Raw genomic sequence first — 52,400 nt, 5'->3', positions numbered from 1 at the left:
CCGAAGGGCCACAAAACCTTCATCTCCTGCACAGCACCGCGTCAAATGAGATCCCCTACATCGACCTCACCCTCCGCGCTCGTGGCGCACTTAAAGAACAAGCAAGGGCATTCATCAATGGGCTGACGTCGCCCGGCGAAGCGACTCCGCCCTCGGCGGCGTGCGAAGTCTCCTCATGGTCAGGCATTCTCGAAGGTGATGCCCCGCCGGTCGACCGACACCTGCTTTTCCACCACGGTGCCCAACTCTGTGGTGTACCAGCAGTAGAACGGCGTCGCGCCGAAGGGGAACACCGCCTGGTCGGGCATCGCGGCGTCGCACATCGCAGTGCCCGGCCGGGCGTTGTTGTTGGCTGCTTCGCTGTTCCACAGAAAACCCACGTTCGACCGGGACAGCACGCCGACCGAGGCGACGGCGGACCAGGTCATGTACTGGTCGGCGATCGACACCGTCACGTCCATCGGCACCGCGAGGTCGTCGAACTTCACCGTGCACCTCGCCGTCACGTTGCCGGTCAAGAACTTCTTGTCGCAGGTCACGGACGTATGCGCCGGCGAGCCGGCCTGGTTCAGCACCTGTTGCTGCAACTTATACATGATCTCCGCGTGCGGTGTACCGGGAGCGCCGTAGTCCGTGGTCATGGCGGGGCCGTCAGCGGTGTACGGGTTGGCGCTCGGCATCAGCCGGCCGGGCCGGGGCGGCTCGGGCGGCGACGAGGAAGGCGCGGTCGCGGCCGTGTCAGGACCCGAGCAGGCGACGAGGGCAAATAGCAGCAGCGGTCCGAGGCTCACACGGAAAGATCGCATCTGGTCAGGATATCGACGAACACCACCTTGACCGGAGTACAGCAGACAGCCGCGTCGGAGCAACTTCATTCCGCAGAAGACCGTCAACCGTCACCCCTGTCAACGGCCTCTTGTTCGTGGCTCTGGCACGAAGTTCGTGATCGCTCCTTCGGCGTGACGGCTATTCGGCGAGGATGACGCGGCGGCGGAGGAGGTCGAAGTTCGCTCGGCCGTACATCTGCCTTTTGATCGCTTTCAGTTTGCAGACGTTGCCTTCGACCGCGCCGCTGCTCCAGGGCAGGGTGAGGCCGTTGCGGACAGCGTCGTAGTCCTTGAGTAGGCCAGCGGCGAAGCCGGCGAGTTGCGGGACTGCGCTGGCCTGGGCCTGGGTGATCCAGGTGTCTAGGTGCTGGCCCTGGCGTTGTCGCAGCATCCCGGCGAAGTCGCTGACCAGGCGATCGACGGTGCGTAGGCTTTCACATCGCTGCAGGATGCGGCCCAGGTCGGCGTGTTCAGGTTCGGTGCGTTCGGCGACGGGCCGGATGAGCCAGCCGGTCACCTCCCGGGGCTTGGGCGAGATGGCCGTCATGGCGGCCGGCTTGATCGTGCAGTCGCGCCAGGTGTGCAGCAGCCGGCGCACGGAACGTTCGCTGCCCCGGTAGCCGCGATCGCGCAGTTCCGTGGTCAGCCGGGCCGCGTTGGTGCAGCCCTGTTCCCAGCGCTCGGCGAGATAGGCGACGTGTTCGTCGAGTTCACGCGCTCGCGGGACGAGCTCGGTGAGCAGCTCGTCGGCGGTGGCCGCGCGCAGGTAGCGGCGCACCGTCTTGCCGTCGAGGTTCAACGTCACGCTGATCGCGGTGGTGCCGACGCCGCGGTCGCGCAGGGCGTGGATCTCAGCGTGCCGTTGCCGGGTCATCTCGGCGCGGCGGCCCTGCCCACCATCGGTTGGCGGGCGCGGTTGCGCGACGGCTTCGGCTTCGGACCGGTCCTTGAGGCACCTGCGGTGGGCGCGGACGACCCGGTCGACGGCCTGGGTGAGGTTGTTGGGTCGGGCCGGGGCGCCCTGACGGGATTGCTCCCTTTGGGTTTCCCCGGCCCGCCCGCCGAACCCGGCGTGCGACTCTCACCGCACCGGGCTCTCCACGAGATCATGCCGTTGAGGTAGGGCTGATCAGGGCGTCCGGCCATGGGCTGGGGATGCTGTTGCCTCGGTAGCGGTATCGAGTGATCGACACGCTGCCGAGGTTGAACAGTCTGACTCCCTCCAGTTGGATGGGCTTCCAGTGTCCTCGCGGATCCCGGAGCCATCGCTGGATGGCCCTCCAGGTCATGCGGTGCCGGTGCATCACCCAGCGAATCACTCGCCACCAGACAAAGGTGTGCAGGCGAGCCAGGGTGTGTTTGGCGACCGCGTGTCTGAAGTAGTTGGCCCAGCCGCGCAGGATCTGGTTGATCCGGATCAGCGTGATCTTGTAGTCGAGATGCGACAACCGAGGGGTCAGGGCCTTGATCTTCCGTTTCAGCGACGCGACCGGCTTGTCGGCGATGAACGTGTAGACGTGCCACTTGTCCGTTCCCCGTTTCCGCATCCAGACGATGCGGAAGCCGAGGAAGTTGAACCCGTCCGCAAAGTGAACGACCTGGGTCTTGGCCGGGGAGAGCCTCAGGCCCATCCCGGCCAGTACCTCGCTCACCTGATCGCGGAGGTCTCCGACGTGTTCACGGGTGCCGTGGACCATGACGACGAAGTCGTCCGCGTAGCGGACCAATCGCCAGGTCGGCAGGCCCCGCCGCCGTCGCCGTTCGCGGTCCTGCCGGGTCGCCATCGTCGTCGTCCAGTGTCCGACGGCGAAGTCGTCGAGCACTGACAGTGCGATGTTCGCCAGCAGCGGTGAGAGGATCCCTCCTTGCGGTGTTCCGGAGTTGGTCTCGTTCCGCTCGCCGAGCTCGGTCATGATCCCGGCCTTCAGGAACGCTTTCACCAGCGATAGCACGCGCTTGTCCTTCACCCGCACCCGTACCCGGTCCATCAGGGCCGTGTGGTCGATGCGGTCGAAGCACGCCTCGATGTCCGCGTCCAGTACCCAGCGATATCCCTGGGAGCCGAACAGGTGGATCTCAGCGATCGCGTCGTGCGCCCGCCGGTTGGGCCGGAACCCGTAGGAGCACGGACGGAAGTCCGCCTCGAAGATGGGTTCCAGGACCAGCTTCAGCGCGGCCTGCACCACCCGATCGGTGACCGTCGGGATTCCCAGCCGGCGGAGCTTCCCGCCCATCTTGGGGATCATCCGTTCCCGCACCGGCAGCGGCTCGAAAGCCCCCGCCCTCAACGCGGAACGGATCTGCTCCAGGTGCGCTGTCACCCCGGACTCCTCGACATCGGCGGCGCGAACGCCGTCAACGCCTGCTGTCCGGGCTCCGGTGTTGCCCGCGACCCGATCGAAGGCCATCACCAGGGTGGCCGGGTCGCAGACGAAGTTGAACACATCGTCGAACCGGAAGCCGTGATCGGCAACCGCCCAACGGTGCAGCTTGGTCTGCATCTTCCGTACCCGAGCCTCGGCGCGGAGCACCGACGGCCACGTGACCGGGGTATCCACCCCGGTGTCTTCGGACATTGCAGTCCCTCCCTTGCGATCTCGCTGCCGTCCTTCCCCATGTGCCGGGCTCTCCCCGGCTCGGAGTACTACGACGGCTCCGCCCCTTCCCGGCCTGATCGGCAGACGGTGCGCCCAGCCTCATCCACCGGGCTGGCAACCCGGACGGCGGGCAAGACCGGGAAGGTTCCCGTGTTCACTGATCGATCGATCGTCGGAGTAGGCACCCGGCTATACCCCCGCGGCATCTCCACGGCTACCCCGCAGCACTTCACCGTGGCCTCCCGGACCGTTTGGCACTCACAACCCGGAAGTTGCCCGCCCCTCTACACATCGGCGGGCACGCACCGCAACCAGCCCACATCCACCAGGTTCGAGCTGATGTCACCTTAGGAGGCTTCAAACACCGGTTCCTCACGTATACCTCTCCAACTCGCTCGCCGGACCCGCACCATCTGGCAGTACTGACACGTCCCGGCTTTGTCAGGGCCGCTTGCCACCCTCCCCAGCACCTCCCAGGTCAGGCTGCCCCCAGCTTCACCACCCTGCTGCGACAGGACAGCGGCGAAGGTCTCTCACCCCCACTCGATCAATCAGCGCCTCACGGCGCACGTAGAGCAGGTGGAACCGGTCGGCGACCCCGATCGCGTCCGGCGCGCCCAGCCTGGCGCCTTCGGCGTAGCCGCTGGCCCGGTCACGGCAGACCACCTCAGCGCCCGGGTGGGCACGCAGCCAGTCGGCGAAGCTGCCGGCGCGACGGTCGGGCAGCAGGTCGACGGGCCGGCCGGTGTGCATGTCGACGATGATGCTGCCGTAGTTGCGTCCCTTGCGGAACGCGAAGTCGTCGACGCCGACCACCGTCACCGTGCCGGTCTCGGGCACCGGCAACGCCCGGACCAGCCGCAACAGGGTCGTGCGGGACACCTCGACGGCCAGCAGGCGCGTCATCCGCGCACCCGGCCGGCCTCCCAGAGCCAGGGCGATCCTCTCCAGGATGCCGCGCAACAGCGGAGTACGGCGGGCATACGGTGTCGTCAGACCCGGCACCTGCTCCGCGAACGTCCGCCGGTGACAGGTGGTGTCGTCGCAGAAGAACCGCCGGACACGTACCCGTAGCAGCGTCTGCCGGCCACCGATCGCCGGGTCTGCCAGGACCCGCCGGTACCGGCTGTGCACCCGCGCCGACTTCGATCCGCAGTCCGGACACCGCGCGTCACCAGCCGAGACGTCGGCATCCAGCCAGACCGACCGCCCCTCGGCACGTACGCTCCTGATCCGCAGGACCGCAAGATGAGGCAGCAGCCCGTCCAGGCCGAGATCATCACACCGCGAACGTGGTCATCCACATCGGACCAGACCTGAGCACCGGGGCCGGTCCGATCACGAACTTCGTGCCAGAGCCCGTTGTTCAGATGCATTGACAATTTCAGCGCGTTGGGCCGCCGAGGCGGGTGCCGCTGGGCCGCACTGCAGCGGGGGCGGGCTGCGGGCTCGGCTGGGATGCACGCATGACCCACATGGCGATACCGCTTGCTGCGGTAACAACCAGTGCGAGCCCGGCCACCGGTAGGTCGACCAGGAACACCATCCGCCAGGTCATCGTCCGCGTCACCACGCCGCTCACGACAGGCCCAAGCAGGAGAGCGGCGCCGAGCGTGAGGCCAAGCACCAGTTGAGCCTGAGAACGCCAGCGGTTCAGCTGTCTGGACACGGCGAGGAGGACGCCGATCACGGTTCCGGCCCCCAGCCCCAGGACTACCCGTCCAACCGCCATCGGCGCCGCACCTGGCGCGAGAGAGCACATCAGGCTTCCGACTATCAGGAGCAGGAGCGCCGAAACCCCGGTCGCGGTGGGCCACCGTCGGCCGAGCAGATAGCCGGGTACGCCCATTGCTGCCATTGCCGCCACGTACGGTGCGATCAGGGTTACTGCCATGGTCGCGGTGGAAAGCCCGAGCTCCCGCTGGATGGTGCTTCCCCACGGTCCGATGGGAGCGGTGAGCAGGCCGGCGGAGAGTAGCGCTCCGAGGGTTGGGCCGGCAAGCGACCAGAGCGGGCGGACCACCAGCGGTTGGACCGGTGCGGGGTACTCCGGTGCGCTCACCCGGCGAGTATATACACCTGGGTAAATTCCGACATGAGGGCCTCCTGGGATGTGGACACCGGCATATGCCGCCATCTGTTGCGAGGTAGTGGGTTTGAGTGCCTGTTCGTTGTCGGCGGGGCGAGGTAGCCGAGCGCGGGTGGCAGCGGCAGTGGTTGTAGAGGGCGATCACCTGGACACGTCGGTCGGGCGTCGGCTTCGGTGCGCCATCGGCGGTGGTTGCCGCCGAGGCCGCGTTTGAGGGCGGCGAAAGACGACTCAGCCATGGCGTTGTCGCACGACGATGAGACTGGTGGTCGCCGGCAGGCGGCCTGATGGGCTGTCGATCGCCGACGGCAATGCCAGGCCAATCAGCGGCCAGTGGTCCGGTCGCATGCGGGTGCTACTGCGACCGTACGGTCAGGATGATCTTGCCGATGTGGCCGCTCGCCTCGAGGATCCGGTGTGCCTCCGTCACCTGGGTTATCGGCAGGGTCCGGTCGGTTTGTGGGCGGATCTGCCCGTTCTCGATCAGCGGCCAGACGCGTTTCCGTACCGCTTGGACGATTTCGGCCTTCTCCGCGATTGGTCGCGCCCGCAGGGTGGTGGCCGTCACGCTGGCTCGCTTGCGTTGAAGCTGGCCAAGGTCGAGTTCGGCTCGGTCGCCCCCCTGCAGGCCGATCACGACCAGGCGGCCGCCGAGGGCCAGGACCTCGACGTTGCGGCTAAGGTAGGCGCCGCCGACCATATCGAGCACTACGTCGACGCCACGGTCGCCGGTTTGCTCCCGCACCCGCGCGACAAAGTCCTCGGTGTGGTACGAGATCGCGACGTCGGCACCCAGTTCCCGGCATCTGGCGAGCTTCCTCGGGCTACCGGCGGTGACCAGCACCCGGATGCCCTCGGCCGTGGCGCGTTGGATCGCGAAGGTACCGATGCCGGAGGCACCGCCGTGCACGAGCAGTGTGTCTCCGGAGCGCAGTCCCGCGACCTGGAACAGGTTGGACTCCACGGTGCAGGAGACCTCGGGTAGTCCGGCCGCGGTGTAGAGGTCGACGCCGGTGGGGATCGGTAGTAGTTGGCTGGCCGGGACAGCGACGTACTCGGCGTATCCGCCGCCCGCCAGCAGCGCGCACACCTCGTCGCCGATCGCCCAGTCAGACACCTCCTCCCCTAGCGCAACGATTCGCCCCGAGCACTCGAGCCCGGGGTATACCGGTGCGCCGGGTGGGGGGTCGTACCTTCCCTGCCGTTGCAGGATGTCGGCTCGGTTGACCGCCGTCGCGGCGATCTCGATCACCACCTCCCCGGGTGCGGGCGTCGGGTCGGGCACCTCCCTCCAGTGCAGCACCTCGGGTTCTCCGTAACGAATGATCTCGATGGCCTTCATCGTGTTCCGTCTCCACTTGGTTGGCAGGCGACTGAGGTCCTCGGTCAGGGCAGGAGGATTGCCTTGACGACAGACCCTTGTTCGACGGCGCGGAGCGCGTCGACTCCCTGATCGAGGGGGAACGAGGTCGTGAGGCCGTCCCATCGGCCCGGATCCCGCTGGAGAATCACCGCCGCCCGTTCGTAGTCCTCCCGGCTGGCTCCGTAACTGCCCAGCAGGTGCAGCTCGTGCCGGGTCACCACGTTGATGTCCACCGTGGGGATCCGTGCGAACACCGCCGGCACCACGACGGCGCCTCCGATCGCGGTCTGGCGCACCGCGCGGTCGAGCGCCTCGCCGGATCCAGAGGCCTCCAACCACATGTCGGGGGCGAGCGGTAGGTCCTCGCCTTGGGATGTCTGAAGGCCGAGCTTGGCGGCGGCGGCGAGACGGACCGGTTGATCACGAGCGATGCCGACGAGGGTCACCCGGTGACCGAAGCTGTCCAGGAGTAGCGCCGCCATGAGCCCGATCGGCCCCGGCCCGGTGACGACGATCTCGCTGGCCCGCCCCTGCGCGGCGTCCTGCAGCTTGCTGACGGCGTGCATGGCGATGGCGAGCGGCTCGGTAAGGACGAGGGCCTGGACGGGCAGGTCGTCGGGGACGACGACGAGGCGTTGTGCGGCGACGGTGAAGCAGTCGGCCGCCGCGCCGTGGAACGAGAGTCCCAGGACTTGTCGACGTGGGCAGATGTGCCGGCGGCCGGTGGCGCATACGTCGCACTCGCCGCAGCCGTCGATCGAGATTGGCACGACCCGCTGGCCGATCCATCCGGGGTCCACGTCACTGCCGACTTCGGTGACGACGCCGACCGCCTCGTGCCCGAGCACCACCGAGCGTGCGACCCACTCGTAACCGATGTCCTGATTCCAGGCGTGGACGTCACTGCCGCAGAGTCCTACGGCATCGGTGCGGACGAGGACCTCGCCCGCAGACGGCACCGGCCGGCGCCAGTCGATCACTGCCACGTCGCGCGGGCTGCGACTTCGCTTGACCAGTGCCCGCATGCCGTTGTCGGGCATGTCAGCGGACCAGTGAGTCGAGGTAGTCGAGCCCGATGCCGTTGCTGGCGTAGTGGCGGCGGGCGTTCTCGAGCTTGGTGAAAACGTCCTCTACCCCCTGCGGCACGCCGTTCGGATCCACGTAGATGTAGGCGCCTGAGACGTGGAAGAGGGTCCTCATCTCCTCGACGTCGTCGGGTACCTCGAGGGTGTGGATGTCGCCTGGCGGCTCGAAGCTGTAGCCGCCCTCCTCCGCCCACCAGTCGTGCTCCAGATAGTGCCAGCGTCCCTTGAGGGTGACGGCGTGCACCGGACCCGCGTGGCGGTGGCGGGACAGGATGCCCGTCTTTCGCACGCGCAGGACGTTCACGAAGTACCCGTGACTGACCGAGAACAGCAGCGGCCGGAACGAGACGTCGTCCGACTGCGGCACCCACAACCGTTCGTCGCAGTCGCCGCCGAGTACGCCGGCGATGACCAGGTCGTCCGCCTTCCCGAACGGCTGCTCACCCTGGTAGGCCAGCGGTTCGCCGGTCAGTGGATCCGTTCGTGTCGACACCGGCATCTGTGTTCACCCTTCTTGTAGCCGCCGACAGGGGCGGGCATCCCTTGGATGCGTCGGAACGAGTTCGGGTCGGCTGCCCGGACGCGACCGTGCGGGGCGCTGGGACGGGTGGCCCGGACCGGGCCAGGTCGGCCCTCAGCCAACGGCCACCATGCTACATTAATCGAATAAGTCCTGCGACTTCGGCGCCGGGACAGTTGGTTTACGGTGACGAGTCAGACTCGTTACGAGGGAGACGAGAAAGTGGCGAACTTCTACAAGATCGACGTACACGTCCACCTGGGAATCAGCTCGGTCCTGTCCGTGGCGGGCTCGACCGACGAGATCATCCGAAAGATGCGGCTCAACGGCATCGACCAGTCGGTCATCTCGCCGATACCGGGATACGAGGATCCAAACGGGGTCGCCGACTCACGCGCGCAGAACGACGGTATCGCCGCGGCCCTGCGGGAGCACCCGGACCACCTGGTGCGCGGGCTCGGGGTGGTGGAGCCCCGTCACGGCGCCGCCGCCCTGGACGAGGTCGACCGGGTCATGACCGACCTTGGCCTCTCGGGTCTGATGTTCCACAACGACTTCAACGGACTCCCCCTCGACCATCCGTCCATGTTCGCCATCGTCGAGCGGCTCGCCCGATACCCGGACGCCGTCGCCCAGGTGCACACGGCGCAGCACTCGGTCCTGGAGGCACCGTTCCAGCTCGGCCGGCTGGCCGACGCCTTCCCGACCGTGACGTTCCTCAACGCGCACCCCTTCATGGACACCACGCACGAGGCGGCCAGCCTCGACCTGGGCGAGCGGCACCCCAACATCGTCTTCGACACGGCCGTCTCGCACACCCAGCTCTACCCGATCGAACACGCGGTCGAGCGCCTCGGCGCGGACCGGGTGCTCTGGGCCAGCAGTAACCCGTACTACGAGACAACACTCGACATCCCGCTCGTCGCCAACGCAGCGATCAGCGAAGACGACAAGCGGAAGCTCTTCGCCGAGAACGCCCGGCGGATCTTCAAGATCGAGGAGGCGTGACAGTCATGCAGGGTTCACCCGACTTCCGCGACAGCGGTCTTGAGTTTCCGCCGGGGTTCGTGTTCGGCTCGGCGACGGCCGCGTACCAGATCGAGGGCGCGGCACACGAGGACGGACGCGCCCCCTCGATCTGGGACACCTTCAGCCGCATCCCGGGCAAGGTGGTCAACGGCGACACCGGCGACGTGGCCTGCGACCACTACCACCGGCTCGACGAAGACCTCGACCTGATGAAGTCGCTGCACCTGCAGTCGTACCGCTTCTCCATCTCTTGGTCCCGGGTCATCCCGGCGGGCACCGGGCAGATGAACAGCGCCGGCCTCGACTTCTACGACCGGGTGATCGACGGGCTGCTCGAGCGCGGAATCACCCCAACGGTGACCCTCTACCACTGGGATCTGCCCCAGGCGCTCGAGGACAACGGCGGTTGGCCGGCCCGGGACACCGCCGAGGCGTTCGGCGAATACGCCCGCCGGATGGGCGAACGCTACGGCGACCGGGTCCAGACCTGGACGACTCTCAACGAGCCGTGGTGCACCGCCCACCTCGGGTACGGGTCGGGCGTGCACGCCCCAGGCCGGCAGGATCCGGCGGACGTGCTGGCCGCCGCGCACCATCTGAACCTCGCCCACGGGCTCGCCATCCAGGCGCTGCGCGGCGTCGTGCGCAACGATCCGGACTTCTCGGTCACTTTGAACCTGCACGCACTGCGTCCGGCCGGCCCCACCGGTGCCGAGGCCGTACGGCGGATCGATGCCGTGGGCAACCGGATCTGGACCGGACCGATGCTCAGCGGCGCTTACCCCGAGGATCTCTTCACTGACACGGCGAAGATCACCGACTGGTCGTTCGTCCGGGACGGTGACCTCGATACGATCCGGCAACCGCTCGACGTGCTCGGGATCAACTACTACTCGACCAAGCTGGTGCAGATGTGGGACTCCGCATCCGGTGAGCGGGCGGTTAGCGGCAACGCGATCCTGGCTGGGAATCCCTGGCCGGGCGCCGAGGACGTCGAGTTCCTTCCGCAGCCGGGCCCGCATACCGCGATGGGGTGGAACATCGAACCCGCTGGCCTGATGGAACTGGTCGGCTCGATCGCGCGGGCCTACCCGGAGCTGCCGTTGATGATCACCGAGAACGGTGCCGCCTTCGAAGACACAGTCGCGGCGGGCCGGGTACACGACGCGGAGCGGGTCGACTACCTGCGACGGCATCTCACGGCCGTGCACCGCCTTATCGAGACTGGCGTGGACGTACGCGGCTACTTCGTGTGGTCACTGCTCGACAACTATGAGTGGGCGTACGGCTATGCCAAGCGCTTCGGGATCGTACACGTCGACTACGACACGCTCGTCCGGACGAAGAAGGACAGTGCGTTGTGGTTCGCGGAACTCGCCCGGACCGGCCGGATCCCTGAATAGACGCCAGCCGGATCGCCAACGGCGGGCTTGACTCAAGCGGTGCTTCGACGGCGAATGCGATAGGGCAGTTCGACAACCTGCGCTTCGCCGTCGAAGCCGGCGATCCGCCTGCGCAGGGTCTGAACGGCGCGACGCCCCATCTCCTGTCGAGGCACCTCGACGGAGGTCAGACGCAGCGGTCCGGCGCTGGCAAAGCTCATGTCGTCGAAGCCGGTGATAGCGACATCCTGGGGCACGGACAGCCCGCGCTCGTAGCACACGTCCATGACGCCTAGCGCGATGACGTCGTTGCCGCAGACCACGAGGTCGACCCGGTCCCGCGAATCGAACAGGGCACGCGCCCGCTCGGCGCCGCTATCGCGTGTCAGCGCGCCGGCCCGGCCGTCCGGCAACGGCTCCAGACCCGCCTCCCGCAGCGCGGCCAGGGCTCCGGCGGTCCGGCCCGCGCTCACCGACGACCGCTCGGGGCCGCCGAAGATGGCGACGCTGCGGCGGCTCTCCACCACCTGTGCGACGAGTTCCTTGGCAGCGGCGAAGTCGTCGATGCCGACCCAGTCGGCGGGTAAGTCCTCGATCCTGCGGTTGATCAGGCCAAATGGGATGCGACGCGTCTGCAGTTCCTTGAGCATGGAGGCGTCCTCCGGCAGAACCGCGGTGAGCAGGAGCCCTTCGCAGTGGCTGTCGACCAGCGCGGTGATCACGCGGAGTTGATCACGACCGTCGAGCCCCACCTGCGAGACGAAGACCTGGAGCCCTTCGGCCGCCGCCGCCTCGATGACGCCTGACGCGAGTTCCGGATAGAACGGGTTCGCCACGTCCGGCACGAGCAGGCCGATCGTGTCCGTGTGTCCGAGCCGCAGGCCGACAGCCAGCCGGCTGGGGCGGAAACCCATCTCGTCCGCGACCTTTGCGATGCGCTCCCGCAACTCGTCACTGACACCCGGCTGACCATTGAGGGCATACGAAACCGTCGCCGAGGTCACGCCGACGGCCCGCGCCACGTCACGTTGCGTGACACGTCGACGGCTTCCGCCGCTCATCTGGGTTCCTTCCCGGTTCGACACCATGGGACACCTAAAAGTACAACGCCTCGCCTCCACTGAGGTTCAGCGCTGCCCCCGTCATGTAGGAGCTGTCATCGCTTGCCAGCCAGGACACCAGCCCCGCGACGTCCGCCGGCCGGCCCATGCGACGAACCGGGATCCGGTCGCCCGCGTACGCACGCATCCAGGCCTCCGCGTCCGGGTTCTCCTCACCCGTCGTCGCTGGCAGGGTGTCGAGCATGAGCTGCGTGACCATGGTGCCAGGGCACACCGCGTTGACGGTAACCCCGTACGGCCCGAGTTCCTCCGCGGCGGCCTGGGTCAGGGAGATGACGGCACCCTTGCTCGCGCTGTAGACGCCGAAGGTCGCCAGGCCCCGCTTGCCGAGATAGGAGGCGATGTTGATGATCCGGCCGCCGCCGGACTCGGCCATGATCGCCCCGCCGGCACGGATGCCGTTGAACACACCACGTGCGTTCACCGCCATCACGTGCTCGTAGGTCTCGTCGGTCGTCTCGATCAGCGGAAGCTGCGGCTGGCTCACCCCGGCGTTGTTGACCAGGACATCGAGTGAACCGAACCTCGCCACCACGTCGTCGAGCGCCGCACGGAGCAGCCGGCCGTCCGTGACATCGAGGACCACACCCGCATGCCGGCGGCCGGTCCGTTGCTCCAGCTCCGCGGCCAGCGCACCCGGGTCCTGCAGATCCGCCACGACCACGGTTGCCCCGTCGTCGGCCAGGCGACGCGCCGTGGCCTCGCCGAGCCCTTGCCTGGCTCCAGTCACCACCGCAACCTTGGCGGTCAGTGCCTTCACTGGTCCTCCCTCATCCATCCTGGTTCACCGCACCGTCTAAAGTCGACGGTTTCTCGGGCAACTCGCGCACCCGACGGGAGGCGAGTCCGCCGGCATCGACCGTGCCGACCAGGAGCGCGCCGGAGTACGGCCACCGGTCCAGTGCTGGACGGCTGAGCCCCACTCTGGCCGAGGTCACGTACACGGCACGCAGCCCCGCTCCCCCGAACGCCAGGCTGGTGGGCCGGGGCACCGGTAGGTCGACCTGACCGACGAGATCACCGTCGGGGGCGAACCTGACCAGGCACGAGCCGTCCCAGATGGCCGACCAGACGTGGCCGGCGGCGTCGACCGCGAGCCCGTCGGGCATGCCCGGGCCCGACCACTCAGCGAAGACCCGCTCGTTGCGCAACCCACCATCGGCCGGGTACTCGGCGGCGAAGATACGTTTCGCCGTCGAGTCGGTGAAGTAGATGGTCGTTGCGTCCGGCGACCAGTCGATGCCGTTACTGAGGGTCAGTCCGTCGCGCAGCACCTCGACACCGCCGAAGCCCAGCCGGTAGAGCGCGGCACTGGGCGCGTCGCGCTCCTCGTTCATGCTTCCGAACACGAACCTGCCGTACGGGTCGACCGCACCGTCGTTGAGCCGGTGCGTCGTCGGCAGACGCAACCGGCAGATTTCGCGCACCGCACGGTCGCCTTGGAGCGCCACCACCCGGTGTTCCAGCGCCGCGATGAGGCCACCGCCAGCCAGAGGCGCAACCGAGCCGATCTTCTCCCCCAGATCGAGTTCCCCACCCGCGAGGTACCGTATCCGGCCCCGCAGACTGTCAACCCAGATCAGGCCGTCGCGGTCGCCGAGCCAGACCGGGGACTCGCCGAGCACGTCCTCAGGTGCGGTGACGGCCCTGATGCCGGCTCCGGCCGGCGGCTCGCCGCTCAGAAGAACACCGCCTCGCCGCCGGTGAGGTTGAGTGCCGCTCCGGTCACGAAAACGGCGTCGTCGCTGGCCAGCCAGGCCGCCATCGCTCCCACGTCCTGTCCGGTGCCCATCCGACCGACCGGGATGTTGGCCGCCGCGTGCTCGCGCCGGTACTTCTCCACATCCGGATTCGCCTCACCGACGAAGGTCGGGAGTTTCTCCACCCACATCGGGGTGTACATGGTGCCCGGGCAGATGCTGTTGACGGTCGTTCCGTGTTTACCCAACTCCAGGGCGAGGGCCTGGGTCAGTGAGATGACCGCAGCCTTGGACGCGGAGTACAGGGCGTGACCGCCGATCGCCTTCTTTCCGATGTAGGAGGCGACGTTGATGATCCGCCCCCGGTCCTGTTCCCGGAACACCCGGGCCGCGGCCCGGCAGCCGTTGAACACGCCCCGCACATTGACGTCGAGCACGAAGTCGTACTCCTCGTCGGTCAGGTCGGCGACCTCGGCGCCCGAGTCCATCACGCCGGCGTTGTTAACTACGACGTCCAGGCGGCCGTACCGTGCGACCGTGTCGGCGACGAGGTTGTCGACCTCGCGGGGCGACCGCACGTCCACGGTCGCCGTCAGGTGACCGAACTGGGTCGGCGCGAGCTGCGCCAGTAACGGCTCGGCCGGTGTGCGGTCCGCGATGACGACCGAGGCGCCCTCGGCGGCGAAGCGCCGGGCGATTCCCTCGCCGAGTCCACGGGCGCCACCGGTCACGATCGCCACCCGGCCATCCAACATTCCCACTGCTGCCACTTTCCTTTCGGTTGTCGTTGCGGACCGCCCTGTCGGAGCGGTCTGCTCAGCCCTTGACTCCACCGGCGAGGCCTTCGACCAGGTTCCGCTCCACGAGCAGGAACAGGGCGATGAGCGGCAGGGTGGTAAGGATGCCCAGTGCCATCAGTTCGCCCCAGGACACCTGGTACTGCCCCACCAGCGAGGTGATTCCCAGCGTCACCACCCGGTTCTCCGGTGAGCTGGTCAACGACAGGGCGAAGAGGTATTCGTGCCAGGAGCCAAGGAAGGCGTAGAAGAAGACCGCGCCGATGCCCGCCCGCGCGGACGGGGCTACCACCCGGAAAAGGGCGCCCACTTGGCCGCACCCGTCGATGAGCGCCGCCTCGTCGAGTTCGCGGGGCACCTTGGCGATGAATCGCCGCAACAGCCAGGTGGCGATCGGCATGGTGAGCGAGACGTGGGTGACGATCAGCACCAGCAGGGTGTCGAGCAGGCCCAGCGTCCGGAAGACGAGGAAGTACGGGATGACGAAGAGGATCGTCGGGATCATCTGCGCGAACAGCAGGAGCAGGACGAGGAGCTCACCCCATCGGCTGGCCAGACGTGACAACCCGTACGCGGCGAGCAGCGCCACGGTGGTGCTCACCGTTGCCGATACGCCGGCGACCAGCAGGGTGTTCCCCATGATGACGGTGAAGTCGGCGCGGGTGACGACGGCGACGAAGTTCTCCAGTGTGGGGCTCGACGGCCACCAGGTCACCGGGCTGGTGTAGATCTGGGTGGCCGGCTTCAACGCCGTGGACAGCATCCAGAAGAAGGGCAGGAGCGCGAACAGCAGGAAGCACGCGACGAGTGTGTACCTGATCGCGGTGCCCGTCAGACGGGAGAGGTGGTACAGCCGCGTGGACCGGGTCGCCATCATCAGTCCTCCTCGCCTCGCGCTGCCATGCGCATGAGAAACAGGGTGGCGATCAACGCCAGCACGAACATGAGCGCCGCGAGCGCCATCGCATCGCCGAACCGGTGATACTGGAAGAACAGCCGGTACACCTGGGTGGCCAGAACCTCGGTCGCGCCGGCGGGGCCGCCGCCGGTGACCACGTCGATCATCGCGAACTCGCGGAACGCGTACAGGCCCTCCAGCGTGCCGACGAGGATGAAGATCGGTCGTACGCCCGGCCAGGTGATCGACACCAGACGTCGCAGCGGTCCGGCACCATCGACGGCCGCCGCCTCGTGCAACTCTGCGGGGATGGTCTGCATCGCCGCGAGCAGCATCACCATGATGAACGGAAAACCGCGCCAGACCTGGGCGAGGATGATGATCCACGGCGCCAGCTGAGGTTCACCCAACCAGCTGACCGGCTGGTCGATGATTCGCAGCTGCAGTAACAGGCCGTTGAACGCACCGGCGTTGGAGTCCATGATCCATCGCCACAGCAGTGCCGTGACGACCGTCGGAATCACCCACGGGAACATGAACGCGCTGCGCATCACCCGACGTCCAGCCAGCCGCCCGTTCAGCAGAAGGGCGGCGCCGAAGCCGAGCGCCAGTGCCAGAACCACGGAGCCGAGGGTGAAGCGCAGTGTGTTGACCAGCGGACCGGAGAGGGTCTCCGGGCGCGCCAGAAGCGACTCGTAGTTCGTCAGGCCGGCGAACTCGAGCGAGAACAGGTTGTCGACGTCGGCGAAGCTCGCATACAGGGCGAACAGGATCGGAAAGGCGAGCAGGCCCACCATCAGAACGAGGAGCGGCCCGAAGAAGACCATCCGGATCCGCAGCGACGCCCTGGGACGGGCAACGGCCCGCCCGGCACTCCGGGCATCTCTGGGGGTTTTCTGCCGCGGAGGGCTCTTGGTTGCGCTGTCCATGATCAGCTTCCCTCCTGGTCCTCCTCCCCCGACAGGCCGAGGGAGGAGAACCAGACATCGGGCCGGGCGGCGGTCAGAGTGCCTTGAGTTGGTTGCAGGCGGACTGGAATGCCCGGTCCACGGGTTGCTGGCCGGTCACGGCGGCCTGGTACGCGGTAACCAGGATCTGCCGCATCTCCGCCATGTGCGGCCCTCGAGGACGAACAAATCCGCCTTCCTCGATCAGCGTGCTGTAGGTGGACAGCAACTCGTTCCCAGTGACCGTCGGCGAGTTGAAGACAGCCGTGCGTGTGGGGACGAATCCGCCTGCCTCGGCACTGCCCTCCTGAGCCTTGTCGGTGCTCATGTACTTGATGAACTCCCAGGCCGCCCGAGGATTCTTGGCATTCTTGGGGATAACGAAGATGAGGGCGTCCTGGTTCGCTCCGGTTTGTCCACCCACTTCCTTCGGAGGCATGCGGGTCACCCCGATGCTGTCGCCGATGCCGGGGTTGTTGCCCTCGTAGATCCCGAGACCCCAAGGACCGTCGGTGACGAAACCGACGTCGCCGGCGGCGAACTGGCGGGTCAACTCGTCGTAGCCGATGCCGGACGGGTTCGGCACCAGGCCACCCTCGGCGTAGAGCGCGGTCAGCCAGGCGAAGGTCTGCTCCGCCTGCGGGCTGCACATCTGCGCGACATACTGCGCCGGATCATCCAGCTTCACACCACCGGCGACGTACCACGCCCAGTGCCGTTCGAAGCTGGCAGCGTCCTTGCCCTGGAACACCATCGGCGTCTTGCCGGACGCCTTCACGGTCTGCAGCGCCGACCGGAAGTTCGCCCAAGAACTGACTGCGTTCTCGACGTCGACGCCGGCCTCGGCCAGCACCTTCTTGTTGTAGTAGAGGGCGTCGCTGGTGCCGTCCTCGATGGGAACTCCCCAGAGCTTGCCATCCCACTTGGCCAGGTTCCTGGCGGATTCAGTGAAGGCACCGGCGAACTCAGCGCCCTCGGCCTGCCAGTACTCGTCCACCGGCAGGAGGTAGTTCGCGTAGTCGGCGATCTCGGAGGTGGTGATCGCGACGATGTCGGGGGCCGACCCGCTCAGCGCGGTGTTGACCAGCTTGGTGCCCTTGTCCGCGAAGGGAACCGGCTCACCGGTGACCTTGATGACGCTCTGACTCGCATTGAAGGAGTCGATCCAGCTCTGGTGCAGCTGGCCGAGTGCGCCCGGGTCGGCGAGCCGCCAGCTGAGGATCGTCACGCCCCCGGACGGCGGCCCCGACGAGGCCGCATCCGGCTCCCCGGACGAACACGCGGTAAGGGCGATAGCCACGGCCGTCATGCCGGCTATAGCTACGTGAGGCTTCGGACGCATGGTCGCTCCTTGCGTACGGCGTGGTGGGTTGACGTCGGCGGTGTGGAGGTTGCTTAATCGAATAATAGGACGTCCCAGGCTTGCTGCCAACCACCCACTTCGACTACCGACTGTAACTACAAGTCCGCACAAGAGGCAGGTGCACTCACTGTGGGAGCTTCGCTACCCTTCGCCGGCATCCGCGTAGTGGATGCCTCGCAGGTACTCGCCGCGCCCTACGCGGCCTACCAACTCGCCCTGCTCGGAGCAGAGGTAATCAAGGTAGAAAGACCAGACTCTCCTGATTTCGTGCGTAATGTCGGCACAGACCCGAGCCTGAACGACCAGGGCATGGGGACCCAGTTCCTGACCCAGAACGCGGGAAAGCGGTTCTTGACGCTCAACCTCAAGGACGAACGCGGCCGGGCGGTGCTCAAGGAACTCGTACGACGAAGCGACGTGTTCCTCACCAACGCCCGGCCCGGCGCCTACGAGCGGCTCGGCATCGGCTACGCAGACCTCGCAGCCATCAATCCCGGGCTGATCCACTGCGGCATCTCGGCGTTCGGCGCCCGTGGCCCCAAGCGGGAGTACACCGGATACGAAAACGTCGTCCAGGCGACCTCGGGCTACATGTCCGCCAACGGCGACCAGCGCACTGGACCCCTGCGCCAGGGATCGCCCGCCATCGACTACGCCACCGGAATCACCGCGGCCTTCGCCATAGCCAGCGCCCTCTTCGACCGGCACCGCACCGGCGAAGGAACGTCTATCGACGTCGGCATGATCGACGTCGCCGCCATCCTGATGGCCTGCCACGTCACCTCGCACCTTCGCGACGGGTTCGAGCCCACACCGACCGGGAACACCATGGCACTGGCCACCACGTCCACCTACCCGACCCGAACCGGCTCGATCATGCTCGGTGCCTGCAACAAGGATCAAATGACCAGACTGTGGACCCTGCTCGGCCACCCGGAGCTGATCAAGCCCGACCCGTTCAACTCCCCCACCGCCGACTTCGACCGAGAGCACGCCACCCTCTCGGAGATCATGCTCACCCGCACCGCCGAGGAATGGGAAGAACTACTCCAGAGGAGCCACATCCCCGCGGCCCGCGTACGCGAATCACTCGCCGACGCACTCAGCGACGTCCAATACGCCGAGCGCGGCGCCTTCACACCAATCGCCGTGCCAGGAATCGACGGACCGATCGGCGTACCGCTCCTGGGCTTCATGCTGGACGGCGCCGCAGCTCTGCCCAACCGGCCGCCACTGCCAGCAGGCTCACATTCCCGCGACATCCTCCGCGAACTCAACTACTCAGAAGACGCCATCACCAACCTGCTGGACGCTGGCGTCACCTCCGTACCGCCCACCGCACACCACGAAAGTTGACCTCACCCTCCTCCGTCCATCCTCGTCGGTACGGTAGTCGTGAATCTCGATCGTTGCCTTGACTGACGACTACGCGGGCGATGTCTACGCCCGCGATGCCCTCAGAGTCTCTGGAGAACCCTCGTACACCGACTCCTCGCCGCCGTCCCGTGGCCCGTGTTCACCAACACCGCCATATGAGGGTCCTGACGGCGCGGCAACCCTGCTGCCGCATTTCCTCGCCAAACTCGGCGCTGGCCCCAGAAGGCCGAGCCAACTCGTTCACCAGGTTCGTATCCGCGCCCTACCCAGGCACGTCGCAACCGCACCGCAGTCGCCTCTCCGGGTGGACCCGAGGTGTGGCAAACCGAATCCGGTGACCTGATCGCCCTGACCGGGCAGGATCGGCGAAGGCGCGGCAGCGGCGTGGCCGCAGGCCAGGTAGAGACCCACTGTAAAGCCTTCGGAATGGCATGGCTTCGACAACCACAGCCGCCCCGCAGGCCCTACCTCATGTCCACGCGACACACCGAAATCGATTCGGATTCCTATGGCCTCAGTTGAGTCCAGCCACCCTGACCTGGTTCTTCAACGGGCGCTCACGTCCTCGCGGTCAGCGCAGGCCGAGCAGGTCCAGGGTCAGCAGGCCCGACTCCAGGGCTGCGCGCATGCCGTCCTCCTTGCGTTCTCGTTCGATCCCGGCGTCGATTGCCGCGGTGAGCCGGTCGCCGGGGATCACGACGACTCCGTCTCGGTCTCCGATGATGACGTCACCGGGGTGTACCGGTGTACCGCCGCACCTGATCGGTGCTCCCACCACGCCGGGCCGGTTCTTGGTGGTGCCTTTGATGGACACCGCCCGGCAGAACGCCGGAAAGCCCATTTCGACGATCGAGTCGACGTCGCGTACCCCGCCGTCGATGACCAGGCCGGCGATGCCTGCGCACTGGGCGGCCAGGGTAAGCACGTCGCCCCAGGCGCCGGCCTCGCGATAGCCCTTGGCGTCGACAACGAGTACGTCGCCGGCGCGGGCGGAGGCAACCGCGTGGTGGATGGACAGGTTGTCTCCGGGCGGTGTGTCGACGGTCAGCGCCCGGCCGGCCAGGAACGACGACGGGTCGACCGGTTTGATGCCGCTGTCCATCGCACCGATCTGCCCCTGCGCCTCGTAGAGGGTGGCGGCGCCCAGCCGACGCAGGATCGCCCGCCGCTGTTCGTCGAGTGGGTCGTTCACAGTTCCTCCCCGGTGTGAGGAGCCGGACCGGCCGGCTCCTCATGGCTGTCGGTCAGGGCGGTCGGTACGACGCCGGCCGCGCGTAGGGCGGTGCTGATCCGGCGGGCGAGCCCTACCGCCCCCGGGGTGTCTCCGTGCACGAGGATCGAGTCGCAGCGCAGTTCGATGTCCCGGCCGGTGACGGTACGGACCACGCCGTCGACGCACATCCGGTGCACCCGCTCCACCACTTCGTCGGGGTCGGTCAGTACCGAGCCGGGCTGAGAGCGGGGCACCAGGGTGCCGTCGTCGCGGTAGGCGCGGTCGGCGTACCCGACGATCGCCGGGCGCAGGCCGCGGGCCCGGGCGGCATCGGCGAGCCGGCCAGGTTGGGTCACCACGGTCATCGCCGGATCGACGGCGACCACGGCGTCCACGATGGCTTCCGCGTGGTCGGTGCGTACGGCGGCCAGGTTGGCGAGGCTGCCGTGTGGGCTGACGTGCCGTACGGTCGTCCCGTGCGCGGCGGCGAACCCGCGCAGCGCGCCGATCTGGTAGATCAGATCGGTGGTGATCTCCCGGCCGGTCATTTCCAGCGCCCGGCGCCCGAAGCCGACCAGGTCCCGGAAGCCCGGCTGGGCGCCGACCGATACGCCTCGGGCGACGCAGGCGGCGACGGTGCGATCCATGACCTGCGGGTCGCCGGCGTGGAAGCCGCAGGCAATGTGCGCGGACGTCACGATCTCCAGCATCGCCTCGTCGTCGCCGAGCCGGTAGGCGCCGAAGCTCTCGCCGAGGTCGGCCGAAATGTCTACTGTGGTCATGGCAGGTGCCGCGTTGCGACGTTCAGCTTGTCGGAGAGGCCGTCCGGGGCCGACCCGCCCGGGGCGACCGGGGCGGCCGTTCCCTTCCCCGCCGGTACCGGCGCCGACCGCATCGGCACCGTGCCGTCGGCGATCTCTTGCGCGAAATGGCAGGCGACGCTGTGGCCGGGGCCGAGTTGGCGCAGCACCGGCTTCTCGGTCGCGCACCGTTCGGGCTGGGCGAAGGCGCAGCGGGTGTGGAAACGGCAGCCGCTGGGCGGGTCGACGGGGCTCGGCGGGTCGCCCTCGACCCGGACCAGTCGGCGTAGGTCGGTCCCGGCCAGCCTCCCCTGCGGGATGGAGGAGATCAGCGACATGGTGTACGGGTGTAGCGGCCGGTCGTGCAGGTCGGCGGCCGGGGCCAGCTCGACGATCCCGCCGAGGTACATCACCCCGATCCGGTCGGCGACATGGTGGACCACCGCAAGGTCGTGCGAGATGAAAAGGTACGTCAGGTTCAGCTCGTTCTTCAGTTCCCGCAACAGGTTGAGGATCTTCGACTGGACGGAGAGGTCCAGGGCCGACACCGCCTCGTCGGTGACCACGAACCGGGGCCGCAGGATCAGCGCCCGGGCGATACCGATCCGCTGCCGCTGCCCACCGGACAGTTCGTGCGGGTAGCGGCGGGCCATCGCGGGGTCGATACCGACCCGCTCCAGCATCTCCGCAACCATTTCGGCCCGCTGAGCGGCTGGGATGCCGCCCCGGATCTCCAGCCCTTCGGCGACCAGCGAGCCGATCCGACGGCGCGGGTCGAGTGACGAGGACGGGTCCTGGAAGATGAACTGGACGTCGCGCCGCAGAGCGCGTAGCCGCTTTCCGCGTACGTGGGTGATGTCCTGTCCGGCGAACGTGATCGATCCGCTGGTCGGTTCGAGCAGGCGGATCATCGTCCGGCCGAGGGTGGACTTGCCGCAGCCTGATTCGCCGACGAGCCCGACGACCTCGCCCTCGCGGATGCTCAGGTCGACCCCGTCGACCGCGATGACCTGCGGGGTCGGACGGAACAGTCGGGTCGGGCCGGCACGGAACCGCTGCCCGAGGTTGCGTACCTCGATCAGCGGGGCCCTGTCCTGTGTCATGCCTTCTCCTTGGTCAGCTGTCGGCTGCCGTTGCGGGCGCCGACGGGCTCGGCCAGCCAGCAGCGCACGTCCTGCCGTTCGATCTGGACCATCGGCGGCGGGGTGGCACAGGTCGGCATCTCGTGCTCGCACCGGGTGCGGAAGAGGCATCCGCCGGGCCGGTCGCCGGGTGCCGGTAGCCGGCCGGGGATCTCGGGCATCGGGCGGTCCCGTGGGGTGGCGAAGGTGGGCATCGACCGGACCAGCCCGGCTGTGTACGGATGCTGTGGTGCGCTGAGTACGGCGTTGGCCGGACCGGACTCGACGATCCGTCCGGCGTACATGACGGACACGGTGTCGGACGCCTCGGCGATCAGGCTGAGGTCGTGCGAGACCAGCACGATCGACATGCCGAACTGGTCCTGCAACGACTTGAGCAGCGAGATGATCTGGGCCTGGGTGGTGACGTCCAGGGCCGTCGTCGGCTCGTCGGCCAGCAGCAAACGGGGGCCTGCTGCGACCGCCATGGCGATGACGACGCGTTGCCGCATGCCGCCGGACAGCTCGTGTGGGAAGCGCCGCCCGGTGCGTCCCGGTTCCGGGATGCCGACGAGTTCGAGCAGTTCGCGGGCGCGCGCCTTGGCGGCGCCGGACCGCATCCCCTCGTGCCGGCGCAGCACCTGCGCGATTTGTGCCTCGGCCCGGTAGACCGGGTTGAGCGCGGTCATCGGGTCCTGGAAGACGAACCCGATTTCCTTGCCGCGCACGTCCTCGAGTTGGCGTTCGGATAGGCCGAGCAGGTCGACACCGTCGTAGCGGATCCGGCTGGCCGGGTCGACGCGTACGGTGGCCGGCAGCAGCCGACTGATCGACATGATGGTCATGCTCTTGCCGCAGCCGGACTCGCCGACCAGGCCGACCGTGCTGCCGGCCGGCACCCGCAGGTCGACCTGCTGTACGAGCGGGGTCGTCGCGTCGACCGACACCGACAGGTTCTCCACCCGCAGAACGTCGCCGCTCATGCCTTCCTCCCCGAGATCGCCCGGCGTGGGTCGAGCAGGTCGCGCAGCGAATCGGCGGCCAGGCTGAACGCCAGGATGGTGACCAGGACGGTCGCGCTGGAGATCGCGATGAACCCCGGGTTGGTGACCATGTAGCGCTGGGCGTCGGCGACCATCGACCCCCAGGAGGGTTCGGGCGGCACCACGCCGAGCCCGAGGAAGCTCAGACCCGATTCGAGCAGGATCACCGCGGCTATGGTGAGCGAGATCTGCGCGAGTACGGGGGCGGCGGAGTTCGGCAGCACGACCCGGAACAGGATGCGGAAGCTGCTGGCGCCGAGCACCCGGGACGCGTCGACGTAGTCGGCGCCGCGTACCGAGAGCACCTGGCTGTAGGTGACCCGGGCGAAGTTCGGGATGAACAGAACGCCGAGGACAACGATCAGGGTGCCGGTGCCCGGTCCGCGCAGGGCGACGACGAGCAGGGCCAGGATGAGTGGTGGGAAGGCCAGGACGAGGTCCATCGACCGCATTCCGAGCCATTCCACGACGCCGCGCAGGTAGCCGCTCAGCAGGCCGATCAGGGTTCCGACGATCAGTGCGATGGCGGTCGCGCCCAGGGCAATGGTGAGTTCGGCGCGGGCGCCCCACATGAGCCGGCTGAGTACGTCGCGGCCGAACTGGTCGGTGCCGAGCCAGTGGTCGGTGCTGGAGCCCTGCAACCGTTGGGCGATGTCCTGGTCGAGCGGCCCGTACGGGGCCAGCCAGGGGGCGAGCACGGCGGCGGCGACCACAACGCCGATGACGACCAGGGAGACGACTGCGGGCAGGTTCCGCCAGGAGACGAAGCCGTTCATCGTTTCCTCCCTCTCGGGTCGAGCAGCGGATAGCTGAGGTCGACCAGCATGTTGAGGCCGATGAAGAGGGCTGCGATGACGATCACGATGCCTTGGACGAGCGGGTAGTCGCGGTTCTCCACGGCACCGACCAGCAGGCCGCTCAGCCCTGGCCAGTTGAACATCCGCTCGATGATCACGGTGCCGCCGAGAAAGGCGCCCATCTGCAGGCCGACGACGGTCAGCACCGGGCTCAGGGCGTTACGGATGACGTGGGCGACCAGCACCCGACGCGACCGCAGCCCGGCCGCGGTGGCCGTACGCACCCAGTCCTGGCTGATGACTTCCAGGACCGCGGCACGGGTCATCCGCATCACGATGGCGGTGAACCCGATCGCCAGGGTCAGCGTCGGCAGGATCAGCCGTTCGAGCATGCCGAGCGGATCCTCGGCGAAGGGCACGTAGCCGCTGGACGGAAGCCACTGGAGCTTCAACGCGAACAGGTAGACCAGGAACAGGCCGATGACGTACGCCGGCGCGGCGATTCCGGTGCTGACCAGCGCTCGCGCCACAGCGTCGACGGTGCCGCCGCGCCGGGCCGTCCAGGCGCCCAGCGGGATGCCGACCGCGACGGCGACGACCGTGGCCGACAGGACCAGCAGCAGGGTTCGGGGCAGCCGCTGCACGACGTACGCCGCGACCGGCTCGCCGTCCTGCAGGGAGGTGCCGAGGTCGCCGCGGATCAGGCCGGTGAGGTAGTCCCAGTACTGCGTGCCGAGCGGTTGGTCCAGCCCGAGGGTGGTCCGCAGTGCGGCGACCGCCTCCGGGGTGGCGGTGCCGCCCTGCCCAACGAGCAGCAACTCGGCTGGATCGCCGGGCAGGACGTGCAGCATCAGGAAGATCGCCGTGACGACGAAGTAGAGCAGGATCAACCCGATGGCGGTGCGCTGGATGAGGAATCGCGCCACGGCTTGTTACCCCTTGGTGACGGTGGCGAAGCTGTATCCGGACTCGTAGGTCAGGAATCCGGGCAGGTTGTCGAAGCCGGCGACCGAGGAGTTGTAGCCGTACGCCTGGTCGCGCCAGACCAGGCCGACGATCGGCGCCTGTTCGAGGACGGCCTGCTGGAGCTGGTCGTAGACCTGCTTGCGGGCGGCGGGTTGGGTCTCCCGGCGGCCGGACGCGATCAGTTCGGTGATCCTCTCGTCGGCGAAGCCGAACGACCGGTTCTGGTTCGGTGGCCCGACGAGGAACTGGTCGATCGAGGACGGGTCGTTGACGACGCCGACCGATCCGTAGACGGCGATGTCGTAGTCGCCCTTGGTGCCGCGCTCGACCCGGCCGGCCCAGTCCGGGGAGTCCAGGGTGAGCCGGATCCCGACCTTCTCCAGGTCGGACTGGACCGACAGGGCGGCGTCCTGGTGGAACTTGGGTGCGGAGGTGGCGAGCAGTCGGGCCTCGAACCCGTTGGGGTAGCCGGCTTCGGTGAGCAGCCGTCGGGCCTCGTCGGGGTCGAGGCGCCAGTGGCTGGCGTAGGTGTCGTTGTAGATCTCGCTGGACTGCGGGACCGGCAGGCCGAACATCGGGGTACCGCGGCCCTCGAGGGCCGCGGCGACGATGTTCTCCCGGTTGACCGCGTAGCCAACCGCGCGGCGGACCCGGGGGTCGGCGAACGGGCCGGTGGTGGTGTTGAAGGTGAGAAACATGAACGGGCCGTCGCTGGTGACGTCGAGGGTCAGGTCGCCAGCGGTTTCGACCCGGTCGTAGTCGGCCCAGCCGACGACCGACACCATGTCGAGTTCGCCGGAGAGCAGGGCGTTGTCGCGGGCCGCCTCGTCGGTGTAGACGTGGAACTCGATCCCGCCGAGCTTGGCGTCGCCGCCGAAGAATCCCGGGAACCGCTCGACGGTCACCGAGGCGCCCTTCTGGACCGCGACGTGCCGGAACGGGCCGGCCCCGATCCAGGTCGGGTTCGTGGAACCGAGCGCGGCGGCCGGCAGAATGGCCGCGTTGACGTCGGCGAGGTAGGCGAGGAAGGCGGCATCCGGTCCGGCCAGCGTGACGACGACGGTCCGCTCGTCGGGGGTCTCGACGGTTTCGATGCCCCGCAGCACCGACGACAGTTTCGCCGCCGAGTCGGGGCTTGCGAGGAACTCCAGGTTGGCTTTGACCACCTCGGCGGTGACCGGGCTGCCGTCGTGGAACTGCACGCCGGAACGCAGGGTGAAGGTGAAGGTGGCGTCCTGCTGCTCATACGACTCGGCGATCGCCGGGACGATCTTCCCGTCGGCGTCGTAGGCGACCAGGCCGCGGTGGAGCGCAGCCGTGACCAGCATTTGCGCCGATCCCTGCTGGCGGAAGGCGATCAACGAGGTCACGTCGGTGTCGAGGCCGACCTTCAGAACCGCGTCCGGGTCACCGCCGGGAGTGCTGCCGCCGTCCCCGCCACAGGCGGCGAGCAGGGTCGACGCGCCCGCACCGGCCCCGATCAGGGCGCCCAGTCGCAGCAGTCCCCGCCGGCTCAGCCGAGGGTTCGGACCGCCGACCGCAGCACTATCAAATTGCCTCATGACTACCCCAATCAGGGAAAAACAATCTCTGTACGGGAATATCGTGATGTATGGAGAGAGTGACTCTCCGCCGGCTGATGTGTGAGGTGTCGGGGAGGGCGGTGGGGGGTCGGGAGCTATCCGACCCGCTGCTGCAACGCGTGGTAACCGTAGCGGGCGCGGGCCTGCCGTAACGAAGTCCCGGCCAGGGCATCCACGACGATCCGGTCCTCCCGCTCGGCGATTTCCCGGGCGGCGGCGAGCACATCGGCCTCCCGGGCCCGTGGGACGGCGAGTACGCCGTCGTCGTCGCCGACCAGCAGGTCTCCGGGCTTCACCTGGACAGTGCCGAGGCTGATCGTCCCGCCGGTCTCGGCCACCTCGACCCGGTCCTTGCCGGTGCGCATGAGCCGGCCCCGGCTGTAGATCGGGTAGCCGAGGTCGAGCGCCCGCCGTACGTCTCGGGGCACTCCGTTGACGACGGTGCCGGCGATCCCGGCCCGGTGCGCGACGGCGGTCAGGATGTCGCCCCAGACCGTGCAGTCGCTGCGGCCGGCGTTGTCCAGCGCGACGACCGCCCCGGCGGGTACGTCGTCGATGTAGTCCCCCACCGTGCCGGCGGGCACTCCGACGGGCACGTACCGAACGGTGAACGCCCGGCCGACCATGCGTTGTCCCGGGGCCAGCGGCGCCAGCCCGATCGCCGCGCCGAGCAGCCCCAGACGGTCGAGGGCGTCGGAGACGGTTGCGGTGCTCAACGCGCGGAAGCCGGCGATGGTCTCTTCGTCGCTCATCGGGAAGCCTCCTTGAACCTGCTGTCGTGCATCACCTCGGCGACCGGTGTCCCCGACCGGATCGCCTCGGCCATCTGCCGCTCGCGTCGGCTGAGCGCCTCCGCGCCGGCGACCACCTCGGCAGCCCGGTCGGCCGGGACGAAGACGACCCCGTTGGAGTCGGCCAGGACCAGGTCGCCGGTTGCCACGGCAACCATGCCGATGGTGACCGGCTCGCCGTGGGTGGCCTGCACGATCCGCCCGCGGGCCGTGGTGGGAACGACCGCCCGGGCGAAGACCGTGAACCCCAGTTCGGTGGCCTCGGCAACGTCGCGGCAGGCACCGTCGACCACCACCCCGCGTACGCCGCGGGCGGTCGCCGCCAGCGAGAGCAGACCGCCCCAGCAGGAAACGTCGGTGCGACCCCCGTTGTCAATGACCAGTACGTCACCGTCGCGGGCGTCGGCCAGCGCCTCGGTGGCGATGTGCTTGCCGGGCAGGTCGCCACGCTTGGGGATCACCTGGACCGTGATTGCCCGGCCGGCGACCGGCCGGCCGGTGCCGCTGACCGCGTGGATGCCCGGCGCGGCCGACGGCAGTCCGAGCCCGTCCAGCACGTCGGAGACAGCGCAGGTGTCCAGCCGGCCCAACCGTTCGATCAACTCAAGATCCAGGTTCATTACCCCTCCCAACGACCGCCACGAACCGCAACTGGATGCGGGCGCCGCCCCGCAACTGCTGGACGGTGGTGTGCCGGGCGGGCCGGCTCGCCGAGTCCGGGAACATCCGCACCCAGTACGGGTCGACCAGCGGTCGGATCGACTCGTCGCTGACCAGCACCGTCATCTCGGCCACGTCGTCGACGTCCGCTCCGGCCCGGCGAATCACCGCGGCGACGTTGCCGAAAGCGAACTCGACCTCTTGCTCGGGATCGTCGGGCCGGCGCCCGTCGGCCGGGTTCCGGCCGGGGATCCCCGAACTGAAGATCACGTTCGCCACCCGGCACGCCATCGGGATCGGCGTATCGCCGTGACCGATCCCGTCGATCTCGATCGAAACCCGGTCAGACACCCGCGGCTCCCGCCGTCGCGGCGCCCAGCCGGGCCGCCAGCCGGGGAAAGACCTCCAGCGCGTTGCGCTCGTACACGAGGTTGCGGTCCTTGTCCGTCAGCCAGCCGATGCTGTCGATCAGCCGCTTGACGTCGTCGTACCAGAAGCCGGTGGCCGGGTCGCGTTCACTGCCGGTGCCGGGGATCTCGGTGGCCAGCAGGCACCGGTCGGCGCCGACCATGCGCAGCAGGAACTCGACCGACTCGACGTTGTAGAGGGCAGTGTCGAACCAGAACCGGCGCAGGCTGTCGTCGAAGCTCTCCCGCCGTGGTTCGTAGCGCACGCGGGTCGCCCGCCACCGGCCGATCTGGTACGGCACCGAGCCGCCACCGTGCCCGCTGATGATCTTCAGCTCGGGGAAGTCGTCGAGCACGTCCGACTCCATCAGTGACAGCAGCGCGATGCTGCCCTCGGTGATGAAGTGGTTGCTGTAGGACTCGCGGCCGTTGTTGCAGCCCGCCGAGTGGATCAGGATCGGGCAGTCCAGTTCGACCAGCTTCTCGTACAGCGGATACCAGTACCGGTCCCCCATCGGCGGTACGTGCCCCATCCCCTCGGCCGGGTCCGGGTTGATCAGCGCGCCGACGAAGCCGAGTTCGGTGATGCACCGTTCCAGTTCCGGCAGCCATTTCGCCGGTTCGACACCCGGCCCCTGTGGCAGTCCGGCGACTCCCTGGAACCGGTCGGGGTACATCTCGACGTGCCGGGCGATGAGGTTGTTCACCTCCTCGGTGAACCACTGGACGATCTTGTGCGGGGTCTGCGCGTGGGCCATGATGTACGGCCGTGGTGAGATGAGCTGCAGCTCGATGCCGACCTCGTCGATCGCCTTCAGGTGCGGCTGGACGACCTGCCGTACTCGGTCGTCGGTCAGTTTGAGGGTGGGCCGGCCGAAGCAGCCGCGGTCGGCGAGCAGCCGGGCCTGGTGGCCGTAGACCTCCGGCGGAGCCGTCACGTGCCCGTGAATGTCGATAATCACTTGTCGGTCTCCTGCCTTCAGTTCCAGTACATGAAGCCCATGCCGGCGCCGGTGGCGGCGGGTGAGCGGTAGCCGGGCACATAACCGAGCACGGTTGGGGTGAGTGATTCGAGGGCGCCGGCAAGCGCGATCCAGTTGAGGATCTCGGAGTTGCCCGAGCGCAGATGGTCGCGGCCGATCGAGCGCAGATGTGCGGTGTCGCCGCTGACGATGGCGTCGAGTACGCCCCGGTCGAGAGTCTCGTCGACGACGAAGTGGCTGAGCCCGCCGGTGGCAATGACAGCCACGCGCTGGTCGCCGGGCCAGCTGCGGATGGCGGCGGCGAGGCTGCGGCCGACGTCGTGGCAGCGGCGCGCTGAAGGCACGTTCGGCGGAAAGTACGTGTTGACGAACAGCGGGACCATCGGCGTCGTCTCGGGTACGCCGAGCCGGTAGCGGATGAAGGTGAAGGCGTGCCCGAGCGGCCGGTCGGGGTGCTGGCGGGTGAACCGCATGACGTCGAAGTCGTCCAGCGTCAACGCGGTCAGCACGTGCCGGGAGAAGTCGACGTCGACCGGATAGCGCTGGAGGGTGTCGGCGTGCTGGGCCCAGGCGGCGGCCCGCAGGCAGGGGGAGAGTTCGTCGAGTTCCTGCTGGGTTCGTGGCCGGTCGAACAGTTCCGGGCCGTCGTAGCAGGCGAACGCCGGCACCCCGTCGTCGTGGAAGAGTTCGTGCTGGTCGTCGCCGATCACCACGACGACGTCGGGGTCGGTCTTGGCCAGCAGGTCGGTCAGCGTCTGGATGTGCCGCTGGCACTCCTCGTGCTTGGCCGTCCATACCTCGTCGGTCAACTGGGCCTCGATGCCGGGCGGGGCGACCGCGAGCAGTTCGTCGTATGTGTGGAACTGCCCGTCGACCCCGATCAGCCTCGGGTTCTTCCGGTCGCGGTTGGCGAAGTCGTCCCACATGTCCGTACCGGTGCTCAACTGCGGGGTGTGGGCGGCAGCGACGCCCAGGACTATCTCAGCCATCGGCGGTATCTCCTCTGGTCGGGTCGCCGCTCAGCTCATCGCCCAGTCGGGCGACGACGGCGGCAGATGCAGGAACGGGTGGTCGCCGTACGGCGCACGCAACCCGGTGAAGGTGCTGCGGTGGAAGACCACCGGTGACAGGTGGGCCGGCCCGAGGTGCACGATGCGGACCTCACCGAGGTAGAGCAGGTGGTCACCGGTCGGCAGGATGCTGTGCAGGTCGCAGTCGACGGCCGCGAGGCAGCCGGCGAGGATCGGCGCGCCGCCGTACCCGGGCGTCCAGTCGACGCCGGCGAACAGTTCCTCGCCACGCAGGCCGTTGGTGGCGAACCGCACGGCGAGATCGCGCTGACCGGCGCTGGCCACGTTGACCGCGAACCGGCCGACCCGCTCGATCAGCTCGGCCGACCGGGCCCGCCGGTCGACCGAGATGCCGATCAGCGGCGGGTCGAGCGACAGCGACACCAGCGAGTTGACCGTCATCCCGTGCGGCCCGTCGCCGGTCTGGAACGTCACGATCGCCACGCCGGTGGGGAACGTGCCCAGCGCGGTGCGGAACGCCCGTGGGGAGACTGCCTCGCCGCCCGGGTGGTCGCCCATCACGATCCTCCGATCCGTAGCCGCCGTCATCGCCGGTCAGCCCCGACCGGAGCGGTAGAGGTCGGCACCGTCGGCCAGTACGCCGTCGAGCAGGCTGGTCCACTCCTCGACGTTGGCGCCACGGGCGTAATTGGCGGCGAAGAACATCGGGTCGCCGGAGTGGAACTCGTCGTAGAGCAGGACCCGCTGGCCGACCGACTCGCCGACCAGGTCCCAGGCGAGCTTGAAGACCTGCACCCGCTCCCAGCCCTCGGTGTCGGCACCGGCGAAGAACCGGTTGGCGATCTGCGCGCCCGGGCCGGTGAAGTCGGCCAGCGACGGGGTCAACATCATGCCGGCGCCGCTGAGCCGGCGGATCATCTTGTATGCCTCCGCGTTGAACTCTGGGAAGACGACGTTGTAGGCCTGGATCGCGTCGCGGTCGGGCACCCAGTTGCCGTTCGGGGTCTGCGCCGGCTTGTGTTCGGCGAGGTACACGAGCCCCTCGATCGTCTTGAGGAAGGCGACCAGCCGGCCGAGCTTCTCGCCGACGTTGGGGAAGCTGCCGATCTGGATGGTCTCGGCGATCCGGTAGGCGAGCGCGGCGGTGAGTCCGGCGCGTACGACACCCTGCACCGCGGTGGAGTGGTGGGCCAGGGCCAGCCCCTGCGCCATGAAGCGCATGGTGGTCGCGGCTTCGAGGTTGTTGTAGAAGAAGACCCGGTCCCAGGGAACGAGCACCTCGTCGAAGACGATCAGCGCGTCGATCTCCTCGAAGCGTGAGCTGATCGGGTGGTCGTAGGCGTTGCGTACGTCGGTGACCAGCGGTTCGCGGCAGAAGCACTTCAGGCCCGGGGAGTTGACCGGGATGGCGAAGGCCACGCAGTAGGCCTCGTCGCCGGGCACCAGGCCGCGCGCGTTCGGCCAGACGAGCAGTTCGTCGGTGAGCGGTGCCGCGGTCGCCAACTGTTTGGCGCCGGAGACGATCAGGCCGGCGTCGGTCTCCCGGACGACGTGGACGTTCATCGTCGGGTCCTTCTGCTGGTGCGAAGGCTTGGACCGGTCGGTTTGCGGGCTGCCGAGGGCGTGGGTGAGGAAGAGGTCGTTGTCGCGGACGTACCGGTAGTAGTTGGTGATGTTCTCGGCCCATTGGTCGCCCCACTGGCGGAACCAGTCGGCGTTGTCGGCGATGCCCGCGAGCTGGGAGTTCATGATGTCCGGTGAGCGGGACAGCATGCCGAGGCTGGTGTTGGAGAACAGCCGCAGGGCGTCGCCGCGTCGGACCACATCCTCGCGCGTCTGCGGGAGCAGGAAGCTGACGTCGGCCCGCTCGTCGCCGTCGCCGCTGGCGTAGGTGAGCACGTCGCGGTGCGCGGGGTCGTGCTTGAGGTCGTACAGCGCGGCGTAGGAGTCGATCACGGAGCGGAACGGCTCGTAGCTGGTGACGTTGCGGACCAGCCGGCCTCCGATGTAAATCTCCCGGTCAGCCCCGAGGCCGTCGATGTACTGCTTTCCGGTTCTGATCACCAGTCCTCCTTCGCCCGGCAGGAAAGTCTTGGCTGCGCCGCCGGGCTGGTGTGCCGGCGACGGTGGCCGGCGCCGAATATGTCGTTCCGGTATCCGGCACGGGATCCGGATACCGGAATCTTGGTAAACGACCAGCACTGCCGTCAAGAGTCCGACCAGGAATTTCCCGACCGCCGGACAGCAGCCGACAGCACCAACGCCCACCGCAGCCAACCGCCCACGCTGAGCGACAACCCCCACCGCCGCCGGTGCTACTGTCCGTGCCGTGGACAGAGCAGCCGCCGACACCGCGGCATCCCCCGCCGGCCGGATACCTCCGGCAAGCGACAAGAACATCGTCAATTCAGTACTCAAGGCTGCGAAACTGGTCGAGCTACTCAGTGCCCACCAACCGGACATGAGCCTCGCCGAACTCGCCGGCGCCACCGAAATGACCAAGTCGACGACCCGCCGCCTGCTGGCCACCCTCGAGGAAGCCGGCTGGGTAACCCGGGTCGGCGACGGCCGCTACAAGATGACGATCCGACTCTTCGAGATCGCCGCCGGCATCGCCGACGGCATCGACCTGCGAACCGAGGCCCTGCCCGCCATGCGCGAACTGCGCGACACGTTCGGAGAGACCGTCTACCTCTACATCCTCGACCAGGGACGCGCGGTCTGTCTGGAACGGGTCGAGGGCACCCGACCGTTCCGGATCGTGTCGCTGCGCGCCGGCAGCGTCACCCCGCTCGCCATCGGCGCCGCCCCCACCGCACTGCTCGCCTTCCACGAGAACGAATTGCTCGACCGGGCCTGGCGCGAGGCACAGGCACTCACCCAGCGCCCCTTCGACAACCTCGGGCAACTCACCGCACTGCTCGCGAGGATCAGGGTCGACGGCTACAGCTTCACCGCAGACGACGTCACCACCGGGGTCGCCGCGATCGGCGCCCCGATCCACGACCTGTACGGCAACACCATCGCCGCCCTGAGTATCGCCGGGCAGCGTGAACACCTGGACTCCGAACAGAAGCCCACAATGGTCACCGCACTGCTGCGCGCGGCCGGTGAGGTGTCGCGCCGGCTCGGCCACAACCCCACAACGACCCACCGCTGATCCCGACCGCAACCGCGCCCGGGCCGGCTTCGCATGCCCGACGCAGTCGCGTGGCGCTGCCCCACGGGCGCGTCGACACCTGCCGCATCGGCCTTCGCCATGCCCGCCTGCGTCAGCGACTTCCAGCCCGGCACCCCGGCAGGTTGGCAGCGTGCGACTGTCGAGATGTCGGGTGGCAGCAGCCCGTACAGGTAGTCCAGAAATCGGCGTCGCGGGCCCTGGTCGAGGGTCCCAAGCAGGGCACGGGGACAGTGATCGACCAGTCCCCCACCCCGACCAGTTGGTCTCGCGCCGAGTGGGATATCTCCGGCGGATGACCTTGTGTCGGCGGACCGGGCCACGTGCCGGCTGTCGTACCCGTGTGTGAGGCTTCGGGGCATGGCGACGTTCGTTCTGATCCATGGCGGCGGGGGTAGCGCGTGGGACTGGCATCTTCTGGTGCCTGAGCTGGTCGGCCGCGGCCACGACGTGGTGGTGCCGGAGTTGCCGATCGAGGACAGGTCGGCGGGATTCGCCGAGTTCTGCGAAACGGTCGTCGACGCGATCGGTGACCGGGACGACCTTGTGGTCGTCGGGCACTCGTACGGTGCGTTCACCGCGCCGCTGATCGCCGACAGGCTGCCTGTGCGGCTGATCGTCCTGCTCACTCCGATGGTCCCGGTGCCCGGTGAGAGGCCCGGGGACTGGTGGGACAACACCGGTCACCGCAGTGCGGAGGGGTTCAGCGAGGAGCAGCAGTTCCACAACGGCGTGCCGGCCGAGGTCGTCGCGGAGGCAGCGAAGCATGGCCGGGAGCAGGTCAGCGCGGAGTGGAACGAGCCGTGGCCTCTGGACGCCTGGCCGGACGTGCCGACGAAGGTGCTCATCGCCCACGAGGATCGGTTCTTCCCGGCGAACTTCCAGCGTCGGGTGGCCGCCGACCGGCTCGGTGTCACCCCGGATGAGATCGACGGTTGCCACGCGGTGGCGCTCAGTCACCCGAAGCAACTCGCCGACCGGCTGACCGCGTACCTACCGCGCTGACGGCGGTAGGAGCCGTCTCCCAGCAACTGGCGCTGAAGCGTCTCGGCGCCGCATTGCGGCTGGATCCGGACGTCCTTGCCGGCATCCGATCACATCTATCTACCCAACGCGCCGTGGGCTTGTTGATGGGCCGGGTAAGGGTCCGTTGGCGCTCGAGTGCAACGATCTTGGCGCACGCCGGCCGCTACACCTTCCCGCTCGAACCGTGGCAGGCGCTCGTCCAGCGCCGCCATCGCCGCGGCCGACCTATCTAGTAGTGCTTTGTTAGGTGGCGGTGTGTCGTTGCGTGACTCTTCCGGCCGGTCGTGATGGATTGGTCGGGTGGATTCTGGTGAGTTGGCGCGTCTGCGGCCGCGGTTGGTCGAGTTCACCGCGCGCATGTTGGACGGTGCGGTCCGGCGGTCGGATCAGCGGGTCAAGGGCGAGTTGTACGTGCGTGGCCTGTTGACCGACGGTCAGCGTAAGTCGATGCAGCCGATGGCGGAGCGTCTCGGTGTCGATCATCAGGGGTTGCAGCAGTTCATCACGTCCTCGACCTGGGACCACCGGATCGTGCGCGGGAATGTGGCCCGGTGGGCGGTCGAGGCCGTCGACCCGACCGCCTATGTGATCGACGATTCCGGGTTCCCGAAGGACGGCACCGCGTCGCCGTGTGTGGCCCGGCAGTACTCCGGCACCCTGGGCAAGACCGGCAACTGCCAGATCGGGGTCAGCGTCCACCTGGCCACCGACACCGCCTCGGTGGCCCCGAACTGGCGGCTGTTCTGCCCCGCCTCGTGGGACGACACCACCATCGACGACCCGGCCCGGGCGGCGGAGGTGCGGCGCAAGCGGGAACGGGCCGGTATCGGCGACGACATACGCCACCGGGAGAAATGGCGCCTCGCACTGGACATGCTCGACGAGATGACCGACCAGTGGCGGCTACCGAAACTGCCGGTCACGGCCGACTCCGGCTACGGCGACCGCACCCTGTTCCGGCTCGGACTCGCCGAACGCGGCATGGCCTACGTGGTCCAGGTCGACCCGACCGCGACCGCCCACCCCGGCGACGCGACCCCGACCACCCCCGCCCACACAGGTCGGGGCCGTCCACCCCGACCCGCCTACCCCGACCCGCCAGCCACCCTCAAAGCTCTCGTTCTGGCCGCCCGCCGCCGGGTCCGGCCAGTCACCTGGCGCCACGGCAGCCGCCCCACACCGGCGAACCCGGACGCGGCGATGCGCTCACACTTCCTACGCCTACGCGTCCGCCCCGCCAACCGCGACATCCCCCGCAACGACGACGGCAGCCTGCCCGACTGCTGGCTCATCGCCGAATGGCCACCCGGCACCGACGAACCCATCAAGTACTGGCTGTCCAACCTCGACCAACGCACCCCACTGAAAACCCTCGCACAACTCGCCAAACAACGCTCGCGCATCGAACACGACTACCGCGAACTCAAAACCGACCTCGGCATCGACCACTTCGAAGGCCGCAGCCACACCGGCTGGCACCGACACGTCACCCTCACCGTCCTGGCCCAAGCCTTCCGCACCCTGCTCCGCCTCGACCCAAAAGCACAAGCGCCGGCCTGACCCTCTACGCCGTACTCCGGCAAATACAACAACTCCTCACCGTCATGGCCGGCGCATGCCACACCGCAACCACCCATACCACGACACAACCTAACAAAACACTACTAGAAATGGCCCGGCAACGGGAACGAGCCGGCGACACCGTCGCGCTGCAAGACCTAGCCCGGCTACGGGAGTGGGCCGGGGACACATCTGGCGCCGAAGCCCTGGCCATACAAGCCGCCGAGCACGGCAAACCCACCGCGCTGCGAGTCCTAGCTCACATGAGGGAGCGGGCCGGGGACACTGCTGGCGCCGAGGCCCTGCACCGGCAAGCCGCCGACCACGGCGATCCCACCACGCTACGAGAACTGGCTCGGCTACAAAGGCGGGCCGGGAACACCGCCAGCGCCGATCGAACCGAGAGATTTGGACTGACCGGGGCAGGTACGGCCGCAACCGTCTTGACCTTCACGCCGTAGATTGCCTCTATCGAGCGAGGGCGCCTGCCAGGACTGCGGCAACCTGCGGCCCCGGCTCAACCAACACGGCTCCGGCTTCCGAGGCCGGGGCCGGGCAAGCACGGTGGGACCGCCAACGATGGCAAGATCGCCGTAGGGCGTCAGCCGCCGTCACTCTCCAGAATTCCCCACGGCGCCATTTAGGCTCATAGATCAACACGTCGAACCATGATCAAGACCCACCAAGACGGGGCCGACATCCGCCAGATGGGGCCGAACACAGGGGATGCTCGTCGCACGAGCACCATCCGAGCACCCATACGTCCACAAGCGACAAAAAGGGAAGGCGCGGCGACCCACATTTCCGCAGGAACGCCTTTTGATCTTGTGCGCCCGAAGGGACTCGAACCCCTAACCTTCTGATCCGTAGGGCCGCCCGGTCCAGGCGCCAGGACCTGCGCATCAGCGGTCCCGGCCCGCCAGCTCGAGCACGGGCACCCGGGAGACCCGGAACGCGGGCCACGCTGCAGCGACGACGCCGGCTGCGACTGCAACGACGAGCGCCACTGCAAGGCGGGGCCATGGTACGACGACGGATGGGATCTCCGCGCCACCGGTGACGTCGATCAGTGTCCAGCCGAAGCCGACTGCGACGGCGATTCCGATCGATGCTGCCACGAATGACAGGAGTGCCATCTCGAGCCACACAATTCGCCGCAACTCGCGGCGAGTCGCGCCGACCGCTCGCAGCAGCCCGAGCTCTCCAGAGCGTTCATTGATCGCGAGCGCCGTGGTGTTGGCGACTCCGAGGAGCGCGATGAAACTCGCGAGGAGGAGCATCCCGTCGATGAAGTTCCGGAACGCGGCGATTTCGCTCCCGCTGTTGGCGACGTGTTCTGCCCGGGTCTCGAAGAACGACCCGGGCGTGGCTCGGACCAGCGCCCTCACGTCTTCTTCGGCGTCTGCGACCGCTCCGTCGGCGAGGTCGACGAATAACAGAGCGTCGAGCAGGCGACCGACCAAGGCATCGAGTGTCGCACGGTCGACGAAGTACAAAGGGGCTTCGAAACCGCCGGTGCTCCTCGCGACCACGGCAACGATCGGCGCCTCGAGTGTCGAGCTTTCGAACTCGATCGCGAGGGTGCCGCCGACCAGCGTCGGGTCGTCGCCGACCACGGCCACGCCCCCCTCGCTCAGGTCGGCGAGGTCGCCGGCGATCGGGTCGAGGTCGAACATGGTGGGCAGTGCCGTTGGGTCGATGCCGCCGATCGCCTCGGCTTTCCCTGCCGCGATTCCTTCGGCGATCGACAGCGCAGCGACTGCGTTGACGTCGGGCAGCGCTGCGATCCGGCCGGCCAGGGTGGGGTCGATCGTCGGGAAGTCGGCGGTTGCCGACGTGACCACCAGGTCGGCCTTCAGTCCGTCACGAACGTCCGTCCTTACCGCGCTCGTCAGGGAGCTCGCGAAGATCGCGAACATCGTCACCATCGCGGTGCCGAGCATGAGCGCGAGCGCCGTCGACGCCGATCGACGAGGGCTGGCAGCCAGGTTGCCCGCTGCGATCGAGCCACACACACCGGCGGCGCGGCGGGCCACCTGAGCGCTCCCACGTGCTGCGGCGGTCACGATCGCCGGGCCGCACAGCACGAGCGCCGGGATGATGGCAGCGACGAGCATGACCCACGTCGCGCTCGAGCGCACCACAGCCACAGCTCCTCCAGCGATCGCCGCCGCGGCGAGCACGAGCCCGCTCGCAGTTCGCGCCGGGCTTACGACCCGGGGTTCCGCCGCGCTCTCGCGCAGCGCCTCGATCGGCGGTGTCGCCGCCGCGCGGCGAGCCGGGATCCATGCCGAGAGGATGGTTGCGCCGATACCGACGGTCGCGGCGACCGCGATCGAGGTCGTGTTCACGATCGGCGGCCCGGTGAGCAACGCGACCCCGGCGAGTCCGACGAGCCAGCGCAGCGCGCCCACTCCCGCGACCCCGCACACGAGGCCGACGAGCGTGGCGATCGTCCCGACGATCGCCGCCTCGATCACCACTCCGCCGAGCAGTTGGCGTCGTTGCGCACCGATCGCACGTAGTAGCGCGGACTCCCGTCGGCGGCGGGCGACGGTGAGCGCGAACGTGTTGAAGATGATCGTGACACCGATCAACACCGCGACCACGGCGAAGGCCAGGAGGAAGACGGTCAGGAACTGCAGCGGTGACGTCGCGGCCTCCTGCATCGTCCGGATGTGGTCGGGCCCGTCGATGACCTCGGCATCAGTCAGTGCCGACAATCGGCCGAGTACCTCGGCGCGGTCAGCGCCCTCCGCGACGTCAACGAGTACCTCCGTCGGCGCCGCAGTGTCGAGCCAGGCGGACACTGCTCCGTCGGGCAACAGCACCGTTCGCTGCAGCGGTGCCGCGTCCGCCGACGCGAACGTCGCGACGCCGGCGATGGTCGCGTCGTGTATCCCCGTCGTGGTCAGGACTTGTACGACATCACCCGGAGCCAAGCCTGCGTCATCGGCGAGCGATCGGTCGATCACGATCTCGCCGACCTCGATCGGTGGTCGCCCGCTCGCGAGCCGGAACGGATTGAGCGCCGGGTCGACGACCCAGTTGCGACCGACGTCGCTCGCCGTGCCGGTTCCGACTGACGATCCGTCGACGACCAGCTTCGCGAAGCCGAGCCATTGCGAGGCGGCCCCGTCGACGCCGTCGACCGTAGCCACGCGCTCGGTGATGTCGAGATCCAGTGATCGCCGAACCGACCTTTCCGGATCTCCGGGCCCTCCGCCGGGCTCGCCGAGGACGACGCCCTGCACTACGGCGTCCGTCCCGGCCAACGCTTCGGCGATGTCACCGGCCGCTCGGCCACGCATCGAGTCGGACAGCACCAGCGTCGCGACGAGGAACGCCACCGACAGCGTGATCGCCGTGCCCGTTAGCACGAACCGACCCCGGCTCGCGAGCACGCTTCGAGCCGCGCTCCGTATCATCTGGCTCATCGCCCCAGGCCCTTCATCACGTCGATCACCGAATCGGCCGACGGGTGATCCATCACGTCGTGCACTCGGCCGTCGACGACGAACACGACGTGGTCCGCCCAGGCAGCGGCGTTGGGATCGTGCGTGACCATCACGATCGACTGGTGATGCAGATCGACTGCTGATCGCAGGAATCCGAGGATCTCCTGTCCGGACCGGGTGTCGAGGTTGCCGGTGGGCTCGTCGGCGAAAACCACCTGCGGCCGGGCGACCAGCGCCCGGGCGACGGCGACTCGCTGTTGTTGGCCACCCGAGAGCTCCGTCGGCCGATGATGCATGCGATCACCGAGGCGCAGCAGCGACACGACCTGATCGAGCACTGCGGCACTCGGCCGCCGCCCCGACAACGTCAACGGCAGGCAGATGTTCTCCTCGGCCGTGAGCGTCGCCACGAGATTGAACGCCTGGAACACGAACCCGATCCGTTCTCGGCGCAGCCTGGTCAACTCGCGGTCGTCGAGGGCCGACAGATCGGTGTTGCCGACGAATGCGCGGCCCGACGTGAGCTGATCCAGCCCGGCGGCGCAGTGCATCATCGTCGACTTTCCCGAACCCGATGGGCCCATCACAGCCGTGAACTTCCCCGTTGGGAACGCGATGGTGACGTCGTCGAGCGCGACGACGGCCGACCGGCCGGAGCCGTATCGCTTGACGGCACCGACGAGCATGGCTGCGGCGTCATCAGCATTGGCTGACAGCGCGCTCCCGAACTGTCGATCGACGACCGTGGAATCTGGACGTGAGGACACGAGATCTCCGATGAGTGGTTGGTCAGGGTTCACACGGTGCTCCATGAAACCGGTGGTGCTTCACGGCTTTGTCGTTGTTTCCCCGGTCGGGTTCGGTGTGCACGTAGGCCCGGGGCACCCGCAGCTGCCTCATCGAGCAGGTCTGCCTCACCGCTCGATGTCCGGATGCGGCGAGCGATCTGGGTTGGAAGTTGGCTCGTGCTGTCCCTGTTCACAGTGCCGGTATGCCGGTTCGGCGAGTGGGTTTGGTAGCGCGGGCGTGCACGCCCGATACCACGACCGCCGCCAGCGCCACCCACAAGCCAGTCACCAGCCACAACGCCCATCGGCCTGCCAACCGACCGGCCGGCGCTTCCCCGGACGGCGCTGCGTTGACTGCCATCACTAGCCCCCTACATGCGGGTTACGTCGCTTATCTGACTCCTACTCCTACCGAGCGAATCTGAGACGACCGTTAATGCGGTGCTCAGGCCGGGCGGCCGAACCAGGTGCCCAGCGCACCCACCAGCGTGGTGGCGTCGAGGTCCTGCCCGGTAGGCAAGGCCCAGGCGACACAGAGCACCAAGTCCTGTTGGTGGCGGAGGGAAAGATCGCCCTGGTCCACCCAGACGTGTGGGAGTACGACGTCGGCGGCATGGGCACCGTACGTCATTGTTTCTAACCGTCGTCTCAGGTCCGCTCGGTATGAAGTGGGCATCGCCGGGCGCGGGTCTCGGCCTCGCCGGCATGGCCGAATGCGCCGCGCTCTACGGCGGCACGGTCAGCGCCGGCCCCGCACCGGACGGCGGCTGGATCGTGCACGCGCCCCTGAAAGGCAGCCATTCATGATCACTGTGCTCGTGGTGGACGCCCAGCCGCTGCAGCGCTTCGGGTTTCGCATGCTGCTGGAGAGCACCCCCGACACCGAGATCGTCGGCGAGGCCGAGATCGGTGCCGAGGCCGTTCGGCGGACCACCGAGCTGCATTCCGACGTGGTGCTGATGGACATCCGCATGCCGGGCGCCGACGGGATCGAGGCCACCCGGCGCATCGTCGCCGCCGGTGGGCGTTCGCGGATCCTGATGCTGACGACGTTCGACGTGGACCAGTACGCGTTCGCTGCGCTGCGGGCCGGGGCGAGCGGTTTCCTGCTCAAGGACACCCGCCCGGAGGAGCTCCTCGCTGGCATCCGGGCCGTCGCGGCCGGGGACGCGGTGATCGCGCCAGCGCTGACTCGGCGGCTGCTCGACGCGTTCGCCGACCGGTTCGACGATGACCTCTGCGGGCCCATGCGGGAGGATCCCCGGCTGGACTCCCTGACCGACCGGGAGCGCGAGATCCTCGTCGCCATCGGCCACGGCCTCACCAACGGCGAGATCGCGCAACGGTTCACGCTGTCGGAGTCGACGGTGAAGACCCACGTCGGGCGGGTCCTCGCCAAGATCGGCGCACGGGACCGGATCCAGGCCGTCACCCTCGCCTACGATCTGAGACTCACCCGGCCGAATTAGCGCTCATCTCGCGCGTCCGTCGGGGGCGCGACCGTAGTTCCCAGCCGTACCGCACCGCTCCGGGCCGATCCGGGCCGATCCGCCCCGCGTGATCGACCGCTCCGCTGCCGGGTCCGCGTGCAGCCGCCCACGTCACCGCCCGTCCCACCGCCACGACCCCGCACGGGTGTGAGTTCAGTGCGGACGTGTGTGAGCTCAGAGCTGTTTCTCGGCTTGTTGACCTCAGGTAGCTCACACACGTTCGACACTTCGTCAGGACTTGCGGGGGGAGACCGTCATGATGCCAATGCACATCTCGTCGCTGGTGCCGTCGCCCCACACCACGTAGCGCGGCGGCAGCTTGCTCAGCTGCGGCAGCCGTTTGCGCAGCCCCGCGTCGTGCGTACACGTCACCCGCAGCGTGTCCCCCGGGCCGATCTCCACCGGCGACGGCAGCTTCATCATCCGCTGGTTGTCGAAGTCGAACTGCGGCACGTCCAGCACGACCATGGCCTTCGGCGTGCCCGGGTTGAGTTCAACCTTCATCGACCGTCCGAGCATGTGCATGTGGCCGAAACCGGCGAACAGCGTCATCGGCGCCTCCACCTTGTGGTCGCAGGTCTGGGTGTCACCGGGCTTCGTCGCGCCGCCCTGGTTGCACTCCTCCACCTGACGGTCCGCCATCTCGCCGACCTCCGGCCCGAACCGCTTCGTCACATCCGCGATCGAGGCCGCCCGGTCACACAGCGGCCCCGACTCGTCGGCAGCGCAGGGCAGGTCGGTCGGCGCGTCGAGCGACCACGTCTCGAGTTCCCTTGTCTGCGGCGTGCCGTCCGTCAGCCGCAGCCGCACCGCCGAGCGGTCCGACCCGGCCGGCTTGCCGTCGGTCGCCAGCAGGTTGTAGTGGATCTGGAGGACGACCAGGCTGCCCGGCTCCAGCCTGAAGCCGGCGTCCTGGTCGAGCAGCGTCTCCGTGGCGCCCGGCGCCCAGGTGTCCACCCACGCCGCGTCCCCCTCTTCCACCTCGGCGCCGGCCACGCCGGTCCCGCCGAAACACTGCCAGCCGAGACCAGGGATCTCCGCGTCGTGCTCGCGCACCGCGGCAGCGCCGCCCGGCGGCACCGCGTACACGATGGCGTGGTGCGCGATGGCGACGTTCTCCGGCATGAACTGGGTCCCGGTCAGGAACGCCACCTTGGTCAGGCCCGGATCGATCATCTGGCACCGGTACTCGTCCGTGCCGCCCTCCGGCGGCGCGGGCGTGTAGGCCTCGGGCATCTTCAGGTCGACGAACCGCTCGCCGGCACGCAGCGGCTGCGGTGGAGCCAACGACCCGCCCGCGTGCGCGCCGTGCGAGCCGGCCGCGGCGGGCGCCGAACTGTTGTCGGCGTCCGACCCGCAGGCGACGACAGCGAACGCCGTCGCCAGCGCCATGGCGGCCGTCCCGAACCTCCACCGTGGATTTTCGCGATTCCTCATGGCCTGAAAGCTAGGACCGATTCCGTCCTGTTTCGTCGTACTGCGGTCGTCAATCTCGGGAGGGAGGCGGTACTGCGGTACTACGTCACCTTCACCGCCCGCACGTCCATTAATCGTCGTCTCAGATTCGTCCGGTACGAAGCCGGCATCGAAGAAGCGATGTAGCTCGTACCTAGGAGGCTGTTGATGGCAGTCGAAGCGGCGCCGCCCGGTCGGTTGGCCGGCCGGTGGGTGCCGCTGCTGGTGGTCGTCGCGGTCGGGCTCGGGTTCGGACTGCTGGTGCTCCTCGTCCGGCTGCACCTCGAACCGGTGATGAGCGTCGACCGCGGTGTCGCCCGGGAGCTCAACGAGGTCGTGTCGCCCCGGCCGTACCTGGTGAACGCTCTCAACAGGACAACCCGGCTGGGCGGGCGGCCGGTCATGCTCTGGCTGGTCGGCGTCGCCGCGCTGCTGCTGCTGGTGCGCCGGCGGGGCCGCCTCGCGGTCTACCTGCTGGCCACCGCCGCCGGCGCGCTGCTGCTCGACCCGTCGGTGAAGTCGCTGGTCGGCCGGCTGCGCCCGGTGGTGGAGGCGCCGGTGGCGGCTGCGCCCGGCAACAGCTTCCCGAGCGGGCACGCGCTCGGCTCGATGGTCGTCTACGGCGCCGTGCTGCTGGTGTTCCTGCCTGCGGTGCGCTACCGCAAGCTGTTCATCTCGGCGGTTGGGCTGCTCGTGTTCGCCATCGGCGTCACCCGGATCGCGCTCGGCGTGCACTACCTGACCGACGTGCTGGCCGGCTGGCTGCTCGGCGCGCTGTGGCTGAGCGTCACGGCGTACGCGTTCCGGCTGTGGCGGCGCGAGGCGGGACACCCGGTGGCGCCGCTCGACGAGGGCCTGGAGCCCGAGGCCGCCGAGGCGATCAAGCCGGCGCCTGACCTCAGCCGCCCGATCCCGCACCGGTGGGTCAAGGCCACCGAGACCCTGACCGGCTGGGTGTTCACGTTCGGCATCCTGTACGTCGTCGGCTACCTGCTGAAGAACCACACCGAGGGCACCTGGCTGGGACGTTTCGACGACGGCGTGGTCCGGTGGCTGCAGACGTTCCGCACGCCCACCCTGGACGACGTGAGCTGGGTGTGGAGCAAGGCCGGCGACACCCACGCCATCCTGGCCATCTCGCTGGTCTTCTGCCCCATCGCGCTGGCCGTGTGGCGGCAGTGGCGACCGGTGGTGTTCGTGGTGCTCACCATGGTCGGCGAGCTCACCTTGTTCCTGTGCACCGCGGTCGCCGTCCAGCGGGACCGCCCGCCGGTGGCGCAGCTCGACGGCCCGATGCCCACGTCGTCGTTCCCGGCCGGGCACATCGCCGCCACGATGTGCATCTGGGTGGCGATCGCGGTCCTGGTCATGGGCCGGATGCACAGCCGGTGGCGCTGGCTCGCCGTGGTGCTCTCGGTGGTCATGCCGGCCGGCGTCGCGCTGTCCCGGATGTACCGCGGCATGCACCACCCGACCGACCTGCTCGGCGCCGCGATCCTGACCGCGCTCTGGGTCGGCCTGCTGTGGTGGGTGCTGCGGCCCGACGTGCGCACGGCGCCGGCCGAGGTGCGCAGGTGACGCTGCGCTTCGTCACCTGGATCAAGACCGGCGGGATCGACCGCGGGCGCGGCGACCGCTCGGCTGGGGCGGCGGCATCCGCACCGCGTGGGACGTCGTCCGCTGGCCGCTCAGCCTGGTGCTGATCGTGTTCACCGTCGGCCTGCTGTTCGAGCAGGCGCCGCGCCGCAAGCGTCCGGCGCTGTCCTGGCTGCTGTTCGGGGCGGCGGTGGCCACCGTGCTGTGGTGGCTGGCGAGCCTGGCGCTGGCCGGGTACGTCCGAGTCAGGACGGCTTCGGCGCCACATACGCCCGCTCACCGCGATCTCCGCTACCGCAGTTCCCTGGTGTCCGACGCCTGCCCCGGTGTGAGCCGTTTGACCAGGCTGCGGCCGCGACCCTCAGCCAGCAGATGCAGTTTGGTGGTCAGTCCTCCCCGCGAGCGACCCAGCGCTTGGGCTGCCGCGACTCGGCCGGGGCTCAACCCCCTTTACGAGCCCTCCGCAGCATGCTGATGCGCGCGCACCACGCTGGAGTCGACCTGCGCCCGCCAGTCCAGATCGCCACAGCGTCCGCGTCGGTCTGCAACTGCTGCTCGATCCGCGCCCACGTGCCGTCGGACTTCCACCGGGCGAACCGGTCGTAACAGGTCTTCGCCGGCCCGTACCGATCCGGGATCTGATCCCACTTCGCGCCGTTGGCGATCCGCCACAAGATCCCGTCGATCACCTGCCGGTGATCCCGCGACCCGCCCCGTAGACGAGGGCGCTGTGCGAGATGTTCTCGGACCTGATGGACCTCGACGCCCACCGGTACGTCGCCGACATGTTCGCCGGCATGGACGTCCGGTACCACCTGGGCGACGACCACCGGCTCGTCTGCACCCTGTGCCCGGACAGGAAGTTGACGCTGAAGCAGCCCGACCCGGACGTCGTCACCGCGGTGACCCGGTCGGCGGACCTACTGCGCGAGGGTCGTGGGCCCCTGCTCGACCTCGTCGACCGCGCGGAGGTCCGCGACGCCACGGCCGCGTGGACCGCACGGGTCAACACCGTCACCGCCCGTACGAACCGGGTGGACGTCGACGCGTTGCTCATCCGGCCCGACGGCTGTGTCGCCTGGGCCTTGCCTACCGGGCAGGACCTCGACGCCACCACGCTGGTGGGTGCGCTGGGCACCTGGTTCGGCCACCCGGCCTGAGCACCGCATTAACGGTCGTCTCAGATTCGCTCGGTAGGAAGTCGGCATCAGATAAGCGACCTAACTCGCATGTAGAGGGCTAGTGATGGCAGTCAACACAGCGCCGTCCGGGGAAGCGCTGGCCGGTCTGTTGGCAGGCCGGTGGGTGCCGTGGCTGGTGATCGGATTCCCTACCACGGAGCTACATCGGTCGGCCCCGCAGAGGGACGACCGGTGCGGAACCCTCGGCCGAAGCCTCTCGGCATGGATGTGACACAGGCCGTGCTTGAGCACCCCTACCTGGTGCTCGGTCTCTTCGTGCTCGTCGAGGGGCCGGCCGCGACGATCACCGCGGGCACCCTGGTCGGCGCCGGCGCTGCGGCGTTCTGGCCGATCTGGGTGATCGTCGCGCTGGCCGAGGTGGTGGGCGACAGCCTGCTCTACCTCGTCGGCCGGTCGGCCCGGCGGCCCTGGGTGGCGTCCCTGCTGAGCAGGCTCAAGGCGACGGCGCTGCTCGACCGGCTGGCCGGGATGTCACTGCCTCGGCTGGTGATCACCGCCAAGCTCGTCGACGTCTTCGCCCTCCCTGCGTTTGTGTCGGCGGGGCTCGTCGGGCTCCCGTACCGGAGATTCGCCGCCTGGGTGGGTGTCACCGCCGCCGTACGCGGCCTAGTGCTGATCGGTCTCGGTGCTCTGCTCGGTAGCCAGCTGTCCGGCCTGCTCGCACTGCCCGGCGGCATCTTCCTGCTCACCGCGGTCGTCGCCGTGCCGGTCGCTGTCTTCCACCTCGTCATGAAGCGATACCACCTACGAAAGGTAGTTGTCCCATGCGCATCCTCATCGGTGCCGACACCTACACCCCTCACGTCAACGGGGCGTCCTACTTCGCCCAGCGTCTGGCCGTGGCACTGACCGCCCGGCACGAGGTGCACGTGGTCGCGCCGTCGACGGACACCCGCAACCATGCCGGCATGTCCAGCGACGGCGTCGTCGAGCACCGCGTGCGTTCCTTGCCGGTGCCGGGCCACTCAGGTTTCCGGTTCTGCCCGCCACTGGGGCTGCGCGCGGCAGCCCGCCGGATCCTCGACGAGGTCCAGCCCGACGTGGTGCACGTGCAGAGCCACTTCCCGCTGTGCCGGACGCTGGTCGACGCGGCGCACGAGCGCGGCCTGTTCGTCATCGCCACCAACCACTTCATGCCCGAGAACCTGATCCACTACCTGCCCATCGGCAACGCTGGCCGGACGAGGGTGCACGAGTGGGCGTGGCGCGACGCCGCCCGGGTGTTCGCCAAGGCAGACATCGTCACGGCCCCGACCCCGTACGCCGCCACGCTCGCCGTCGTCTCCGGTGTGTCCGGGCCGGTCCTGCCCATCTCGTGCGGCATCGACCTCACCCGCTTCCGTGAGCAGGCGCCCGCGGCCGAGTTCCGATGGGCCTACAGCCTCGCGCACAAGCCGGCCATCACGTACGTGGGCCGGCTCGACGCCGAGAAGAACCTCGACGTCGTGATACGGGCGTTCGCGCTGGTGCGGCGCTCCCTCGACGTCCAGTTGCTCCTGGTCGGCACTGGGTCCGAGGACCGGACGCTGCGGTCGCTCGCCGGGGAACTGGGCGTCGCCGAGCATGTCAGGTTCACCGGCTTCATCCCTGACGAGGACCTTCCCTCCGCATACGCGGCGTCGGCGGTCTTCGTCAACGCGGGCACCGCCGAGCTGCAGAGCCTGGTCACGCTCGAGGCGATGGCCAGCGGAAGACCCGTGATCGGCGCCGATGCCGCAGCCCTGCCCCACCTCGTACGGGACGCGGAGACCGGCTACCTGTTCCCGCCCGGCGACGTTGTCGTGCTCGCCGAGCGACTGCTCACCGTGCTCCGCGACCCGAAACACGCGGAAGAGCTCGGGCACCGGGCTCGTGCCGTGGCCGAGCAGCACGACCAGACCCGCACGGTGTCCGCGTTCGAGCAGCTCTACCGGATCCGTCCGGCCCGTGAGGCACCCGCGCCCGCCAAGGTCGCCGCATGACAGCGACGATCGTCCAGGCGGGCACCTCCCGCTGGTATCGCAACGCCCAGCTGAGCCTGGGCCTGGGCACGGCGGCCGGGGCGGGCCTGCTGCTGGTCGGCGACGTCGACCCAGTGGACCAGACGGTCAGCGAATCGATCCGGACCGTGCCGGGCACAGTCCTGCTGGCCCTGGCTGCGTGCGGGCTCGCGGCAGCCGGCGCCTGGCTCCTGGCCGGCGCCCGGCGCGTGCTGCCACCGGCCTGGCCCCTCACCGTGCTGCTGTCGGCGTGGTGCGTGTCCCTGGTCGCGGTGGTGGTGTTCCCCACGAACCTGCCGGGGACCGAACCGGGCGTCGCCGCCGTGGTGCACCGCTTCGGCGCGGCGCTGATGGCGGCGCTGCCACCGCTCTTCGCCCTGCTCATCGCCAAGCGTGCCGGGCGCGGGGCCGACCCGGCCCGGGTCCGCTGGCTGCGCGCGGCCGGGTGGTCCGCGTTCGCCGCGTGCGTCGCGTTCGCGGCGGTGAACGGGCCGGCGGTGCTGCTCGGCCAAGGCCTTCTCCCGTTCGCGGGCCTGGCCGAACGGGTTCTGCTGGCGCTCGTGCTCGTCGTAGTCGGGCTCTGCGCCTGGGTGCTCGAAGGGGAGGAACGGTCCCAATGGACCTGATGGCCATGATCGAGAACGCGATGACCTCTCCGGTCATCTATCTGGCGATCCTCGCGCTGGCGATCCTCGACGCGTTCCTGCCGTTCCTGCCGTCGGAGTCGGTCGTCATCGCGGCGGCGGTCTTCGCAGTGTCGGGCATCCCGTCGCTTCCGCTGATCATCGTGCTCGCCGCGCTGGGCGCCTTCGTCGGTGATCACATCGGCTACCTCATCGGGCGCTTGGTGCGCGAGCGCCGTCCGGGCGGCCGCCTGATCCGCGCCGCCGACAGGACCGCCCCGCACCTGCACCGCCGGGGCGGCGCCCTGATCATCGCGGGCCGGTTCGTCCCCGGCGGCCGAACCGCGATCGTGACCGCCAGCGGTGCCACCGGCTACCCGTTTGCCCGCTTCACCCTGTTCACCGCCATCGCCGCCGTCACCTGGGCTGGCTATTCCGGCCTGATCGGCTACCTCGGCGGCGCCGCCTTCGAATCCAACCCGACGCTGGGCCTGGCGGTCGGCCTCGGTCTCGCCCTGTCCATCACCACGCTCGGCGAACTGGTCCGCTACGTGTTGCGCCGCCGCCGAGCGGCGACCGCGGCCGGATGACGTCGTCGGGCACCGAGTGAGGCAGGCAACGTTCATACCCGAGTCGTGCGCCCGCGTGCCGGCGGCCCAGCTGCCCGCCCCCGCGTCTGCGGTGCTACAGAGGTTGAAAGGCTGACGTCTGTGTGGTCTGGGTGGCTCGGGGTCGAAGGTCATACCGGTCTGGGCGAGGAAGCCAGCGATGGAGGTCGGTCTGGTTCTGGCAGGCGCGTAGCCGCTGTCGGACCAGGTCGGCGAGGTGGTTGACACCGTGGACGGCGATGCGTGGCCGAGCCGGCTGTCCCGTCCGACGGCGGAGCCGCCGGAGGGTCAACAGTCGCTCGCCGACGACGAGGAGCCCGCGCTGCAACGGTGAGCGCGGCGGCACAGACGAGATCCGGGACAGGGACCCAGGCCCGTCCCGGATCTTTTCATGGGCCCGACGCTCGCCGCCCTTTGGTTCTGCGCCGCGCCGCCGGGGCGGGTCAGCGCACCGCGGTGTCCTCCCCGGCGGCGAGCCGCGCGATCGGGGCAGGCGGGGCCGCAGCCGGCAGGTCGACCCGAAGTAGCGCGCCACCGCGCGCGGAGCGGGCGACGGTGGCCCCGCCGCCGTGGGCGTCAACGACCCGCTGCACGATCGACAGCCCCAGCCCGGATCCCGGCAACGCCCGCGCGCTGTCGGCACGGTAGAACCGGTCGAACACCCGCGGCACGTCGGCGGCGTCGATGCCCGGCCCGCCGTCGTCGACCTCGAGCACTGCCGACGCGCCCTCGGCACGGAGCCGGACCTGGACCGGCTGGTCCGCGGGGGACCACTTGCCGGCGTTGTCGATGAGGTTGAGCACCGCCCGCTGGAGCGCAGCTGGACGGCCGCTCACCCACACGGAGGTCACGTCGAGCGCGACCTCGACGTCGGGCAGGCGGGAACGCGCCCGGGTCGCGGCGGCCACCACCACGTCGGCGAGGTCGAGCAGCTCGGTGCTCTCGTCGCTGACGTCACCGCGCGCCAGGTCGGTCAGCTCGGCGGCGAGGGTGCTCAACTCGGCCACCTGGACGCCGAGATCGTTGAGCAGCCGGGTCCGGCTCTCCGCCGGCAGCGCGCTGTCTAGGGTGCCGCGCCGATCGAGCCGGATCAGCAGCTCGACGTTGAGGCGCAGGCTGGTGAGCGGGGTCTTGAGCTCGTGGGCGGCGTCCTCGGCGAGCAGCCGCTGGGCTCGCCGGGAGTCCCGGAGCGCGGCGAGCATGTCGTTGATCGACTGGATCAGCCGCCGGATCTCCCCACCGCCTTCATCCGGGATGTGGGCATCGAGATCCTGGGTGTGCGCGACACGGACTGCGGCGGCGGTCAGCCGGTCGATCGGCGCCAGCCCGATCCGCGCCACGGTCCGCCCGACAAGGGCGCCGCCGACCACGCAGAGCAGCCCGATCAGCAACATACCAAACCCGAACTGGTTGATTGGGCTGTCGTCGACGACGCGGGCCACCTGGACCGCGCCGTCGCCCGCCCTCAGCGTGTAGATGAGGTAGCCGTCCTCGTCTCTGTCGTTCGACTCCATCAGGTCGGCCAAGCCGCCCTGCGCCACGCGCCCGGCGTGCTCGCTGACCGGCGGCAGCGCGGGTTGCCCGGTCGGCGTCCGGGTCGAGCCGTCGGGCAGGATGACCCGCACCAGCGGACCGGATCCGGGATATGGCGGTAGCGGGACCTGCGCCAGACCGGCGCGCTCCGCGTTCGTCGCCAGAACGCGGGAGTCCGAGCGCAGCTGATTCTCGGCGGTGTCCCGCAGCTGCCAGTCCAGCAACTCGCTGGCCACCTGGAAGGCCATGAACACGCTGACGGCGATGGCCGTCGCCGCGATCACCGTCAGCCTGGTCCGCAGCGACCGCCGGCGCCACCATCGGGTCAGCCGGCGCGGTTCCCGGCCTGCGGGCCTGCTCACGGAGGAGTCTCCCGCAACGTGTACCCCAAGCCGCGCAGCGTGTAGATCAATCGCGGCTCACCCTCGGCCTCCATCTTGCGGCGCAGGTAGCTCACATATACCTGGAGGTTGTTGGCGGTGGCGCTCATGTCGAAGCCCCAGATCGCCTCGAACAGCGCGTCTCGGGTCAACACCCGGGTCGCGTTGCGCACAAGGACCTGCAGGAGGGAGAACTCGGTCCGAGTCAGGCGCAGCGGCCGCCCGCCCCGCCACGCCTCGAACCTGTCGGGATCGAGCCGGACGTCGGCGAACGACAGGATCTGCGACTCCCCGTCGCCCGGCGTACGCCGGCGCAACAGAGCCCGCACCCGGGCCAGCAACTCCTCGGTGGCGAACGGCTTGGGCAGATAGTCGTCGGCACCCGCGTCCAGCCCTGCGACCCGGTCGGAGACCTGATCCCGGGCGGTCAGCATCAGCACCGGCAGATCCCGACCCGCCGCCCGCAACCGCCGGCAGGTCTCCAACCCGCCGAGGCGGGGCATCATCACGTCGAGAATCAGCAGATCCAGCGTGTCACCGCCGGCCCCACCGACCCCGTCGAGCACGGCGAGACCGTTGGCGACGGTGCTGGTGTCGTAACCCTCGACCTGGAGCACCCGCTCCAGCGACTCACGGATAGCCGCGTCATCATCCGCAATCATGATCCGCACACCGGCCGCCCCCTCCCAGTCGATGCTCTCGCCGCCCATTTTCCCCGATCAACCTGAGGCCAGGATTAGCGCGTCGCTGGGCACCGGCCAGACGCAACGAACCGGCCGTCAGGGTGCCAACGGCACAACACTATCGAGGGCCTCTCAGGCGTTGCGGGTCAACCGGCGACGCGGACAGCTGGTACATAATGTGGGATGACTCGGCGCACCGCGTCGGCTCGACGACGTTGACCTCCGGCTGACCGAGCCGGACGTGTTCGTCCGCCACGGCGCCGTTGCGTTGTCGGATCGGTTGGCGTGTTGAACCCCGTGTCGGGGCTGCGGTCAGATTGCTTGGGCGAGTTCGGTGAACGCCGCGGCAAC

The 52,400-nt window shown here is 68.8% G+C and carries 50 protein-coding genes and 2 pseudogenes; 15 read left to right on the top strand and 37 right to left on the bottom strand.

What is annotated here, in order from left to right:
* Positions 1 to 179: 179 nt before the first annotated feature.
* The 8 genes from AB0I42_RS32190 to AB0I42_RS32155 all read right to left on the bottom strand — a co-directional run bounded on the left by AB0I42_RS32190 (position 180) and on the right by AB0I42_RS32155 (position 8,454).
* Positions 180 to 791: a hypothetical protein gene (locus tag AB0I42_RS32190; protein ID WP_357543348.1), complete on the bottom strand. Its 612-nt coding sequence runs from the start codon at positions 789 to 791 to the stop codon at positions 180 to 182.
* A gap of 175 nt (positions 792 to 966) precedes the next feature.
* Positions 967 to 1,701, bottom strand: coding sequence for a transposase (locus AB0I42_RS32185; RefSeq protein WP_357543346.1), 735 nt, complete (start codon positions 1,699 to 1,701; stop codon positions 967 to 969).
* 232 nt (positions 1,702 to 1,933) lie between these two features.
* Entirely contained in the window at positions 1,934 to 3,403 is a 1,470-nt protein-coding gene (gene ltrA / locus AB0I42_RS32180; protein ID WP_357543344.1) for a group II intron reverse transcriptase/maturase, read from the bottom strand.
* A 516-nt stretch (positions 3,404 to 3,919) separates the two neighbouring features.
* Positions 3,920 to 4,621 carry an ISL3 family transposase gene (locus AB0I42_RS32175; protein WP_357543354.1) on the bottom strand — a complete coding sequence of 234 codons (702 nt, stop codon included), beginning with the start codon at positions 4,619 to 4,621 and terminating at the stop codon, positions 3,920 to 3,922.
* 187 nt (positions 4,622 to 4,808) lie between these two features.
* Complete coding sequence (locus tag AB0I42_RS32170; protein WP_357543342.1) at positions 4,809 to 5,486, bottom strand: MFS transporter; 678 nt, start codon at positions 5,484 to 5,486, stop codon at positions 4,809 to 4,811.
* Between the two features lie 382 nt (positions 5,487 to 5,868).
* The gene (locus AB0I42_RS32165; protein ID WP_357543340.1) at positions 5,869 to 6,855 is read right to left on the bottom strand and encodes an NAD(P)H-quinone oxidoreductase; all 987 of its coding nucleotides are present in this window, start codon (positions 6,853 to 6,855) and stop codon (positions 5,869 to 5,871) included.
* A 44-nt stretch (positions 6,856 to 6,899) separates the two neighbouring features.
* A complete protein-coding gene (locus AB0I42_RS32160) occupies positions 6,900 to 7,916 on the bottom strand; it encodes an alcohol dehydrogenase catalytic domain-containing protein (RefSeq protein ID WP_357543338.1) in 1,017 nt (338 codons plus the stop codon).
* A 1-nt stretch (position 7,917) separates the two neighbouring features.
* The gene (locus tag AB0I42_RS32155; protein ID WP_357543336.1) at positions 7,918 to 8,454 is read right to left on the bottom strand and encodes a 2,4'-dihydroxyacetophenone dioxygenase family protein; all 537 of its coding nucleotides are present in this window, start codon (positions 8,452 to 8,454) and stop codon (positions 7,918 to 7,920) included.
* A gap of 249 nt (positions 8,455 to 8,703) precedes the next feature.
* Here AB0I42_RS32155 and AB0I42_RS32150 point away from each other — a divergent pair, with 249 nt between their 5' ends.
* Positions 8,704 to 9,489: an amidohydrolase family protein gene (locus AB0I42_RS32150; RefSeq protein WP_357543334.1), complete on the top strand. Its 786-nt coding sequence runs from the start codon at positions 8,704 to 8,706 to the stop codon at positions 9,487 to 9,489.
* Between the two features lie 5 nt (positions 9,490 to 9,494).
* Positions 9,495 to 10,913, top strand: coding sequence for a GH1 family beta-glucosidase (locus tag AB0I42_RS32145; RefSeq protein ID WP_357543331.1), 1,419 nt, complete (start codon positions 9,495 to 9,497; stop codon positions 10,911 to 10,913).
* A gap of 32 nt (positions 10,914 to 10,945) precedes the next feature.
* Here the strand turns inward: AB0I42_RS32145 and AB0I42_RS32140 are convergent, their stop codons facing one another.
* From AB0I42_RS32140 to AB0I42_RS32110, 7 genes are all read right to left on the bottom strand, one after another.
* A complete protein-coding gene (locus AB0I42_RS32140; RefSeq protein ID WP_357543329.1) occupies positions 10,946 to 11,953 on the bottom strand; it encodes a LacI family DNA-binding transcriptional regulator in 1,008 nt (335 codons plus the stop codon).
* 34 nt (positions 11,954 to 11,987) lie between these two features.
* On the bottom strand, positions 11,988 to 12,773 hold the full coding sequence (locus AB0I42_RS32135; RefSeq protein ID WP_357543327.1) for an SDR family NAD(P)-dependent oxidoreductase: 786 nt from the start codon (positions 12,771 to 12,773) through the stop codon (positions 11,988 to 11,990).
* Between the two features lie 10 nt (positions 12,774 to 12,783).
* Entirely contained in the window at positions 12,784 to 13,638 is an 855-nt protein-coding gene (locus AB0I42_RS32130) for an SMP-30/gluconolactonase/LRE family protein (protein ID WP_357543325.1), read from the bottom strand.
* A 53-nt stretch (positions 13,639 to 13,691) separates the two neighbouring features.
* Positions 13,692 to 14,468 (bottom strand): SDR family NAD(P)-dependent oxidoreductase, encoded by a 777-nt coding sequence (locus tag AB0I42_RS32125; RefSeq protein ID WP_357543352.1) that lies wholly within the window; start codon positions 14,466 to 14,468, stop codon positions 13,692 to 13,694.
* A gap of 61 nt (positions 14,469 to 14,529) precedes the next feature.
* Complete coding sequence (locus AB0I42_RS32120; protein ID WP_357543323.1) at positions 14,530 to 15,387, bottom strand: carbohydrate ABC transporter permease; 858 nt, start codon at positions 15,385 to 15,387, stop codon at positions 14,530 to 14,532.
* The gene (locus AB0I42_RS32115; protein WP_357543321.1) at positions 15,387 to 16,337 is read right to left on the bottom strand and encodes a sugar ABC transporter permease; all 951 of its coding nucleotides are present in this window, start codon (positions 16,335 to 16,337) and stop codon (positions 15,387 to 15,389) included. The genes AB0I42_RS32120 and AB0I42_RS32115 overlap by 1 nt, the downstream gene beginning before the upstream one ends.
* 73 nt (positions 16,338 to 16,410) lie before the next feature.
* The gene (locus AB0I42_RS32110; protein ID WP_357543319.1) at positions 16,411 to 17,664 is read right to left on the bottom strand and encodes an extracellular solute-binding protein; all 1,254 of its coding nucleotides are present in this window, start codon (positions 17,662 to 17,664) and stop codon (positions 16,411 to 16,413) included.
* A 183-nt stretch (positions 17,665 to 17,847) separates the two neighbouring features.
* On the opposite strand from AB0I42_RS32110, the gene AB0I42_RS32105 reads away from it, so the two are divergent.
* Positions 17,848 to 19,074 carry a CoA transferase gene (locus tag AB0I42_RS32105; protein ID WP_357543317.1) on the top strand — a complete coding sequence of 409 codons (1,227 nt, stop codon included), beginning with the start codon at positions 17,848 to 17,850 and terminating at the stop codon, positions 19,072 to 19,074.
* Positions 19,075 to 19,666: 592 nt separating this feature from the next.
* Here the strand turns inward: AB0I42_RS32105 and AB0I42_RS32100 are convergent.
* The 14 genes from AB0I42_RS32100 to AB0I42_RS32035 all read right to left on the bottom strand — a co-directional run bounded on the left by AB0I42_RS32100 (position 19,667) and on the right by AB0I42_RS32035 (position 32,554).
* On the bottom strand, positions 19,667 to 20,287 hold the full coding sequence (locus tag AB0I42_RS32100; protein ID WP_357543315.1) for a 4-carboxy-4-hydroxy-2-oxoadipate aldolase/oxaloacetate decarboxylase: 621 nt from the start codon (positions 20,285 to 20,287) through the stop codon (positions 19,667 to 19,669).
* Positions 20,284 to 21,090 (bottom strand): 5-oxoprolinase subunit PxpA, encoded by an 807-nt coding sequence (locus tag AB0I42_RS32095; RefSeq protein WP_357543313.1) that lies wholly within the window; start codon positions 21,088 to 21,090, stop codon positions 20,284 to 20,286. The genes AB0I42_RS32100 and AB0I42_RS32095 overlap by 4 nt, the downstream gene beginning before the upstream one ends.
* Entirely contained in the window at positions 21,087 to 22,211 is a 1,125-nt protein-coding gene (locus AB0I42_RS32090; RefSeq protein WP_357543311.1) for an ABC transporter ATP-binding protein, read from the bottom strand. Before AB0I42_RS32090 ends, AB0I42_RS32095 begins: the two co-directional genes overlap by 4 nt.
* On the bottom strand, positions 22,208 to 23,212 hold the full coding sequence (locus AB0I42_RS32085; RefSeq protein WP_357543309.1) for an ABC transporter ATP-binding protein: 1,005 nt from the start codon (positions 23,210 to 23,212) through the stop codon (positions 22,208 to 22,210). Before AB0I42_RS32085 ends, AB0I42_RS32090 begins: the two co-directional genes overlap by 4 nt.
* Positions 23,209 to 24,048: an ABC transporter permease gene (locus AB0I42_RS32080; protein WP_357543307.1), complete on the bottom strand. Its 840-nt coding sequence runs from the start codon at positions 24,046 to 24,048 to the stop codon at positions 23,209 to 23,211. The genes AB0I42_RS32085 and AB0I42_RS32080 overlap by 4 nt, the downstream gene beginning before the upstream one ends.
* Entirely contained in the window at positions 24,045 to 24,995 is a 951-nt protein-coding gene (locus tag AB0I42_RS32075; RefSeq protein WP_357543305.1) for an ABC transporter permease, read from the bottom strand. Before AB0I42_RS32075 ends, AB0I42_RS32080 begins: the two co-directional genes overlap by 4 nt.
* A gap of 6 nt (positions 24,996 to 25,001) precedes the next feature.
* Positions 25,002 to 26,597 carry an ABC transporter substrate-binding protein gene (locus AB0I42_RS32070; RefSeq protein ID WP_357543303.1) on the bottom strand — a complete coding sequence of 532 codons (1,596 nt, stop codon included), beginning with the start codon at positions 26,595 to 26,597 and terminating at the stop codon, positions 25,002 to 25,004.
* Between the two features lie 116 nt (positions 26,598 to 26,713).
* Complete coding sequence (locus AB0I42_RS32065) at positions 26,714 to 27,370, bottom strand: RraA family protein (RefSeq protein WP_357543301.1); 657 nt, start codon at positions 27,368 to 27,370, stop codon at positions 26,714 to 26,716.
* A complete protein-coding gene (locus tag AB0I42_RS32060; RefSeq protein ID WP_357543299.1) occupies positions 27,367 to 28,029 on the bottom strand; it encodes a 4-carboxy-4-hydroxy-2-oxoadipate aldolase/oxaloacetate decarboxylase in 663 nt (220 codons plus the stop codon). The genes AB0I42_RS32065 and AB0I42_RS32060 overlap by 4 nt, the downstream gene beginning before the upstream one ends.
* Positions 28,013 to 28,420, bottom strand: a complete 408-nt coding sequence (locus tag AB0I42_RS32055) for a Rid family hydrolase (RefSeq protein ID WP_357543297.1) — start codon at positions 28,418 to 28,420, stop codon at positions 28,013 to 28,015. The genes AB0I42_RS32060 and AB0I42_RS32055 overlap by 17 nt, the downstream gene beginning before the upstream one ends.
* On the bottom strand, positions 28,413 to 29,438 hold the full coding sequence (locus AB0I42_RS32050; protein WP_357543295.1) for an amidohydrolase family protein: 1,026 nt from the start codon (positions 29,436 to 29,438) through the stop codon (positions 28,413 to 28,415). The genes AB0I42_RS32055 and AB0I42_RS32050 overlap by 8 nt, the downstream gene beginning before the upstream one ends.
* A 17-nt stretch (positions 29,439 to 29,455) precedes the next feature.
* Positions 29,456 to 30,448 (bottom strand): hypothetical protein, encoded by a 993-nt coding sequence (locus AB0I42_RS32045; RefSeq protein ID WP_357543293.1) that lies wholly within the window; start codon positions 30,446 to 30,448, stop codon positions 29,456 to 29,458.
* A 30-nt stretch (positions 30,449 to 30,478) separates the two neighbouring features.
* Positions 30,479 to 31,048 carry a flavin reductase family protein gene (locus AB0I42_RS32040; protein WP_357543291.1) on the bottom strand — a complete coding sequence of 190 codons (570 nt, stop codon included), beginning with the start codon at positions 31,046 to 31,048 and terminating at the stop codon, positions 30,479 to 30,481.
* A 36-nt stretch (positions 31,049 to 31,084) separates the two neighbouring features.
* Positions 31,085 to 32,554 (bottom strand): 4-hydroxyphenylacetate 3-hydroxylase N-terminal domain-containing protein, encoded by a 1,470-nt coding sequence (locus AB0I42_RS32035; protein WP_357543289.1) that lies wholly within the window; start codon positions 32,552 to 32,554, stop codon positions 31,085 to 31,087.
* A gap of 265 nt (positions 32,555 to 32,819) precedes the next feature.
* Here AB0I42_RS32035 and AB0I42_RS32030 point away from each other — a divergent pair, with 265 nt between their 5' ends.
* The 3 genes from AB0I42_RS32030 (at position 32,820) to AB0I42_RS32020 (ending at position 36,254) form a co-directional block, all read left to right on the top strand.
* A complete protein-coding gene (locus tag AB0I42_RS32030) occupies positions 32,820 to 33,650 on the top strand; it encodes an IclR family transcriptional regulator (protein WP_357543287.1) in 831 nt (276 codons plus the stop codon).
* 378 nt (positions 33,651 to 34,028) lie between these two features.
* Positions 34,029 to 34,673 carry an alpha/beta hydrolase gene (locus AB0I42_RS32025; protein ID WP_357543285.1) on the top strand — a complete coding sequence of 215 codons (645 nt, stop codon included), beginning with the start codon at positions 34,029 to 34,031 and terminating at the stop codon, positions 34,671 to 34,673.
* Positions 34,674 to 34,994: 321 nt separating this feature from the next.
* Positions 34,995 to 36,254, top strand: a complete 1,260-nt coding sequence (locus AB0I42_RS32020) for an IS701 family transposase (protein ID WP_357543283.1) — start codon at positions 34,995 to 34,997, stop codon at positions 36,252 to 36,254.
* Positions 36,255 to 37,156: 902 nt separating this feature from the next.
* Here the strand turns inward: AB0I42_RS32020 and AB0I42_RS32015 are convergent.
* The 3 genes from AB0I42_RS32015 to AB0I42_RS32005 form a co-directional block, all read right to left on the bottom strand.
* Positions 37,157 to 39,634: an FtsX-like permease family protein gene (locus AB0I42_RS32015; protein WP_357543281.1), complete on the bottom strand. Its 2,478-nt coding sequence runs from the start codon at positions 39,632 to 39,634 to the stop codon at positions 37,157 to 37,159.
* Between the two features lie 53 nt (positions 39,635 to 39,687).
* Complete coding sequence (locus AB0I42_RS32010; protein WP_357543350.1) at positions 39,688 to 40,398, bottom strand: ABC transporter ATP-binding protein; 711 nt, start codon at positions 40,396 to 40,398, stop codon at positions 39,688 to 39,690.
* 547 nt (positions 40,399 to 40,945) lie between these two features.
* Positions 40,946 to 41,131, bottom strand: coding sequence for a hypothetical protein (locus tag AB0I42_RS32005; protein WP_357543279.1), 186 nt, complete (start codon positions 41,129 to 41,131; stop codon positions 40,946 to 40,948).
* A 32-nt stretch (positions 41,132 to 41,163) separates the two neighbouring features.
* On the opposite strand from AB0I42_RS32005, the gene AB0I42_RS32000 reads away from it, so the two are divergent.
* Both AB0I42_RS32000 and AB0I42_RS31995 read left to right on the top strand, forming a co-directional pair.
* Positions 41,164 to 41,307: an ATP-binding protein gene (locus tag AB0I42_RS32000; protein WP_357543277.1), complete on the top strand. Its 144-nt coding sequence runs from the start codon at positions 41,164 to 41,166 to the stop codon at positions 41,305 to 41,307.
* Positions 41,304 to 41,969, top strand: coding sequence for a response regulator transcription factor (locus AB0I42_RS31995; RefSeq protein ID WP_357543275.1), 666 nt, complete (start codon positions 41,304 to 41,306; stop codon positions 41,967 to 41,969). Before AB0I42_RS32000 ends, AB0I42_RS31995 begins: the two co-directional genes overlap by 4 nt.
* 252 nt (positions 41,970 to 42,221) lie before the next feature.
* Here AB0I42_RS31995 and AB0I42_RS31990 read toward each other — a convergent pair whose 3' ends face one another.
* Positions 42,222 to 43,427: a monooxygenase gene (locus AB0I42_RS31990; protein ID WP_357543273.1), complete on the bottom strand. Its 1,206-nt coding sequence runs from the start codon at positions 43,425 to 43,427 to the stop codon at positions 42,222 to 42,224.
* A gap of 186 nt (positions 43,428 to 43,613) precedes the next feature.
* Between AB0I42_RS31990 and AB0I42_RS31985 the strand changes: the two genes are divergently transcribed.
* Both AB0I42_RS31985 and AB0I42_RS31980 read left to right on the top strand, forming a co-directional pair.
* A complete protein-coding gene (locus AB0I42_RS31985) occupies positions 43,614 to 45,023 on the top strand; it encodes a phosphatase PAP2 family protein (protein ID WP_357543271.1) in 1,410 nt (469 codons plus the stop codon).
* Between the two features lie 118 nt (positions 45,024 to 45,141).
* Positions 45,142 to 45,225: pseudogene (locus tag AB0I42_RS31980) on the top strand (hypothetical protein); the annotation flags it as partial.
* A gap of 125 nt (positions 45,226 to 45,350) precedes the next feature.
* Here the strand turns inward: AB0I42_RS31980 and AB0I42_RS31975 are convergent.
* Positions 45,351 to 45,464 (bottom strand): annotated as a pseudogene (locus AB0I42_RS31975) (IS5/IS1182 family transposase); the annotation flags it as partial.
* A 17-nt stretch (positions 45,465 to 45,481) separates the two neighbouring features.
* Positions 45,482 to 45,811 carry a transposase gene (locus AB0I42_RS31970; protein WP_357543269.1) on the bottom strand — a complete coding sequence of 110 codons (330 nt, stop codon included), beginning with the start codon at positions 45,809 to 45,811 and terminating at the stop codon, positions 45,482 to 45,484.
* Between AB0I42_RS31970 and AB0I42_RS31965 the strand changes: the two genes are divergently transcribed.
* The 5 genes from AB0I42_RS31965 to AB0I42_RS31945 all read left to right on the top strand — a co-directional run bounded on the left by AB0I42_RS31965 (position 45,779) and on the right by AB0I42_RS31945 (position 49,435).
* Positions 45,779 to 46,201, top strand: a complete 423-nt coding sequence (locus tag AB0I42_RS31965) for a hypothetical protein (protein ID WP_357543267.1) — start codon at positions 45,779 to 45,781, stop codon at positions 46,199 to 46,201. The two genes, AB0I42_RS31970 and AB0I42_RS31965, sit on opposite strands and share 33 nt — an antisense overlap.
* Before the next feature lie 243 nt (positions 46,202 to 46,444).
* Positions 46,445 to 47,092 carry a hypothetical protein gene (locus tag AB0I42_RS31960; RefSeq protein ID WP_357543265.1) on the top strand — a complete coding sequence of 216 codons (648 nt, stop codon included), beginning with the start codon at positions 46,445 to 46,447 and terminating at the stop codon, positions 47,090 to 47,092.
* A complete protein-coding gene (locus AB0I42_RS31955; protein WP_357543263.1) occupies positions 47,008 to 48,204 on the top strand; it encodes a glycosyltransferase in 1,197 nt (398 codons plus the stop codon). The genes AB0I42_RS31960 and AB0I42_RS31955 overlap by 85 nt, the downstream gene beginning before the upstream one ends.
* Positions 48,201 to 48,848 carry a DUF998 domain-containing protein gene (locus AB0I42_RS31950; protein ID WP_357543261.1) on the top strand — a complete coding sequence of 216 codons (648 nt, stop codon included), beginning with the start codon at positions 48,201 to 48,203 and terminating at the stop codon, positions 48,846 to 48,848. The genes AB0I42_RS31955 and AB0I42_RS31950 overlap by 4 nt, the downstream gene beginning before the upstream one ends.
* Positions 48,839 to 49,435, top strand: coding sequence for a DedA family protein (locus AB0I42_RS31945; protein ID WP_357543260.1), 597 nt, complete (start codon positions 48,839 to 48,841; stop codon positions 49,433 to 49,435). Before AB0I42_RS31950 ends, AB0I42_RS31945 begins: the two co-directional genes overlap by 10 nt.
* Before the next feature lie 461 nt (positions 49,436 to 49,896).
* Here the strand turns inward: AB0I42_RS31945 and AB0I42_RS31940 are convergent, their stop codons facing one another.
* Both AB0I42_RS31940 and AB0I42_RS31935 read right to left on the bottom strand, forming a co-directional pair.
* On the bottom strand, positions 49,897 to 51,348 hold the full coding sequence (locus AB0I42_RS31940; RefSeq protein ID WP_357543258.1) for a HAMP domain-containing sensor histidine kinase: 1,452 nt from the start codon (positions 51,346 to 51,348) through the stop codon (positions 49,897 to 49,899).
* Positions 51,345 to 52,076, bottom strand: a complete 732-nt coding sequence (locus AB0I42_RS31935) for a response regulator transcription factor (protein WP_357543256.1) — start codon at positions 52,074 to 52,076, stop codon at positions 51,345 to 51,347. The genes AB0I42_RS31940 and AB0I42_RS31935 overlap by 4 nt, the downstream gene beginning before the upstream one ends.
* Between the last annotated feature and the right edge of the window lie 324 nt (positions 52,077 to 52,400).

Source organism: Polymorphospora sp. NPDC050346, from assembly GCF_040655695.1.
Taxonomy (GTDB): domain Bacteria; phylum Actinomycetota; class Actinomycetes; order Mycobacteriales; family Micromonosporaceae; genus Polymorphospora; species Polymorphospora lycopeni.
This window is presented reverse-complemented; position numbering and strand designations above follow the sequence as displayed.

Excerpts from the sequence above, each read along its gene's own strand:
- AB0I42_RS32185 (WP_357543346.1), bottom strand. The coding sequence starts at position 1,701 with ATGACCCGGCAACGGCACGCTGAGATCCACGCCCTGCGCGACCGCGGC.
- ltrA (WP_357543344.1), bottom strand. The coding sequence starts at position 3,403 with ATGTCCGAAGACACCGGGGTGGATACCCCGGTCACGTGGCCGTCGGTG.
- AB0I42_RS32165 (WP_357543340.1), bottom strand. The coding sequence starts at position 6,855 with ATGAAGGCCATCGAGATCATTCGTTACGGAGAACCCGAGGTGCTGCAC.
- AB0I42_RS32160 (WP_357543338.1), bottom strand. The coding sequence starts at position 7,916 with ATGCCCGACAACGGCATGCGGGCACTGGTCAAGCGAAGTCGCAGCCCG.
- AB0I42_RS32145 (WP_357543331.1), top strand. The coding sequence starts at position 9,495 with ATGCAGGGTTCACCCGACTTCCGCGACAGCGGTCTTGAGTTTCCGCCG.
- AB0I42_RS32140 (WP_357543329.1), bottom strand. The coding sequence starts at position 11,953 with ATGAGCGGCGGAAGCCGTCGACGTGTCACGCAACGTGACGTGGCGCGG.
- AB0I42_RS32125 (WP_357543352.1), bottom strand. The coding sequence starts at position 14,468 with ATGTTGGATGGCCGGGTGGCGATCGTGACCGGTGGCGCCCGTGGACTC.
- AB0I42_RS32120 (WP_357543323.1), bottom strand. The coding sequence starts at position 15,387 with ATGATGGCGACCCGGTCCACGCGGCTGTACCACCTCTCCCGTCTGACG.
- AB0I42_RS32115 (WP_357543321.1), bottom strand. The coding sequence starts at position 16,337 with ATGGACAGCGCAACCAAGAGCCCTCCGCGGCAGAAAACCCCCAGAGAT.
- AB0I42_RS32110 (WP_357543319.1), bottom strand. The coding sequence starts at position 17,664 with ATGACGGCCGTGGCTATCGCCCTTACCGCGTGTTCGTCCGGGGAGCCG.
- AB0I42_RS32095 (WP_357543313.1), bottom strand. The coding sequence starts at position 21,090 with ATGACCACAGTAGACATTTCGGCCGACCTCGGCGAGAGCTTCGGCGCC.
- AB0I42_RS32090 (WP_357543311.1), bottom strand. The coding sequence starts at position 22,211 with ATGACACAGGACAGGGCCCCGCTGATCGAGGTACGCAACCTCGGGCAG.
- AB0I42_RS32085 (WP_357543309.1), bottom strand. The coding sequence starts at position 23,212 with ATGAGCGGCGACGTTCTGCGGGTGGAGAACCTGTCGGTGTCGGTCGAC.
- AB0I42_RS32080 (WP_357543307.1), bottom strand. The coding sequence starts at position 24,048 with ATGAACGGCTTCGTCTCCTGGCGGAACCTGCCCGCAGTCGTCTCCCTG.
- AB0I42_RS32070 (WP_357543303.1), bottom strand. The coding sequence starts at position 26,597 with ATGAGGCAATTTGATAGTGCTGCGGTCGGCGGTCCGAACCCTCGGCTG.
- AB0I42_RS32065 (WP_357543301.1), bottom strand. The coding sequence starts at position 27,370 with ATGAGCGACGAAGAGACCATCGCCGGCTTCCGCGCGTTGAGCACCGCA.
- AB0I42_RS32060 (WP_357543299.1), bottom strand. The coding sequence starts at position 28,029 with ATGAACCTGGATCTTGAGTTGATCGAACGGTTGGGCCGGCTGGACACC.
- AB0I42_RS32045 (WP_357543293.1), bottom strand. The coding sequence starts at position 30,448 with ATGGCTGAGATAGTCCTGGGCGTCGCTGCCGCCCACACCCCGCAGTTG.
- AB0I42_RS32040 (WP_357543291.1), bottom strand. The coding sequence starts at position 31,048 with ATGGGCGACCACCCGGGCGGCGAGGCAGTCTCCCCACGGGCGTTCCGC.
- AB0I42_RS32025 (WP_357543285.1), top strand. The coding sequence starts at position 34,029 with ATGGCGACGTTCGTTCTGATCCATGGCGGCGGGGGTAGCGCGTGGGAC.
- AB0I42_RS32010 (WP_357543350.1), bottom strand. The coding sequence starts at position 40,398 with ATGCTCGTCGGTGCCGTCAAGCGATACGGCTCCGGCCGGTCGGCCGTC.
- AB0I42_RS32005 (WP_357543279.1), bottom strand. The coding sequence starts at position 41,131 with ATGACGTACGGTGCCCATGCCGCCGACGTCGTACTCCCACACGTCTGG.
- AB0I42_RS32000 (WP_357543277.1), top strand. The coding sequence starts at position 41,164 with ATGAAGTGGGCATCGCCGGGCGCGGGTCTCGGCCTCGCCGGCATGGCC.
- AB0I42_RS31995 (WP_357543275.1), top strand. The coding sequence starts at position 41,304 with ATGATCACTGTGCTCGTGGTGGACGCCCAGCCGCTGCAGCGCTTCGGG.
- AB0I42_RS31990 (WP_357543273.1), bottom strand. The coding sequence starts at position 43,427 with ATGAGGAATCGCGAAAATCCACGGTGGAGGTTCGGGACGGCCGCCATG.
- AB0I42_RS31985 (WP_357543271.1), top strand. The coding sequence starts at position 43,614 with ATGGCAGTCGAAGCGGCGCCGCCCGGTCGGTTGGCCGGCCGGTGGGTG.
- AB0I42_RS31965 (WP_357543267.1), top strand. The coding sequence starts at position 45,779 with ATGTTCTCGGACCTGATGGACCTCGACGCCCACCGGTACGTCGCCGAC.
- AB0I42_RS31960 (WP_357543265.1), top strand. The coding sequence starts at position 46,445 with ATGGATGTGACACAGGCCGTGCTTGAGCACCCCTACCTGGTGCTCGGT.
- AB0I42_RS31955 (WP_357543263.1), top strand. The coding sequence starts at position 47,008 with ATGCGCATCCTCATCGGTGCCGACACCTACACCCCTCACGTCAACGGG.
- AB0I42_RS31950 (WP_357543261.1), top strand. The coding sequence starts at position 48,201 with ATGACAGCGACGATCGTCCAGGCGGGCACCTCCCGCTGGTATCGCAAC.
- AB0I42_RS31945 (WP_357543260.1), top strand. The coding sequence starts at position 48,839 with ATGGACCTGATGGCCATGATCGAGAACGCGATGACCTCTCCGGTCATC.
- AB0I42_RS31935 (WP_357543256.1), bottom strand. The coding sequence starts at position 52,076 with ATGGGCGGCGAGAGCATCGACTGGGAGGGGGCGGCCGGTGTGCGGATC.